Annotated in this window: 55 protein-coding genes and 1 riboswitch (1 of these 56 cut by a window edge); of the genes, 38 read left to right on the top strand and 17 right to left on the bottom strand. The window is 46.5% G+C overall.

Annotated elements, in window-relative coordinates; translation table 11 throughout:
• Positions 1-143: 143 nt before the first annotated feature.
• Positions 144-521, bottom strand: coding sequence for a nucleotide excision repair endonuclease (locus MTR82_RS14150; protein WP_279577088.1), 378 nt, complete (start codon positions 519-521; stop codon positions 144-146).
• Positions 522-603: 82 nt separating this feature from the next.
• Complete coding sequence (locus MTR82_RS14145) at positions 604-1,251, bottom strand: SDR family oxidoreductase (protein ID WP_246809551.1); 648 nt, start codon at positions 1,249-1,251, stop codon at positions 604-606.
• A gap of 128 nt (positions 1,252-1,379) precedes the next feature.
• Here MTR82_RS14145 and MTR82_RS14140 point away from each other — a divergent pair, with 128 nt between their 5' ends.
• Positions 1,380-1,658, top strand: a complete 279-nt coding sequence (locus MTR82_RS14140; RefSeq protein ID WP_052653657.1) for a DUF6509 family protein — start codon at positions 1,380-1,382, stop codon at positions 1,656-1,658.
• A 38-nt stretch (positions 1,659-1,696) separates the two neighbouring features.
• Here the strand turns inward: MTR82_RS14140 and MTR82_RS14135 are convergent, their stop codons facing one another.
• Positions 1,697-2,425: a SurA N-terminal domain-containing protein gene (locus tag MTR82_RS14135; RefSeq protein WP_246809550.1), complete on the bottom strand. Its 729-nt coding sequence runs from the start codon at positions 2,423-2,425 to the stop codon at positions 1,697-1,699.
• Positions 2,426-2,568: 143 nt separating this feature from the next.
• Between MTR82_RS14135 and MTR82_RS14130 the strand changes: the two genes are divergently transcribed.
• The 5 genes from MTR82_RS14130 (at position 2,569) to MTR82_RS14110 (ending at position 6,830) form a co-directional block, all read left to right on the top strand.
• Entirely contained in the window at positions 2,569-3,450 is an 882-nt protein-coding gene (locus tag MTR82_RS14130) for a DMT family transporter (protein ID WP_246809549.1), read from the top strand.
• A 91-nt stretch (positions 3,451-3,541) separates the two neighbouring features.
• Entirely contained in the window at positions 3,542-4,651 is a 1,110-nt protein-coding gene (gene hisC / locus MTR82_RS14125; protein WP_246809548.1) for a histidinol-phosphate transaminase, read from the top strand.
• Positions 4,652-4,780: 129 nt separating this feature from the next.
• The gene (locus MTR82_RS14120; RefSeq protein ID WP_246809547.1) at positions 4,781-5,689 is read left to right on the top strand and encodes an NAD(P)/FAD-dependent oxidoreductase; all 909 of its coding nucleotides are present in this window, start codon (positions 4,781-4,783) and stop codon (positions 5,687-5,689) included.
• A 289-nt stretch (positions 5,690-5,978) separates the two neighbouring features.
• Positions 5,979-6,278, top strand: a complete 300-nt coding sequence (locus tag MTR82_RS14115) for a hypothetical protein (protein WP_052653645.1) — start codon at positions 5,979-5,981, stop codon at positions 6,276-6,278.
• Positions 6,279-6,464: 186 nt separating this feature from the next.
• The gene (locus MTR82_RS14110) at positions 6,465-6,830 is read left to right on the top strand and encodes a nuclear transport factor 2 family protein (RefSeq protein WP_246809546.1); all 366 of its coding nucleotides are present in this window, start codon (positions 6,465-6,467) and stop codon (positions 6,828-6,830) included.
• 45 nt (positions 6,831-6,875) lie between these two features.
• Here the strand turns inward: MTR82_RS14110 and MTR82_RS14105 are convergent, their stop codons facing one another.
• From MTR82_RS14105 to MTR82_RS14095, 3 genes are read right to left on the bottom strand one after another with little or no spacing between them, the layout of a single operon-like run.
• The gene (locus MTR82_RS14105) at positions 6,876-7,448 is read right to left on the bottom strand and encodes a 5' nucleotidase, NT5C type (RefSeq protein WP_052653639.1); all 573 of its coding nucleotides are present in this window, start codon (positions 7,446-7,448) and stop codon (positions 6,876-6,878) included.
• Between the two features lie 4 nt (positions 7,449-7,452).
• Complete coding sequence (gene ribD / locus MTR82_RS14100) at positions 7,453-8,544, bottom strand: bifunctional diaminohydroxyphosphoribosylaminopyrimidine deaminase/5-amino-6-(5-phosphoribosylamino)uracil reductase RibD (RefSeq protein WP_246809545.1); 1,092 nt, start codon at positions 8,542-8,544, stop codon at positions 7,453-7,455.
• Entirely contained in the window at positions 8,531-9,292 is a 762-nt protein-coding gene (locus tag MTR82_RS14095) for a GTP cyclohydrolase II (protein WP_052653633.1), read from the bottom strand. The genes ribD and MTR82_RS14095 overlap by 14 nt, the downstream gene beginning before the upstream one ends.
• A gap of 277 nt (positions 9,293-9,569) precedes the next feature.
• Here MTR82_RS14095 and MTR82_RS14090 point away from each other — a divergent pair, with 277 nt between their 5' ends.
• From MTR82_RS14090 to MTR82_RS14080, 3 genes are all read left to right on the top strand, one after another.
• Complete coding sequence (locus tag MTR82_RS14090) at positions 9,570-10,067, top strand: ferritin (RefSeq protein WP_052653630.1); 498 nt, start codon at positions 9,570-9,572, stop codon at positions 10,065-10,067.
• 67 nt (positions 10,068-10,134) lie between these two features.
• Complete coding sequence (locus MTR82_RS14085) at positions 10,135-10,866, top strand: ABC transporter ATP-binding protein (protein WP_246809544.1); 732 nt, start codon at positions 10,135-10,137, stop codon at positions 10,864-10,866.
• Positions 10,863-11,612 carry an ABC transporter permease gene (locus MTR82_RS14080; protein ID WP_052653624.1) on the top strand — a complete coding sequence of 250 codons (750 nt, stop codon included), beginning with the start codon at positions 10,863-10,865 and terminating at the stop codon, positions 11,610-11,612. Before MTR82_RS14085 ends, MTR82_RS14080 begins: the two co-directional genes overlap by 4 nt.
• 45 nt (positions 11,613-11,657) lie before the next feature.
• On the opposite strand, the gene MTR82_RS14075 is transcribed toward MTR82_RS14080, so the two are convergent.
• Positions 11,658-12,716: a saccharopine dehydrogenase family protein gene (locus MTR82_RS14075; RefSeq protein ID WP_246809543.1), complete on the bottom strand. Its 1,059-nt coding sequence runs from the start codon at positions 12,714-12,716 to the stop codon at positions 11,658-11,660.
• A gap of 76 nt (positions 12,717-12,792) precedes the next feature.
• Complete coding sequence (locus MTR82_RS14070; RefSeq protein ID WP_052653618.1) at positions 12,793-13,620, bottom strand: STAS domain-containing protein; 828 nt, start codon at positions 13,618-13,620, stop codon at positions 12,793-12,795.
• A gap of 179 nt (positions 13,621-13,799) precedes the next feature.
• Between MTR82_RS14070 and MTR82_RS14065 the strand changes: the two genes are divergently transcribed.
• The 4 genes from MTR82_RS14065 (at position 13,800) to coaW (ending at position 17,949) form a co-directional block, all read left to right on the top strand.
• On the top strand, positions 13,800-14,792 hold the full coding sequence (locus tag MTR82_RS14065; protein WP_246809542.1) for a S8 family peptidase: 993 nt from the start codon (positions 13,800-13,802) through the stop codon (positions 14,790-14,792).
• Positions 14,793-15,034: 242 nt separating this feature from the next.
• Positions 15,035-15,391, top strand: a complete 357-nt coding sequence (locus MTR82_RS14060; RefSeq protein WP_246809541.1) for a DUF485 domain-containing protein — start codon at positions 15,035-15,037, stop codon at positions 15,389-15,391.
• Entirely contained in the window at positions 15,388-16,923 is a 1,536-nt protein-coding gene (locus tag MTR82_RS14055) for a solute symporter family protein (RefSeq protein ID WP_052653612.1), read from the top strand. The genes MTR82_RS14060 and MTR82_RS14055 overlap by 4 nt, the downstream gene beginning before the upstream one ends.
• Positions 16,924-17,145: 222 nt before the next feature.
• Complete coding sequence (gene coaW / locus MTR82_RS14050; protein ID WP_052653606.1) at positions 17,146-17,949, top strand: type II pantothenate kinase; 804 nt, start codon at positions 17,146-17,148, stop codon at positions 17,947-17,949.
• Positions 17,950-18,014: 65 nt separating this feature from the next.
• Here coaW and MTR82_RS14045 read toward each other — a convergent pair whose 3' ends face one another.
• Entirely contained in the window at positions 18,015-18,575 is a 561-nt protein-coding gene (locus tag MTR82_RS14045; protein ID WP_052653603.1) for a nitroreductase family protein, read from the bottom strand.
• A gap of 164 nt (positions 18,576-18,739) precedes the next feature.
• Between MTR82_RS14045 and MTR82_RS14040 the strand changes: the two genes are divergently transcribed.
• The gene (locus MTR82_RS14040; protein ID WP_246809540.1) at positions 18,740-20,137 is read left to right on the top strand and encodes a protoporphyrinogen oxidase; all 1,398 of its coding nucleotides are present in this window, start codon (positions 18,740-18,742) and stop codon (positions 20,135-20,137) included.
• 106 nt (positions 20,138-20,243) lie between these two features.
• Here the strand turns inward: MTR82_RS14040 and katA are convergent, their stop codons facing one another.
• The gene (gene katA / locus MTR82_RS14035; RefSeq protein ID WP_052653597.1) at positions 20,244-21,710 is read right to left on the bottom strand and encodes a catalase KatA; all 1,467 of its coding nucleotides are present in this window, start codon (positions 21,708-21,710) and stop codon (positions 20,244-20,246) included.
• Between the two features lie 392 nt (positions 21,711-22,102).
• Here katA and MTR82_RS14030 point away from each other — a divergent pair, with 392 nt between their 5' ends.
• The 4 genes from MTR82_RS14030 to MTR82_RS14015 are packed head-to-tail and all read left to right on the top strand — an operon-like array spanning position 22,103 to position 26,506.
• The gene (locus MTR82_RS14030) at positions 22,103-23,605 is read left to right on the top strand and encodes a class I adenylate-forming enzyme family protein (protein WP_246809539.1); all 1,503 of its coding nucleotides are present in this window, start codon (positions 22,103-22,105) and stop codon (positions 23,603-23,605) included.
• 31 nt (positions 23,606-23,636) lie between these two features.
• Positions 23,637-24,818: an acetyl-CoA C-acetyltransferase gene (locus MTR82_RS14025; protein WP_246809538.1), complete on the top strand. Its 1,182-nt coding sequence runs from the start codon at positions 23,637-23,639 to the stop codon at positions 24,816-24,818.
• Positions 24,811-25,713 carry an NAD(P)H-dependent flavin oxidoreductase gene (locus tag MTR82_RS14020; RefSeq protein ID WP_246809537.1) on the top strand — a complete coding sequence of 301 codons (903 nt, stop codon included), beginning with the start codon at positions 24,811-24,813 and terminating at the stop codon, positions 25,711-25,713. The genes MTR82_RS14025 and MTR82_RS14020 overlap by 8 nt, the downstream gene beginning before the upstream one ends.
• A complete protein-coding gene (locus tag MTR82_RS14015; RefSeq protein WP_246809536.1) occupies positions 25,697-26,506 on the top strand; it encodes an enoyl-CoA hydratase-related protein in 810 nt (269 codons plus the stop codon). Before MTR82_RS14020 ends, MTR82_RS14015 begins: the two co-directional genes overlap by 17 nt.
• A 45-nt stretch (positions 26,507-26,551) precedes the next feature.
• On the opposite strand, the gene MTR82_RS14010 is transcribed toward MTR82_RS14015, so the two are convergent.
• Positions 26,552-27,139 (bottom strand): hypothetical protein, encoded by a 588-nt coding sequence (locus MTR82_RS14010; RefSeq protein WP_246809535.1) that lies wholly within the window; start codon positions 27,137-27,139, stop codon positions 26,552-26,554.
• 172 nt (positions 27,140-27,311) lie between these two features.
• On the opposite strand from MTR82_RS14010, the gene MTR82_RS14005 reads away from it, so the two are divergent.
• The 11 genes from MTR82_RS14005 to MTR82_RS13955 all read left to right on the top strand — a co-directional run bounded on the left by MTR82_RS14005 (position 27,312) and on the right by MTR82_RS13955 (position 38,760).
• Entirely contained in the window at positions 27,312-28,874 is a 1,563-nt protein-coding gene (locus MTR82_RS14005) for a fatty acid--CoA ligase (RefSeq protein WP_246809534.1), read from the top strand.
• A 64-nt stretch (positions 28,875-28,938) separates the two neighbouring features.
• Positions 28,939-29,331: a hotdog fold thioesterase gene (locus MTR82_RS14000; RefSeq protein WP_246809533.1), complete on the top strand. Its 393-nt coding sequence runs from the start codon at positions 28,939-28,941 to the stop codon at positions 29,329-29,331.
• A gap of 164 nt (positions 29,332-29,495) precedes the next feature.
• On the top strand, positions 29,496-29,645 hold the full coding sequence (locus MTR82_RS13995; protein ID WP_199876636.1) for a hypothetical protein: 150 nt from the start codon (positions 29,496-29,498) through the stop codon (positions 29,643-29,645).
• A 109-nt stretch (positions 29,646-29,754) separates the two neighbouring features.
• Positions 29,755-30,717, top strand: coding sequence for a hypothetical protein (locus tag MTR82_RS13990; RefSeq protein WP_052653573.1), 963 nt, complete (start codon positions 29,755-29,757; stop codon positions 30,715-30,717).
• A gap of 102 nt (positions 30,718-30,819) precedes the next feature.
• Complete coding sequence (locus MTR82_RS13985; protein ID WP_246809532.1) at positions 30,820-32,484, top strand: formate--tetrahydrofolate ligase; 1,665 nt, start codon at positions 30,820-30,822, stop codon at positions 32,482-32,484.
• A gap of 2 nt (positions 32,485-32,486) precedes the next feature.
• A complete protein-coding gene (locus tag MTR82_RS13980; RefSeq protein WP_052653567.1) occupies positions 32,487-32,708 on the top strand; it encodes a hypothetical protein in 222 nt (73 codons plus the stop codon).
• A gap of 166 nt (positions 32,709-32,874) precedes the next feature.
• Positions 32,875-33,381: an RrF2 family transcriptional regulator gene (locus MTR82_RS13975; RefSeq protein ID WP_246809531.1), complete on the top strand. Its 507-nt coding sequence runs from the start codon at positions 32,875-32,877 to the stop codon at positions 33,379-33,381.
• On the top strand, positions 33,378-36,215 hold the full coding sequence (locus MTR82_RS13970) for a YhgE/Pip domain-containing protein (protein ID WP_246809530.1): 2,838 nt from the start codon (positions 33,378-33,380) through the stop codon (positions 36,213-36,215). The genes MTR82_RS13975 and MTR82_RS13970 overlap by 4 nt, the downstream gene beginning before the upstream one ends.
• A 114-nt stretch (positions 36,216-36,329) precedes the next feature.
• Positions 36,330-36,830, top strand: a complete 501-nt coding sequence (locus MTR82_RS13965; RefSeq protein ID WP_246809529.1) for a TspO/MBR family protein — start codon at positions 36,330-36,332, stop codon at positions 36,828-36,830.
• A gap of 127 nt (positions 36,831-36,957) precedes the next feature.
• Entirely contained in the window at positions 36,958-37,572 is a 615-nt protein-coding gene (locus MTR82_RS13960; RefSeq protein ID WP_052653555.1) for a PH domain-containing protein, read from the top strand.
• A 213-nt stretch (positions 37,573-37,785) separates the two neighbouring features.
• Positions 37,786-38,760, top strand: coding sequence for a proline dehydrogenase family protein (locus MTR82_RS13955; protein ID WP_246809528.1), 975 nt, complete (start codon positions 37,786-37,788; stop codon positions 38,758-38,760).
• A gap of 37 nt (positions 38,761-38,797) precedes the next feature.
• Here the strand turns inward: MTR82_RS13955 and MTR82_RS13950 are convergent, their stop codons facing one another.
• Positions 38,798-40,054: an MFS transporter gene (locus MTR82_RS13950; RefSeq protein WP_246809527.1), complete on the bottom strand. Its 1,257-nt coding sequence runs from the start codon at positions 40,052-40,054 to the stop codon at positions 38,798-38,800.
• An 816-nt stretch (positions 40,055-40,870) separates the two neighbouring features.
• Between MTR82_RS13950 and MTR82_RS13945 the strand changes: the two genes are divergently transcribed.
• From MTR82_RS13945 to MTR82_RS13930, 4 genes are all read left to right on the top strand, one after another.
• Positions 40,871-45,193, top strand: coding sequence for a S8 family peptidase (locus tag MTR82_RS13945; protein WP_246809656.1), 4,323 nt, complete (start codon positions 40,871-40,873; stop codon positions 45,191-45,193).
• Positions 45,194-45,300: 107 nt separating this feature from the next.
• A complete protein-coding gene (locus MTR82_RS13940) occupies positions 45,301-45,693 on the top strand; it encodes an acyl-CoA thioesterase (RefSeq protein ID WP_052653546.1) in 393 nt (130 codons plus the stop codon).
• Between the two features lie 112 nt (positions 45,694-45,805).
• Positions 45,806-45,907, top strand: a riboswitch (purine riboswitch).
• 152 nt (positions 45,908-46,059) lie between these two features.
• Positions 46,060-46,647 (top strand): xanthine phosphoribosyltransferase, encoded by a 588-nt coding sequence (locus MTR82_RS13935; protein ID WP_052653541.1) that lies wholly within the window; start codon positions 46,060-46,062, stop codon positions 46,645-46,647.
• The gene (locus MTR82_RS13930) at positions 46,644-47,978 is read left to right on the top strand and encodes a nucleobase:cation symporter-2 family protein (RefSeq protein ID WP_052653538.1); all 1,335 of its coding nucleotides are present in this window, start codon (positions 46,644-46,646) and stop codon (positions 47,976-47,978) included. Before MTR82_RS13935 ends, MTR82_RS13930 begins: the two co-directional genes overlap by 4 nt.
• 41 nt (positions 47,979-48,019) lie before the next feature.
• On the opposite strand, the gene MTR82_RS13925 is transcribed toward MTR82_RS13930, so the two are convergent.
• On the bottom strand, positions 48,020-49,015 hold the full coding sequence (locus MTR82_RS13925) for an alpha/beta hydrolase (RefSeq protein ID WP_246809526.1): 996 nt from the start codon (positions 49,013-49,015) through the stop codon (positions 48,020-48,022).
• Between the two features lie 192 nt (positions 49,016-49,207).
• Here MTR82_RS13925 and MTR82_RS13920 point away from each other — a divergent pair, with 192 nt between their 5' ends.
• Positions 49,208-49,879, top strand: coding sequence for a hypothetical protein (locus tag MTR82_RS13920; RefSeq protein ID WP_246809525.1), 672 nt, complete (start codon positions 49,208-49,210; stop codon positions 49,877-49,879).
• Between the two features lie 50 nt (positions 49,880-49,929).
• The gene (locus tag MTR82_RS13915) at positions 49,930-50,868 is read left to right on the top strand and encodes a ring-cleaving dioxygenase (protein WP_246809524.1); all 939 of its coding nucleotides are present in this window, start codon (positions 49,930-49,932) and stop codon (positions 50,866-50,868) included.
• Positions 50,869-50,912: 44 nt separating this feature from the next.
• Here MTR82_RS13915 and MTR82_RS13910 read toward each other — a convergent pair whose 3' ends face one another.
• Positions 50,913-51,824, bottom strand: coding sequence for a proline dehydrogenase family protein (locus MTR82_RS13910; RefSeq protein ID WP_407674808.1), 912 nt, complete (start codon positions 51,822-51,824; stop codon positions 50,913-50,915).
• 331 nt (positions 51,825-52,155) lie between these two features.
• On the opposite strand from MTR82_RS13910, the gene MTR82_RS13905 reads away from it, so the two are divergent.
• A complete protein-coding gene (locus MTR82_RS13905) occupies positions 52,156-53,430 on the top strand; it encodes an acetamidase/formamidase family protein (RefSeq protein ID WP_246809655.1) in 1,275 nt (424 codons plus the stop codon).
• 412 nt (positions 53,431-53,842) lie between these two features.
• Here MTR82_RS13905 and MTR82_RS13900 read toward each other — a convergent pair whose 3' ends face one another.
• Positions 53,843-54,403, bottom strand: coding sequence for a shikimate kinase (locus MTR82_RS13900; protein WP_246809523.1), 561 nt, complete (start codon positions 54,401-54,403; stop codon positions 53,843-53,845).
• Positions 54,404-54,516: 113 nt separating this feature from the next.
• Between MTR82_RS13900 and MTR82_RS13895 the strand changes: the two genes are divergently transcribed.
• Positions 54,517-55,560 carry a lactonase family protein gene (locus tag MTR82_RS13895; RefSeq protein WP_246809522.1) on the top strand — a complete coding sequence of 348 codons (1,044 nt, stop codon included), beginning with the start codon at positions 54,517-54,519 and terminating at the stop codon, positions 55,558-55,560.
• Positions 55,561-55,764: 204 nt separating this feature from the next.
• Here the strand turns inward: MTR82_RS13895 and MTR82_RS13890 are convergent, their stop codons facing one another.
• Both MTR82_RS13890 and MTR82_RS13885 read right to left on the bottom strand, forming a co-directional pair.
• Entirely contained in the window at positions 55,765-56,094 is a 330-nt protein-coding gene (locus MTR82_RS13890) for a hypothetical protein (protein WP_246809521.1), read from the bottom strand.
• A gap of 3 nt (positions 56,095-56,097) precedes the next feature.
• Complete coding sequence (locus tag MTR82_RS13885) at positions 56,098-56,679, bottom strand: SCO family protein (protein ID WP_052653517.1); 582 nt, start codon at positions 56,677-56,679, stop codon at positions 56,098-56,100.
• Positions 56,680-56,918: 239 nt separating this feature from the next.
• Between MTR82_RS13885 and glgB the strand changes: the two genes are divergently transcribed.
• Positions 56,919-57,671 carry the 5' end (the start) of a 1,4-alpha-glucan branching protein GlgB gene (gene glgB / locus MTR82_RS13880; protein ID WP_246809520.1) on the top strand. The gene runs 1,131 nt beyond the window's last position, so 753 of the gene's 1,884 nt are visible here — the first part of the coding sequence; the start codon lies at positions 56,919-56,921; its stop codon lies off the right edge, out of view.

The raw sequence follows: 57,671 nt of genomic DNA, 5'->3' as shown, positions 1-57,671 counted from the left end.
CAACGTGCAAATGTATGTAAATCTTCCCTGCCGCATATAAATTCACTGAAGCGGTGTTAAAAATTATTTTAATTAATTTTGTGTAAATAGATGCAAGCAGAAAAAAGCCCGGCGGGATGAATTCATCCTGCCGGGCTTTCCCGTCAGTCTTTGTAAAAGACTTTATCCACATTGTATTTTGCTTGAAGCGCATTAATCAAATACGTTTCGTAAATTTCGCGCTCCATTGGATCTTCCACGATGGAAACCGTGATGCGGTAAACTTCCTCGCGGTGGTTTTTCAAAGGTGATACATTGTCTTCAAAATGCTTTTTTACACGCTGGCGAAGTTTGCGGGCTTTGCCGACAAACAGCAATTCGCCGCTGTGGTTGAAGAACTGGATGATGCCGCCTTTATCGCGCGGGATTTCATGCAAATCGATAAAACCATAAAGCGGTTTTATGATAGCTTCATCTCCTGTAATTTCCTGTTTGCGCTGTGTAATGGTCACATCCGCTTTGGGGGGTTGAATATTAATCATTATTATCACGTCCTCTAATTATCGTATGGTTTATCGTACCATAATTAGGCGCGGAAATCTATCCGCCCTTAAAGGCAGGAGATTATAAGGATTCTAATTCAGAAGCGATCGAATTGCCGCCTTGCAGCACTTCAAAGGTTTTGTGGTAAGTATTCGGGCGGTCCAGAACATTGACTAACACCCTCGCTACATCCGCTCGCGGAATCGAACGGCCTTCCATAGAAGTAAAGCCGGAAGTTGAAACTTCAATGTTTTCCGTTTTGTCTTCATCCGACAAAGCACCCGGACGCACGATGGTATAATCCAAACTTGTCGATTTTAATATTTCATCCGCTGCTCTTTTGGCAACGAGGTAAGGCTTCATTTCTTCGCCGCCTGCATCTGGATCGTTCGTTCCCATGGAGCTGAGCTGCACAAAGCGTTTTACCCCGTTTTCTTCGGCGTATTGAGCCGCTTTCGCAGAACCCCATAAATCGATGGTCAAAGTTTTATCCGGGCCGGTCGAACCGCCGGATCCTGCTGCAAAAATAACTGCGTCCACGTCGCTGAAAGCCTCACTGAAATCTTTTTCTAAATCAGCGAGCACGACTTTCTGTGCACCCAATTCTTTCAAATGGTCTACTTGTTCTTCTTTGCGAACCATGGCTACAGCTTCGTGCTCTGACGCTGAAAGTTCCTTTACGATATTTCGTCCAACTTGTCCATTTGCACCAATTACTAATACTTTCATCTACTATTCCACTCCTTTATTTGTTTCGGTTGTACCTGTATTCCCGTTGCTATTCGATTTAAACAGATGGATGAAAGGCTATCCAAATGCCTGTATAAAGGCTAGAATAAAAGAACGGAGGTGTTAACATGGAAATTACAAACTACAGCATTTCTCAAATAAAAGATCCGACAGGCATTATCGAGGGAGAGCGCTACGAATTCTTGCTTGATGTGGAAGTCGATGAAGATGATGAATTGTACACAGAAGGCGGCTTGGAGCTTCGCGTCATTCTCGCGGTAGAAGGGGAAGAAACACGCATTGCCTTTTACAATTTTATAGACAAATTGAGCCGGAATGTATTGGAATTCGCTCTTGAAGAAGACGAAGAAGCGGAAGTTCTGGCTTATTGCCAAGGAAAACTGTAAAAACAAAACCCTCCAGTTCAGAACTGGAGGGTTTTGTTTTAGATTTTCACGTCAATTTCAGCTTTTGCTTTTAACTCTTCAATCCGGTCATAGACCGCTTGCTGTGTGTTCTGCTGTTCGAGCGACTGGCGGATGGTCGGCTCCATTTCTTCGTAGGCCGGAGCTTCTTGTTCCGAAGAGGAAGCGAAGCCGTCGTATGCTTCTTTCACTTCTTCATCCGTCACTTCCGCTGCTTTTACTTCTTCCGCTACGTATTGTTCATAGACGATCTGATCGCGCAGCTGGCTTTCCATGTCCTCGAGGGTAAAACCGGTTCTTTCCAAAGCTTTGTTCATTGCCTCTTCGTCTTCGAATTGGCCTTTCAATGATTCGAGGCGTTCTTCAACTGCGGCGTCTTCCGCTTTATAGCCTTTTTCTTCCGCATCCTGCAAGATCAGTTTATTGCCGACGATAACAGTGATCGCCTGCTCTTTCACCAATTCTGCATTTTCCGGATCTGACGCTTTTTTGCCGTCGGCCGCCAGTGTCGTCTCCAATTGGCGCGCGACGCTATTATAGACATTTCCTAAGATTTCTTCTTCGTTAACGACAACCACTACATCTTCTTCAGCGGGAAGATCCAGTTCGGTCTGCTGTTCTTCAGTCGCCTCTTCGGCAGATTTTGCAGCATCTTCTTCTTTTGGCTGTGCGTCTTCATTATCTGAGCATGCTCCCAATGTTAACAATAAAAGAAATGGGGCTAATGCAAATTTCATTTTTTTAATCATTTGAAAATCTCCTCTATGTTTGTCTCGTTACAGTAAAACACATTTGCACGCTGGACACAAATAGTACCCTTGCCTCGTGCCAATAATGCCATTATTCTGTACAATAGAACGATAAAGGCAAACTGGCTACTGGAGGCTGCATGATGGGAAAATACGCAAATCGGGCAACCGGCCTGCTGGTTCTATTGGTATTTATCTGGGGAATCAGTTGGTCCATTTATAAGGCAGCGCTCGATTATACGCCGCCGATCCTTTTTGCCGGCGCCCGGTCACTGATTGGCGGATTGTTATTGGCGCTGGTCTTGCTGCCGGTCTGGAAACGCATTAAGTGGCGGGAAAACTGGACATCCTATGCCATCTCCGCTTTGTTGAATGCCGTTCTATTTTATGGCTTGCAGACAGCAGGCCTTAACTACCTGCCGGGTGGATTGTTTTCAGTCCTTGTTTATTTCCAGCCGGTGCTGATCGGCATTTTTGCCTGGATTTGGTTGGGGGAGAAAATGACCGCTTTCAAAATAACGGGCCTACTGCTGGGATTCCTCGGCATCTTGGTCATCAGTGCGGACAGTTTTTCCGGAACTTTGTCCGTAACCGGCATTATCCTCGGCCTGTTTGCAGCGCTTAGCTGGGCACTGGGTGTTATTTATGTAAAAAAAGTCAGTTCGCAGGTGGATTCAATGTGGATGGTCGCTCTGCAATTCATCATTGGCGGCACCGTTTTGGTCGTTGCCGGAAGCTTTATAGAAAATTGGGCGGATATTACTTGGAATACTACCTATCTCTTCGGACTCGGCTTTGGTTCGACATTCGGCATCCCGATTGCTTTTGTTATCTATTTCCACTTGATGAATAACGGAGAAGCAAGCAAAGTCGCAGCATTCACTTTTTTAGTGCCTTTGATTGCGGTGCTGACAGGCACAGTCTTTTTGCATGAAGCCGTAACCGCTACCTTGGCAATTGGTTTGATATTGATCGTTTTGAGTATTTACCTCGTCAATCATCGAACCAAATATCAACGGATATGAAGCAAGAGAGCTGCATTGATTTGCCGAGCGCCAGTGGTATAATTATAGCTATATACAAATAAACATACATAAAAATGTTGGAGGAATCGATATGACAAACCCCGTTACAATTAAAGCGCGCAAAACTTTAGAGACGATTCAACCTTACTCTCCAGGAAAACCGATTTGGGAAGTCCAGAAAGAGTTGGGATTGGATCGTGTGATCAAATTGGCTTCAAACGAAAATCCGCTTGGACCGTCTCCGAAAGCTGTAGAAGCCATCCAAACGGGGTTGGCTGAATTGAACCGCTATCCGGATGCGGATGCAACCGCTTTGAAGGGGGCCATTGCAGCCCGCTACGAGGTGGCTCCGTCGCAAGTCATCACTACGAATGGCGCAGATGAATTGATCACGTTGATTTCGGAAGCGTTTCTTGAACAAGGGGATGAAATTATCGTGCCATCGCCTTCCTTCAGCGAATACGATTTCGGCGCACATATTATGGGAGCAGCTGTTGTGCCGGTGCCATTTGCTGCCGGTTTCGAATACGATGTGGATGCATTGATCGCTGCTGTAACTGAAAAAACGAAAATCATCTATATTTGTTCGCCGAATAACCCGACAGGAACGTATATGCAAAAAGCGGACATCGAAAAACTGCTGAATGCCGTTAAAGACGTGCTCGTTGTCATCGATGCAGCTTACAGCCACTTTGCGGAAGCTGCAGATTACACAGACGGCATCGAGTATATCAATGCAGGCTATCCAGTGGTTGCCCTGCAGACATTCTCTAAAATCTACGGCATTGCCGGGGTACGGGTCGGCTTCGGAATTGCACCGGAAGCGATTGTGCAATCCATCCTAAAAGTGAAAGAGCCGTTTAACGTCAACACACTGGCCCAAATCGCAGCTACGGCAGCGATTTCAGACAAAGCACATGTGGAAGCCTCCCAAACAGCCAATCAAGCAGGGCGCAAACAGCTTTACCAAGCGTTTGATGAATTAGGATTGGCATATACGCCAAGTATGGCGAACTTTGTTTTGGTGAATGTAGGTCCTAACGGAGAAACGCTCTACAAGGAATTGATGGCCAATGGCGTCATTGTCCGATACGGAAAAACATGGGGCTTGCCGGAGTACATCCGTGTTTCAGTGGGAACAAAAGAAGAAAACGAATTCTTCATTGAAGTCTTGAGGGGCTTATTAGCTAAACAAATATAAATCTAGAAATCGCCGCTTCTGTTTTGGGAGCGGTTTTTATATGGTCCGGATAAAGCAGCCATCCTTTGTTTATCGGCTTAGCTAAGGGGGAAACTCTATGATTAAACTGACTTGCAAAGGATGGATGGCATGATATATGATTGCGCAATTATTGGAGGCGGACCTGCTGGGCTAAATGCAGCGTTGGTTCTTGGACGGTCTCGCAGAAATACCCTTTTATTCGATGATGACGACGGCCGGAATCTGGTTACCCGTGAATCGCACGGCTTTATTACACGCGACGGCATCTGCCCGGAAGAATTTAAGAAACTGGGTCGCCAAGACATTGCCAAATACGATTCGGTGAAATTGAAAAACAGCCGGATCAAAGAAATCAAGCGTGTGACGGAAACCCACTATGAATTGACGACGGAAGAAGGCGAGACTTTTCATAGCATCAAGATTATCCTGGCCACCGGATTGAAAGAACAGCTTCCGAATATTCCGGACATAGAGAAATTCTATGGCACGAGCCTCTTTAGCTGCCCGTATTGCGATGGCTGGGAATTGAAGGACCAGCCGCTCGCAGTCATTGCGGATAAGAGTGTTTTTGAATTGGCTAAAAAAGTCTATACGTGGAGCAAGGATTTGGTGGTTTTTACAAATGGAGAAGGGCGGCTTGACCTGGATGAAAAGGATAAGCTGATTGCCAAAGGCATCAAAGTAAGGGAAGAGATGATTGATGGCCTGGAAGGCGAAAATGGACAATTACGCAGCGTGAGGCTTGAAGACGGCACGCTCATTGACCGTACAGGAGGGTTTGTTACACCGCTTTGGACCCATGCCACAAATTTTGCCAAAGAACTAGGGTGCAAGCAAAATGAATATGGCGGCATTTTGACGGATGGCTATGGACGCACGAATGTTTGGAATGTCTATGCGGCAGGAGATGCATCGCTCATCGTGCCTTCCCAATTGGTGATTGCGGCAGGTGAAGGGAGCGCTGCAGCGATCGGGGTTAATGGCGATTTAACCAATGAATATTTCGACAGTGAATGAACTTGTAACGTTTCCCTATTCTCTCCAGTCTTGCTGCGTAAGAAGCAAGACTGGAGAGAATAACCGTCTATCTAGCTTTGCTTATGCTGATACCAGGCTGTGGAACGTCAGAGGAAAATCCGAAGGGACTTCAAGGCAGCAAAAAGGCAAGAGAGCGAGGAAAAATTTGAGATTGAAATTGCGGATAAGTGATTGGTTCAAAGCTTGTGTGCTTTTCAACCGAATCTTTTGCGTAAACCTGGCGTTATGCGGTAAACTTTCCGTACAGAATGCTAGGAGGCGAGCCGAAATGGATCAATCGAATGTTTTATCGACCATTACGTATATCGACACCGAACGGTCCATTGAAGCGGGGGAAATGAAAATCACCCAATCGGAATACACCATCCATCTTTTTGAAGATCACCTCGTCGCTTCAACTACAAAATTCAGCTTGGACAATGTTTGGGATATTTCCTATAAATCATTTTCAGAAGAAGCCAATCTCCTTTATTTGCATACCCATAGAGGAGTTGTCACGTATAAAGTTTTTGAGAATCCGATAAAGTTTGTCCGGACCTTCAAAAAAATAAAAAATGAAAATTACTGAGAAGCGGCGAAGAAGCCGCTTCTTTTTTTACAGCCGAAACCTCTTAGAAAACAGCATTTGTCGATGATGAAAAACAGAATTTGTGCTAAAATTTAGAAAAGGGTGGGCGAGTGGAAGGTGAGCAGTTCGCAGATTGCTTTGCCTGAATGATGGTTGAAAATTGCCTGAGGAAGGGAGCCATGCCAGATGAACGCAGTGATCGAAATTGCCGACCAATGGACAGACCGGGTGAATGCGAAAGATATTGAAGGGGTGCTGAAACTTTCAGCAACGAATGTCGAAATCAGCGGGCCAAGAGGAACGGCTGCGGGGCACGATATGCTTGCGCAATGGGTGGAAAACTCGGGCATTCAATTGCAGACGCTCTCTCGCTACATCAGAGATGAAAAAGTGATTTACGAACAAAAAGCTTCTTGGGAAAATGAGAACGGAGAAGTCATTCTCTATTCCTTTTTTTTAGTAAAAGAGGGCAAAGTCACGCAAATAGCACGCTTTGATTTACTGGACGATGCATTTGGCGCCAGTGGGATGAGTGAAGAAGACTTGGTCTAATGAATAAAGAAAAGGCTGGCCATCAAAATTCAATGGCCAGCTTTTTTAGCTTGTTTTGCTTTTGACAAGATGATAAAACTCCGACCAATCGGTTAAGCGGAGCCCTTCCACATGCCGATTGTATGATTGGTCGCGAATGATGACATTTAAAGAGTCCCCGGACAAGGTATCGATCACCGCAGGCTTGTCGTCGAAATAATAATCCAACTCAAGATTCTGGATGATTTCAAATTTCTCCTGATCTTTCATGCCGCAGTAGAAATGGCCGTCTTTCACAGGAAAGCCTTGGCTTTTCAGCCAGTTTTTCGTTCCTTCGCCGTGTGCGGCGCCACGTGCTGTAATATAGAAGATTTCATGGCCTTCCCGGTCCAGCTGCTGCAAAATTTCCACGGCTCCTGGATAAACCGGGCAGTCCGCGTAATACAGTTCTTCAAGTGAACTATTCCACATTTTGCTGCCTTCTTCATCACTCAAATCAAACAATTCATGAATTTCCACGCGGTTCAGCTGGTCGAACAATTCCCGGCCGACTTCACGCCCTAATTTCTGTTGATAGAGCTGGAATGCATAGCCGCGCAAATCGATTAAAGTATCATCAATATCGAATCCGAATTTCATTTCTTTATCTCCTCACTGGATAAGCTGTAAATTTAAAATCTTTGCCGACTTTCGTGAATTCGCCTTCTTCCAAGTCGATGGCATCTTTCATCAAGTCAAAACCGCTTCCTTCCAAAAACGTCGGGGCGTTTTTGCCGCCGACTAATTTAGGGGCAAAGTACAACACTACTTTGTCGATCAATCCCTGTTCTAAAAAGGAAGCATTGACTGTGCCGCCGCCTTCGATGAACAGCGAGGAAACCGAATGCTCACCGAGAATCCGCAAGACGTCTTGAATATCGACTTTCGTTTCGCCGCTTGTTTCAAAAACGCGGATGCTGCGTTCTTCTAGCTGCCGTTTTTTATTTACATCCGCTTGTTGTGCCGTGAAAATCCACGTATCGGCCAAAGAATCGGTGACAAGCTTTGCTTCTAGCGGAATGCGCAGTTTGGAGTCCAAAACAATGCGCAAAGGATTGCGGCCATTCGGAATGCGCGCAGTCAATTCGGGATCATCTTCAATGACCGTGCCGACTCCGACAAGAATCGCCTGGTTTTCGCTGCGCAATTTATGTACGTCATAACGCGCTTCTTCGGAAGTGATCCATTTGCTGTCGAGTTGATGCGTAGCAATTTTTCCGTCTAACGTAGAAGCGGCCTTTAAAATGACGAACGGGCGCTGATCCACGATGAATTTATTAAAGACTTCGTTCATTTTGCGGGACTCTTCCTCGCGTATGCCAACGACCACTTCGATGCCTGCATCTTCCAGCATTTTTACCCCGTTCCCGGACACGACAGGATTGGGATCCAATGTGGCAACCACGGCTTTTTTCAAGCCGGCGTTGATGATCGCTTCTGCGCAGGGTCCGGTACGGCCGTGGTGCGAACAAGGTTCCAGCGTGACATAAATGGTGCCGCCTTTTGCGGCTTCGCCAGCCATCCGCAGGGCATGGATTTCCGCATGCGGTTCGCCGGCTTTAAGATGTGCGCCAACACCGATGATGCGCCCATTATTGACAATGACAGATCCGACGAGCGGATTCGGGTAGGTCTGGCCTCGCATCGAACGTGCATTATTCAGTGCTAAATCCATATAGAATTCATGGTTTGGCATGAACAGGGGCCTCCTCTTCTCTTAAATGGCCGGACCGATTGATTTTTGTCTGCAAGTATTTGGAGTTGTATTCTGATTTATCGCCCCAAAGTGCAGTGCGCCCAGCTAACGGCAATCCGGCGTTTTCAAGTGCATGAATCTTTTTCGGATTATTGGTCAGCAGCGTAACCGGTTTTGACCGAAGCGTTTTTAAGACAGCAATTGCGTCTTCGTAATTCCGTGAATCATCTACAAAGCCCAGGCTTTCATTGGCTTCGACGGTATCATAGCCGTTTTCTTGCAAGACATAAGCCATCGCTTTGCTGAAGAGGCCGATGCCGCGGCCCTCATGATTGGCCAAATAGAACAAGGCGCCAGAACCGTGGTCGACAATTCGCTTCATGGACTGCTTTAACTGGAAGCCGCAATCACAGCGCTTGCTTCCGAAAATATCGCCGGTATGGCAAATCGAATGCATGCGGATCAATGCGTCTTCACTGTTTTCGAAATCGCCGTAGACCAGTACGCTTGATTGCTGGTATTCAGCGAGATTGGAAGAAGACAGTTTTTCAATGATGCTCTCATAATCATTTGTCACTTCATCGTGCTTTAACCAGCAATACCACTGGAAGATAACGGTTTCTTCATATAAGTTAACCGGCAGGCGGATCGGTCCCACCAGATAGATGGCCCCTTCATCGGATTCAATCATTTGTATCTTGTCTTTTAATACTGAAAAAACTTTTGGTTCTAGTTTTGTAGAAGTCATGGTGCTTCCCCCTCTTGAATTACTTAATCAAACTTGTATCGTTATCATACAACAATTGGTTACTTAAAGTAAGTGAAAAGCTTCAAAATCAGATAGATTAAATTAATAATATCTTTAAATAATAATAATTCTTATCTGGAATGTTTAAAATATGATTTTAAATGATTATGATTATCATTTATACTATTCTATTCTCATTTGTTTTGCAATGATTTGGGGGATGTGTTATATTATCTACATTAGAATGATTCTAAATAAGGAAAAGGAGGATGATTACATGTTGCCGTCAAAACTAGTGTTAGCGTTAAATGACCAATTCAACAACGAGCTGCAGGCGTCTCATTCATATACCGCAATGGCCGCTTATTTCTCGAAAAAAGGGTATCATGGATTTGCCAACTTCTATTTAGTGCAAGCGAAGGAAGAACATTTTCATGCCATGAAATTCTACGAGTATTTGGTGACAATGGATGAAAAGCCGATGCTTCAATCATTAAGCGAACCGAAAAACCATTATGTAAGTGCTATGGATGTCCTGGAAAGTTCATTGGCGCAGGAAAAAGAAGTAACGAGCAATATCTATGCGCTTGTCACACTGGCCGACGAATTGCAGGAACATGCCACGCTTTCTTTCCTGGACTGGTTCATTGAAGAACAGATGGAAGAAGAAAAAATGTTCCGGGATATGATTGCCCGCATGAAGCATATTGAAGAAGGCGGAGAATACTTCCTTAAGATGGATGATGAATTCGCTGAACGTAAATTAGAAGGCTAAAGTGATTCCAAAACAGCACACCGCTGACTGTGTGCTGTTTTATTTTTTTGAAAAGAGGAGTGGGAACATGGCGATCGAGTATAAACCAGCGATCCATTTTAAGCATGTGGATTATTCCATTGGGAACCTGACTATTCTAAAAGACATCACCGGTTCTTTTCCAGCCGGCAAAATTACCACCTTGGTAGGCCCATCGGGTGCCGGGAAAACGACTTTGCTGAAATTATGCAATGGCTTATTGTCGCCGGATTCCGGTGATATCTATATCAATGGCACTTCCATTCAACAATATGAACCTGTTGAGCTCCGCCGTACGGTCGGCATTGCTTTGCAAAGTGCGCCGATGATTGACGGCTCCGTCTATGACAATTTGGCTTTGCCGCTGGCATTGAAAAATGAAAAATTAGATGAAAGCTGGGCTTTTAGCTTATTGGAAGATGTCGGTCTTGGAAAAGAACTTCTAAAAAGGAACGTTAAAGATTTATCGGGCGGGCAGCGCCAAAAAGTATCGATTGCCCGGACTTTGGTGAATCGCCCCGAAATTCTATTGCTGGATGAGATCACTTCTTCTTTAGACCGGACTTCACTGAAGGAAATCGAAGAATTGATTGTAAAAATCAATCAAAAATACAAAACAGCGATTGTTTGGATTACCCACAATCTGCAGCAAGCCTTGGAAATCGGTGATTTTACATGGGTCATGATGGAAGGGGAAGTAGTGGAAACCGGGGAAAGTGAATTGCTGGAAGACCCGCATAATGAAAAAGTCCAAGTCTTTGTGAAGGGGGAAGTAGGATGACTTATTTGACCTTATCGATCACCCTTATTTTTGTCGTCATTCCCTTGATCCTCTCCAAGACATTAAATTTAGGATTAGAGAAAGACACCATCATTGCTACTCTCCGTTCAATTGTACAATTGTTGGCTGTCGGATTTATCCTGAAATTCGTTTTTGATTCGGAGAGTTTGCTCTATATTTTCTTGATGGTCACGTTGATGATTGCGGCGGCGACGCACAATGCGCAGAAGAAAGGTGCCGCGATTAAAGGCATTACATGGAAAATAGCGGTGACGCTCGTATTTGTAGAAGTCCTTACGCAAAGCATTCTGCTGGGCTTCAAAATTACACCGCCCACTGCCCAATACATTATTTCCATCAGCGGCATGGTGATTGGGAACTCGATGGTGCTGTCCATCCTTTTCTTAAATCGTTTTACCTCAGAAGTGGAAGCGCATCAAGATCAAACGGAACTGATTTTATCGCTTGGCGGCACGCCGAAACAAGCAATTCATAAACAATTGATCCAATCGATCAAAGCCAGCATGATTCCGACCATCGAAAGCCAGAAAACCGTTGGGCTCGTGCAATTGCCCGGTATGATGAGCGGGCAGATCATTGCCGGTGCAGATCCGATCCAAGCGGTGCAATTTCAATTGCTGATCATGTTCCTGTTGCTCACCACTGCAGCGGTTACGAGCGTCCTGCTGGGCTTCTTGTCTTATCCAACCTTATTCAATCAACGGATGCAATTTCTGAAGAACTAAAAAAGCTTGCCTTCAAAGAGGCAAGCTTTTTTTGCAGGTAGTTAATTAAGGATAGAAGGTGTCGATTTCAAAAGTTCCGGAGCCGGGAAGTTCTTCGACAAGGCTCGAGCCGAAGAGCATTGAGGGCGTATAGCTGCCTCCTGTAAACTTTCCAGCCAGCAAACGGCTGACGCATTCCAAGGCGCCGTAAACGGTTAAATCGTATACATTAGCTGTCTGAAGGCGGGCGACTTTCCTCAAGCCTTCCGCATTTTGGGCTTCTCCCCATATAAACGCGGGGGAGTTGGAGCGAAGTTCTTCATCCGGTCCGCTTACGCGTTCATCGACCCACCGCTTCAGCGTTTTTTGAACCGCAGCGGATGATAAAACAGGGCGCAGGCCGCTGAGAAAGCGAGCCCCGGCTGCTGCCGGACGAGGGACTGGCTTCCAAGCAGAAATGTTTTGAATGCCGGTTGTGTAGTAAGCGGTTGAAACGTCTCCCCAAGGGATGCCCATGGAAGAACGCGGCCCTCGCCCGTAGTCGATGGTCCGTCGCTGGCTTCCGAGAGGCACAGGCGTCAGCTCTCCGTTGTTGCGGACGGTGCTGCCCGAGCCCAAACCTTCGATCATCGTTTTATAGGTGCCTCTGGAAATCCCCGAGTCCGAATCGAAGCCAAGAGCCAACGAAACGGCCTCGGGCATGAGCTCTTTTAATTTTAAAGCGGTGCAGTCGGTTGGAATAACATCGAAACCGACGCCGGAACAAAGAATAATTCCTTTTTGTTTCGCTTCTTCCGTTAAGGCATGGGTTTGTTCAAAGACGTCGATTTCACCGGTGATATCCAAATAATGCGCCCCGGCAGAAAGACAGGCTTCCATCATCGGTTGGCTGGTTTTGCTGAAAGGGCCAGCGCAGTGGAGGACGAGCGAAATGTCGGCCAGCTGGTCCGGCGCATGTGCATCCAAAGGAAAAGTGCGCATCTCAAGACCTAATTCATCTGCAAGCGGCTCGAGTTTTTGTGCGTTGCGGCCTGCCAAAATCGGTGAAAGGCCTCTCTTAGCTGCTTCGCGTGCAATCAACTCCCCTGTAAAGCCATAAGCTCCATATAAAAGCCATTTCTCCATTCTTTCCACTCCTTTATAGGTTAAAACTTACAACCATTCTGACGTCAAAAGGGAGGGAAATCCAGTGAGCCCTCTTTTAAATCTTCAATTTATTCATCTCTTCGAGAGCTTGCCTTACGGTTGCATAGCTTCGGATGGCAGAAAGATTCACGCCTTCCTGAATCATTGCTTGTGCGATTTGGGGGCGGATCCCGGTAGAAACGACCGCAATTCCCAATAGCTTCAGCATACTGGAGACTTTAAGCAACTGGTCAGCCACCTGGTTATCAATCATAAGGATGCCCGAAAAATCGACGATCAGCGTTTCGATATGCAGAGAAGGAATTTTCGGCACAATATGTTCCACGAGGTATTGTGCCCGTTCCTGATCGATTAACCCGATTAACGGGAGGACAGCAATGCCTTCTTGAATAGAGACGATCGGAGCGGAAAGTTCATTGATCTGTCGGCGGTTGGCGGCAAACTTTTCTTCGGTCAGCCGTTCAAATGCAAAAATAGCTTCATTCAAGCTGAGGTCCAATAAATAATTAAAGCGTTTCATTAAATTGATCATTTCGAGCGGCGGCAATTGGTAAGCCATCGACACAGCGGTTAAATGATCGATGAAAATGGAACGGGTGGATGGATAGCGCACAATCACAGTGGAAATCGGCTGGCCGAGAGCTGCCTGAAGCTCGCCATTTTTTTTGCTCCACTTGATTAATTCGGTATGTACATTTTCTTCAGTCTTTAACAAGGAATTGCCAAGAAATTGGAGAAACTCGGTGTAGACAATTTTCGCCTGGTTGATTTCCTGCAGAGAAACAGAGTGAGGAAAAGTAGGCACAATGTCATCAACAATTGTGTTAGATAAGGATTGAGCATTTTCTTTCAAATGCTTGGCCACGTTTAGGATGGATTCCATACGATTCACACTCCACTAATATATTCAATCTTTCTTATTCCATTATATACATGTAATAGGAAAAATTTAAAAATGAATGAATATTTCTTTTTACAGCCAGATATAAAGAGTTTGATAATTAAGAACATTCGTTCTATTATTCAAGTTACATATATCCACTTCATGGGGAGGCGAAACAAATGGAAAAAATTCACCTGATACCATACTGGATTGAAGACATCACTTCTGCTGTACCGCAAATACCGGAAGGCGTCAGAATGATACAGGCACCCGAAGTGTGGGAACAGGCGGCATACGGAAGAGGCAATATCATTACTGTTTTGGATACAGGCTGCCAAGTGGACCATCCGGATTTGAAAGAGCGGATTATTGATGGCCGAAATTTTACAAGCGACTTTGGCGGAGATCCGGCCAATTTTGATGACAATAATGGACATGGCACCCATGTGGCGGGAACAGCTGCTGCTTCGTTGAAGGAAGGCGGAGGCATTGTGGGGGTTGCCCCAAACGCCGATTTACTGATTCTTAAAGTGTTGACTGGAAGTGGCAGTGGAGAATATGCCGGCATTATTGACGGCATCCACTATGCCGTCGATTGGAGAGGGCCAAAAGGTGAGCGGACGAGTGTGATTTCGATGTCTCTCGGCGGCCCTGAAGATATTCCTGAATTGTATGAAGCGGTAAAACGGGCAGTGGATGCGGGGATTCCGGTAGTCTGCGCTGCCGGAAATGAAGGAGATGACAGCCCTCAAACGGATGAATTTGCTTATCCTGGGACCTACGGGGAAGTAATCCAAGTGGGGGCGGTAGATTTCAGCCGCAAAATAGCGCCTTTTAGCAATACCAACAACGAAATTGACTTGGTGGCTCCGGGCATGAATATTTATTCGGCTTACCCCGGGGGGAAGTATGCAAGCCTGTTGGGAACTTCGATGGCGACGCCTCATGTGTACGGAGCTTTGGCGCTGATCAAGAATATTGCAGAAAAGCAATTCCAGCGGGAGTTGACGGAAGCGGAACTATACGCTCAATTGGTCAGAAGAACCGTGCCTCTTGGCTATCCGAAAACAGCGGAAGGAAACGGTTTGCTCGCCCTCGACATCTTGCAGAAAGACGAGCGTTTATTGGAGCTCTTCAATTCCTCTGCTGCGAAGAAATCTACGGAAGAATAATCAATAAAAAGAAACCTCGGAAGAGCCGGCCAGTCGGCAGCTTCTGAGGTTTTTATTTCGTCTGAAGAGAAAAATTTTCTGATATTACCACATTTTGTATGACAGTGGTTGACTTGGATGTTTATGGATGTTTTAATTATTTTTAGATTCAGAAAAATTAAAATTTTAAAGGGGTGTTGTATTTGTCAAAACCAATTGCAGAAACCAATGCAGAACTTGCGCGTTCAAAGGGGAGCAGCAAAGTGAAAGGCGGCAGTACCGTTTCTGATACAAGAGCAGCAGGACATGTCCCGGACTTTTTAGCCATTGAATCTTCAGCAGGGTTTAAAGAATTAATGAAAAAGAAAAAGGCATTTTTAATTCCCACAACGATACTCTTTTTAGGACTTTATCTCTTATTTAATTTTATTATTTCGTATTCAAGCATTCTTGAAGCATCTTTTATCGGGGACATTTCCTGGGTATGGGTATTCGCCTTCAGCTTGTTTGCCATGACGTGGATTCTTGTAACCGTATACATGAAGCGGGCAGAAAAGTTTGACAAGATGGCTCAAGACACGTTAAAAGATTTTAACTATGACAAGGAGGAAAATCGATGAATGCGACCGTAATTGTTATTTTCTTAGTCATCGTTGCGATGACCCTTGTCATTACGTATTACGCGGCGAAACGAACCAATTCGACAAGCGATTTTTACACGGCTGGTGGAGGGTTGACCGGCTGGCAAAACGGAATGGCTATTGCAGGCGACTATTTGTCAGCAGCCTCCTTCCTGGGGATTGCGGGTTCCATTGCTTTGTTCGGATTTGATGGCTTCCTTTTCTCCATCGGCTATTTGGTTGCTTATCTTGTCGTTTTGTTTATCGTAGCCGAACCTCTTCGCAATTTAGGGAAGTATACATTAGCCGATATGATCAATGCGCGATTTAATGCAAAAAAAGTTCGGGGAGCGGCCGCATTGAGCTCCATAACCATTGTCATTTTCTACATGATTGCCCAGTTGGTAGGGGCGGGCGCATTGATCCAGCTGCTTTTCGGGATTGACTACTTATGGGCTGTGCTTTTGGTTGGTTTCATGATGACCATTTACGTCCTATTTGGAGGCATGACAGCGACAAGCTGGGTTCAGATCATTAAAGCCGTTCTTTTAATGGTGGGTACCGTTATTCTTTCTTTCCTGGTGCTGCAGCGCTTTGATTTCAGCATCCTGGAAATGTTTGCCCAAGTGAAAACAGCTACGCCGCATGGTGAAGCATTCTTGAATCCGGGCGTGAAATACACGATTCCGTTGGATACGATCTCGCTTATGTTGGCGCTTGTTCTCGGAACAGCCGGCTTGCCGCATATTTTGATGCGTTTCTTTACGGTGCGTGATGCGAAAACGGCAAGAAGCTCGGTTATGTGGGCGACTTGGATTGTCGGCATTTTCTACGTAATGACCATTTTCCTTGGATTCGGCGCTGCCGCATTCGTAGGTTCCCAGAAAATTATCAGCACGAATGCCGCCGGGAACATGGCAGCTCCGCTCCTTGCCCAGGCGCTTGGTGGAGACATTTTGATGTCCTTTATCTCAGCCGTGGCATTTGCAACGATCTTGGCTGTAGTAGCAGGGCTTGTGTTGACAGGAGCTTCCGCTTTTGCCCATGACATTTATGGCCAAATCATCAAGAAAGGGAAGGCCTCTGAAAGAGAGCAGATGCTGGCTGCACGATACGCATCTGTGGGCGTATCTGTGTTCTCAATCCTGTTGGCGATTTTCGCTCAAAACCTGAACGTAGCGTTCTTGGTATCGTTGGCATTCTGTATCGCAGCGAGTGCCAATTTGCCGGTTATCATCTATACGATTTTCTGGAAGAAATTCAACACGACAGGGGCTATTTCGGCTATTTTAACCGGTTTGATTTCAGCGTTAATCCTGGTATCGATCAGCCCAAGCGTAATGAATCCGGAAGCTGGCGCAGCGATTATCACCGGTACACCGATCTTCCCGCTGACCAACCCGGCAATCATTTCTATTCCGCTTGGCTTTATCGGCGGGGTTGTCGGTACATTGCTTTCGAAGGAAAGCGATATCAAGAAATATGCTGAAGTGAAGGTCCGCGCCAATACAGGCGGATTCAGACAGCTGTAAAAGAGAAAATTGAAAAGTGAGCCGCCTTCTATCCGATAAGAAGGCGGCTCTTATTTTATGGAGAGAAAATGGAGCCGGGCGAAGCCATTTTTTCTATTCGGCTCGCTTTGGAGCCGCCCGTCTTCAATCTCGTGGAAAACTGCACCAAATCTTAAAAGATTATGGTAGAATTTCATCGTGTGCAATTAAAGACAGCTGGTATTCAGAAAGAGCAGGTGCAAAATGATTATCGGAATAGATGCGGGAGGTACGCTAATTAAAATTGCGTACACCGAAAATGGCCAACTACAATTTAAGAAATCCCCGATAGCCGATATAGAAGGAGTGGCGAAATGGGTGAATGGCCTAGGCGATTGCGAAATTTGCCTGACAGGCGGGAAATCGGGCGTTCTGCGTTCATTATTGACGAAACAAGCAAAGGAAATCGTTGAATTTGAAGCGACTCACCGCGGTGTGCAGTTTTTGCTCAGCAAAATGGGACGGAGTGAAACGACTTATCTGGTCACCAATGTAGGGACGGGGACTTCGATTCATTGCATTCAAAACGACAGCCAAGAACGTTTAGGGGGCACGGGAGTCGGCGGCGGCACTTTAGTGGGCTTAAGCCATTTATTGACCGGGGTCAGCGATTACGAAGAAATCGTCCGGCTTGCAAGCAAGGGTTCACGTGAACGGATCGACTTAAAAGTAAAGCATATATATGAAGGAAAAGAACCGCCGATTTCCGGCGAACTGACAGCGAGCAACTTTGGAAATGACCTTTTTTCCATATCGGATGAATTGACGAAAGAAGAATTATTGGCAACGGTAATCGGACTTGTCGGTGAAACCGTCAGTACCGTCAGTGTGCAGGCTGCCCGCCAATGCGACAGTTCACTGGTCATCTATATCGGCTCTTCGTTCATCCATAATCCGCTACTGAAGGAAGTTGTCGAAAGCTACACCATTCTGCGCGGTTCCACTCCGCTATTTTTGGAGAACGGGGAGTTCTCAGGAGCAGTCGGAGCGATGACCACTTTGCAGTAAAGGATGAAGCTATATGTAAAAAAACTCGTCTCTTCGGCCGGAATTCGGCGTCTGAGACGAGTTTTTTATTCGGAAATAATGGTCAGTTTTTCGCGGATATCGGTGCGTTCCCGTTTTTCAGGAACATGCTGCGGATAGCCGATCATCATCGTAGCGACAATTTTCTCTCCAGGCTGGACACCGATGGAATGGCGGAATATCGGATTGTAGATCCAATCGTTCGAGCGCCAAATCATGCCGATGCCCCGAGCCCAGGCTGCCAGTTGGAAGTTCTGCAGCAGGGAAGAAATCGCGCCGTAATCTTCATCCCAGCGTCTTTGGCGTGGATCTTCGGGCATGATCACAACAAGATGCAGTGGGATTTCACGGAAGTATTTTGCTTTGTTCAACACTTTTTGTGGTGTGACGCCGTCTTCTTTTGGCATGGCATCGATGTAGGCTTGGACGAATTTTTCTTTCCCTTCGCCAGCGTAAAGCTGGAAGCGCCACGGCTCGTTTATTGTATGGTTCGGCGCCCATTTGGCAATATTTAACAACTCGATAATTTCTTCTATATCGATTGGGTCGGATTTGAATTTTTTAATCGTTCGGCGTTCTATGATATTCTGGTCAATAGCATTCAACATCTTCATTCTCTCCTCTATGCGGTAATGTCTCTCTCATAATCAAACCAAAACTTTTGATGAAACGCAATCCAAAAAGAAAATCAAAGCGTAGTAAAACTGTCAAACTCTCTTCTGTTGAACCGGATATTTACTGATAAAATGGAATCACAAGGAGTGGATGAACCATGAAAACGGCTGCAATTATCGGCGGAGGCATTACGGGGCTTTCCGCTATGCATTATTTGCAAAAGTTAAAAGAGCAGCAAAACCTCGAGTTGAATCTTGTATTGATTGAAAAAGATGAGCTGCTCGGCGGTAAAATCAAAACAGCCAAAGATGAGGAATTCATCATGGAAACAGGAGCGGATTCAATTGTCGCGCGCCATGCAAGCGTCATGCCGCTTATTGAAGACCTGGGTTTGCAAGAACGCGTCGTCTATAACGGAACCGGCATTTCTTATTTATATGCGAACAATAAACTGCATGCCATTCCGGCCGATTCGGTTTTCGGGATTCCCATGAACAAAGAAGCATTGTTCAGTTCGACGCTCGTTTCAGAAGAAGGGAAGCAAGAAGCCCTCAAGGATTTTGAAACAGCCAATGAAACGTTTACGAAAGACAGTTCCATCGGTGAATTTTTGGAAGCTTTTCTCGGCAAAGAACTGGTCGAAAACCAAATTGCGCCGGTTTTATCCGGTGTGTATTCCGGGGATTTGTACGAACTGACATTGGCGACGACTTTGCCGTATTTAGTCGATTATAAGAATAAGTATGGCAGCATCATCAAAGGGTTCGAAGCGAATGCAGCCCATTTCAAAGGAACGGCAAATAAGAAATTCATCTCGTTCGATGAAGGGATGTCGGTGCTGATCGACCGGTTAGAAGAAACATTGGCAGATGCCTCCATCGTAAAAGGCGTTCAGACGGAAAAAGTGGAAAAAACTCAAGCTGGCTATGAAGTGAAGCTTGGCAATGGCGAAACGGTCAACGCGGATTATGTAGTGCTGGCAACGCCGCACCGGGCAGCACAATCTTTATTGGACGCACCGGAATTAGACGAAGAGTTCGACCAACTTTTAACTTCCTCACTCGTGAGCGTGTATCTCGGCTTTGATTTGCCGGATGCGGATCTGCCGGCTGATGGCACCGGATTTATCGTCTCCCAGAACAGTGATCTTCTATGCAATGCCTGTACGTGGACGAGCCGGAAATGGGCGCATACTTCCCGGAAAGGCAACTTGCTTGTTCGGCTGTTTTATAAAAGTTCGAATCCTTCCTATGCACAGCTAAAAGATTTATCGGAACCGGAATTGGCTGAAGCGGCTTTATCTGACATTCGAAAAAGTTTAGGGATTGAAGCCAAGCCCGTATCGGTCGAAGTGACAGGGTGGAAGAACCTGATGCCGAATTATACGATGCAGCATAAGACGGCGGTGGCTGCCTTAGAAGATAAAATGGCAAAACTTGTACCGAACGTTAAGCTTGCTGGTGCTTCTTTCTACGGTGTGGGGATCGGTGCCTGCATTCAGAACGGCAAAGATTTAGCAGAAGAAATTATTGGAGAGTTATTAGCTGGAAAATAAATAAAACAGGAGAGCGGCCGTCGAAGCTGTTCTCTTTTTTGTTTGCGGGCAGGCTGCAAATAAAAAAGCGGCCACCCTTTAAAAAGGGTGGCCGCAAAAATTGGGTTTATTTTGTTTCAGTAAGGCCAGGAACTGGAAGCCCAAGTCCTTCTGCAACGCGTGTTCCAAATTCAGGATCCGCTTTGTACAAGTGGCCGATTTGGCGAAGTTTGATATCTTCTTTATCGACTGCACTCAAGCCGCCGACGAAAGTAGCAACAAGGCGCTCTTGCTCTTCCGGAGTTTGCAGGCGGTACAAGTCGCCCGGCTGAGTGTAGTGGTCTTCCTGGTAGTAAGGAACGGAATCGGTCATGCCTGAAACTTCAAGCGGTGCTGGTTTCGCAGCAGCAGTTTCAGTTGGGCCGCCGTAGCTGTTTGGCTCGTAGTAGACAGAACCGCCGCCGTTGTTGCCAAAGTTCATTTGGCCGTCGCGCTGGTAGTTGTTTACTTGGTTTTTCGCAGCGTTGATCGGAAGCATTTGGTGGTTAGCGCCTACGCGGTAACGGTGTGCATCATGGTAAGCGAACAAACGCCCTTGAAGCATTTTGTCCGGTGATACGTCGATACCAGGAACCAATGTGCCAGGTGAGAATGTTGCTTGCTCAACTTCAGCAAAATAGTTTTCCGGGTTGCGGTTAAGCACCATGCGTCCAACTTCGATTAGCGGATAGTCTTTATGAGACCATGTTTTCGTTACATCGAACGGGTCGAAGCGGTATGTGTTCGCATCTTCCAATGGCATGATTTGAACGTACATTTTCCAAGCAGGGAAGTCGCCTTCTTCGATTGCGTTGAACAGATCTTCTGTGTGGAAGTCTGGGTTTTCACCGGCAATTTTGTCCGCTACTTCTTGTGTGATGTTTTTGATGCCTTGTTCAGTCAGGAAGTGGTATTTCACCCAGTGGGATACGCCTTCAGCGTTTGTCCATTTGAATGTGTGGCTTCCGAAACCGTGCATGTGGCGAAGCGTCGCAGGGATTCCGCGGTCGCCCATCAAGTAAGTTACTTGGTGCAAGGATTCTGGAGATAATGACCAGAAGTCCCACACTGCGTTAGGGTTTTTCAAGTGCGTGCGTGGGTCGCGTTTTTGTGTATGGATGAAGTCAGGGAATTTGATCGCATCTTGGATAAAGAAGATCGGCGTGTTGTTTCCGACTAGATCGTAGTTTCCTTCTTCTGTATAGAATTTCAAAGCGAATCCGCGTGGGTCGCGAACGGTATCAGCAGATCCAAGTTCTCCAGCTACTGTAGAGAAACGTGCGAACATGTCTGTACGTTTGCCGACTTCAGAAAGGAAAGCCGCTTTTGTATATTTTGTTACATCCTGTGTGACTTCAAAGTATCCGTGGGCGCCGGCGCCTTTCGCATGGACAACACGCTCAGGAACACGTTCCCGGTTAAAATGCGCTAATTTTTCAAGAAGATGAACATCTTGAAGCAATACTGGTCCGCGTTGGCCAGCTGTCTGTGAATTCTGGTTGTCGCCAACCGGGGCTCCCCAGCTAGTCGTTAGAGTTCTTTTCTCTGTACTCATCTTTCGAACACCTCATTCTCATTATTATGTAAAACATTACACTTTTAATGATAACATTTTTTAAATTAAAATCAAACCTTAATAATAATCATTATAAATAAAGGGGGATTGATTCTGCTTCTATTGAATAGAATTGAAAAAATCTTTCCAGTTTCTCAATTACAAAACTTAAGAATAAAATGCATCCATTTATTTGAACAAACGTTTGAAAATTAAACGAAAAGGTAAAAATCCATTGCATTTCAAAATGAAAGGCGCTAATATTTATCATAAGGTAAGAATTTTCTGACAAATTAACGGCTGTTTTTTGTTAAATCAAGGTTTCATTTCTGAAAAAATGAAAACCCTTACAAAATTAAATCATGGCTTTATTCATTCAAAGGGGGAAAAATATGTTCATTACCGAAAGCATTGCCCATTACGCTGAACGCCAGCCGGAAAAAATCTACACGACTTATGAAGGGAGAACTTGGACGTACCATTCCTTTTATGAAAAAGCGAAACGCGTAGCCAGTTATTTTCAACAGAAAGGCTATGAAAAAGATGACATTATCGCGCTGTATGCGTTAAATTCGGATATTTTCCTCGTCTGCTATTTCGGTATTCAATTAGGCGGATTTACCGCGATGCCTGTAAACACCAAGCTGGCAGCGCCGGAGGTGGAATATATTTTCTTGAATTCCGAAGCGAAAGCGCTGATTTATGACGTCCGGATTGAAGAGACGATCCAAAAGACTGCGCATTCATTTCAAGACGTTCTTCAAATTGGCGGCGAAGATAGGGTAGGACAAGTGATTGCGGACGAAGCGCTGATTTTCCGGCCGGTCGCCCTGCAGCCGGAAGATACGGCCGTGGTCATGTACACGTCCGGAACGACTGGAAAACCGAAAGGGGTCATGTTGACCCATGCGAATATCCGCGCGGCGGCTGAAATTTGGTCGGAAGCGATGGCCATTACAGAGAATGACCGGATGCTGGTCGCGACGCCGCTATTTCATTGTGCGGCCGCGCATGTATTTGTCGTCCCTGTTACCTATAAGGGCGGCTCCCTTATTATAGAAGAAGCTTTTTCGCCCGATCGCACAGTCCGCATGCTTCAAGAGTCAGCGCCAACGATGTTTTTCGGCGTACCGGCCATGTATAGCATCCTATTGAATATGCCGGCTATCCGGGAAACCCGATTGCCGGCACTTCGGCTGTTCTGCTACGGAGCTGCGCCGATGCCGTATGAACTGGTGAAAAAGTTGAAAGAAATCTTTCCGGATGTCGGCCTGCAAAATTGCTACGGGCAAACTGAGAATGCACCGGCGGCTTCGTCCCTAAAAGATGAATTTGCGCTCGATAAAATCGGCTCCGTCGGTGAAGTGCTGCCCCAAACGGAAATCCGCATCGCGGATGAATTCGGCGAATCGCTGCCTGCTCGGCAAGTGGGTGAAATTGTGATCAAAGGACCGCAGGTGATGAAAGGCTACTTGCGCAATGATGAAGCGACCCATCAGACAATCCGGAACGGCTGGCTTTATACGGGAGATCTGGGGAAGTTTGATGAAGACGGATTATTGTATATCGTTGACCGGAAAAAAGACATGATTATCCGCGGAGGTGAAAATGTCTATCCCGTTGAAGTCGAAGAAGTCCTTTATCAGATTCCGCAGTTGCTGGAAGCAGCGGTGGTAGGGGTGCCGCATGAAGTCTACGGGGAAGTGCCGAAAGCTTACGCTGTGAAAAAGCAGGGCCAGAAAATTTCAGAACAAGCGATTAAAGACTATTGCGCGACTCAACTGGCCAAATACAAAGTGCCTTTGGAAGTCGAATTCATGGAAGAATTGCCAAGAAACGCCTCAGGAAAAGTGTTGAAGCATACGTTGCGGAAAGCGGAAAACACGGTTTCGTAACGAACAGGAAATTCGAAAGGGGAATAGGAAAATGGAGAATGTGTATTTAGTGGACGGAGCAAGAACAGCCTTTACTTCTTTTGGAGGGTCATTTGCTAATGTAGAAGCGACGGAACTTGGAACAGCAACCGCAATCGAGGCGTTGAAGCGTTCGAATGTCAAAGCGGAAGATATCGACCACGTCATTTACGGCAATGTCATTCACTCAAGCCTGAATGCGGCCTATTTGGCGCGGCACATCGGGTTGAAAGCTGGAGTGCCGAAAGAAGTGCCGGCACTTACATTAAATCGGCTTTGCGGTTCGGGAGCGCAGGCAGTGGTTTCAGCGGCGCAGCATATTTTGCTTGGTGAAGCGGATCTTGTGCTGGCTGGCGGTGCGGAAAATATGTCGATGTCGCCTTACTCGAATTTCAAGCAGCGTTTCAATGGATCCAAGATGGGCAACATGCAATTTGAAGATATGCTGACGGCCACGCTGACAGATCAATATACCGGCAACGGCATGGGAATGACAGCGGAAAAACTGGCTGAACAATATTCGATTTCCCGCGAAGAACAGGATGCGTATGCCGTAGAATCCAACCAAAAAGCAGCAGCGGCGTCGGACAATGGCGTATTTGCTGAAGAGATCGTCGGTGTTGAAGTGAAAACAAGAAAAGGCACTGCACTCATTGACAAAGATGAACACATCAAACCCGATGCCAATGCAGAAAAACTTTCGACGCTCCGCCCTTCATTTAAAAAAGACGGGACGGTCACAGCCGGAAATGCATCCGGCATTAATGACGGCGCAGCGTCAGTCGTAGTGGCGGGCCAAGCGGCCGTCGACAAGCATGGTTTAAAGCCGATTGCCCGCATCGTTTCCTGGGGAGTTGCAGGGGTCGACCCGACCGTGATGGGGATCGGACCTGTGCCGGCGATTAAACAAGCCTTATCTCGTGCTGGCCTGTCGTTGGAAGAGATGGACCTCATTGAAGTGAATGAAGCATTTGCCGCCCAATATTTGGCGGTCGAAAAAGAGCTGGGGCTCGACCGCAGCAAAGTGAACGTCCACGGCGGAGCGATTGCCCTCGGGCATCCGGTGGGGGCGAGCGGTGCCCGGGTCTTGTTGTCAGCCGCATACGAATTGAAGCGCCGCGGCGGCAAGTACGCAGTTGCAAGCCTGTGCATCGGAGGCGGCCAAGGAATTGCGGTGGTGATTGAGCATGCTTAAACTGCCGGTCATCGTCTCGCCGATGTTTCTTGTCTCTACGCCTAAAATGGTCATCGAATCCAGCAATGCAGGCGTCATCGGATCCTTTCCTCTTTTAAATGCCCGGCCGATTGAGCAATGCGCGGCTTGGCTGGAAGAAGTGAAAACTGCTCTTGGCGATAAGCCTTGGGCAGTCAATTTCATCTGCCATCGCGGGTCGAATAAACGCTATGAAGAAGATTTGGAAATGATCCAGCGCTATGAGCCGCCAATCGTCATCACTTCACTTGGTTCGCCGGCTGAAGTGATCGAAATCGTTCATGCATATGGCGGATTGATCTATTCGGATGTGGCCAATGTCCGGCATGCGAAAAAAGCGGCCGCAAGCGGAGTCGACGGATTGGTGCTGGTGAGTGCCGGAGCTGGCGGCCATGGCGGAACATTAAATCCTTTCGCTTTCATTGCCGCAGTCAAAGCCTTTTATACAGGCACGATTATTTTATCCGGCTCTCTTTCGACGGGAGCAGATGTCGCTGCTGCCAGAATGATGGGAGCTGACTATGCATATATGGGCACCCGTTTTTTAGCAGCTGATGAAAGCAGTGCCCCTGAAGAATACAAACAAATGGTCATCGATTCTTCGATTGAAGATATCTTCTATACCGATTCATTTAGCGGAGTGCCTGTGAATGTGCTTGTTCCGAGCTTGGTCAAACAAGGAATCGATCCGAAAACCTTGAAGCCAAAAGAGGAGATTGATTTATCTCATTTAGTCAATGCGAAAGCGTGGCGCGATATCTGGTCTGCCGGCCACGGCGTCACTACCATTACAAAACGGGAAACGACGAAAGAGATTGTGGAAACTTTGATTGCTGAGTATGAGGAAGGAGTGGCTAAACTTGTACGAAACGATTAAAACGGAGTTAGAGGATGGCATCTTGACGCTGACCTTGAACCGTCCGGACAAAATGAACGCCTATACGGAAAAAATGAATGAGGAGCTTTTGGATTTCTATAAAAACGTGAACAAGGATGACGCGGTCCGTGTCATTGTGGTGACCGGCAGCGGCCGGGCATTTTGTGCAGGCATGGATTTATCCGAAGGAGGCTCGACATTTTCTTCCGAGCAATCGGCTGAAGATTATCGGGATCTAGGCGGACAGGTCAGCTTGCAGGTATATGAAGTGAACAAGCCGATCATTGCGGCGATTAATGGGCCGGCTGTCGGGATCGGCATGACGATGACTTTGCCGATGGATATCCGGATTGTGAAAAAAGATGCAAAAATCGGTTTTGTTTTTGGACGCCGTGGAATTGGCCCGGAAGCAGGTTCGGGCTGGTTTTTGCCGCGGCTTGTCGGCATCGGAAAAGCCCTGGAATGGACCCTGACTGGCCGGTATATCCCGACGGGTGAAGCTGTCAGCAGCGAACTGGTTCAATATGAGTCGGATGAACCGCTAGCAAAAGCTTATGAAATTGCACGCGAGATTGCCGAAAACACAGCGGCCACTTCCAATAGTTTTACGCGGCAGCTTCTATGGAAGATGCTCGGGCAAGACCATCCGGAAGCTTCTCATTTAATTGAATCGAAATTTTTGCACTGGGCCGGGCAAAACGCTGATGCCAATGAAGGAATTCAGTCGTTCGTTGAAAAACGTCCGGCTGAATTCCCGATGAAAGCGAGCGGGCTGCCCGAGTTTTTTAAATAAAGAAAAGGAGTGGACCCAAATTATTTTGGTGCCACTCCTTTTTCTTTATTTAACTTTTGTGTTGATGTATTTGTAAATGCTTTGGAAATCAGCGCCGATGTTGGAAGCATTCTTCATGACATCGACATACCAGGATTCCAATTGTGCCAGTTCGTTGGAGTGTAAGCTTTTCTGGTTTGCTGTTTTGTCGACAAAGAGATTGATGCCGTTCACCCGGTTTTGAAAATGCGGAATGTGCTGGCGAAAACGATCAGCAATTGTCGGATTGAACAACATGCCAAGATGAATAATCCCGTTATTGATGTATTCTTCCGCATATAAAGCCGCTCCTGCAGTTGCCAATTGGTCGGCAAGCTCAGGACTTTCCAATTTCTCTACAGTATGTGGGACCAACTTTTTTACGGTCGCAAGAATGGCCAGCAATTCTTGCTGCTGTTCTTTTGACAAACCGTTTTTTGTGTCGAAGTTTTGGAATATCTCACTGGTTTTATCGAGCAATGACGGCAAACTGTCGATTTCAAGCTTTTCGGGCACTGCTCCGAGCATGCTTTTCACTTTTCCGTAGACAAATAAACGCTGAAGATATCCGTAAAGCAAAACGATGCCATTGTATTGAACTTCTAAAGGATTCATTTTCATCGCCCCCATTCTGTTTTCTCTTTACCCATTATACCGGGTCTTGAAAAGTTGAGTAGAATCGATTAAATTTTCTGAAAAGTTATTGCGTTGTTCCCATAAATCTGACATCATTAAAGGTGGAAACAAAATGAATTGCTGTTCATAAAAAGGCGAAGGGGTTGGGGGAATGTACGCAACGCTCGGCAGAATTTTTGATCAGACAGTGAGTAAATTACCGGACAAGGAAGCGATTGTGGATTTGCGAAGAGGCTATCGCTGGACGTATCTTCAATGGGACGCAGAAGTAAACCGTTTGGCCAATGCTTTGACTGCAGCAGGAGTTGAAAAAGGCGACCGTGTTTCCACCTATCTTTTTAATAATATTGAACTGCCGACTGCCATGTTTGCCTGCGCCAAAATTGGTGCGATATTCAATCCGATCAATTTCCGTTTGAAATCTGAAGAACTTGCTTATATTTTAACTGATGCCAGCCCTAAAATTGTTTTATTTGAAGAGGCTTTGAAGGAGCCGGTAGCTGCTATTCAAGCTGATTTTCCCAATATCAGCTTCTGGTTTATCGATGCAGAAACGCCAGATTATGCAAAGAACTACAACGAAATCACGCAATCTTCTCCAACCGGAAAACCGGCTGTAGAAGTGGAGGAAACGGACACTTATGCCATCATGTATACGAGCGGCACGACGGGTCGGCCAAAAGGCGTGATCCACCGCCACCGGGATATGGCAGAACAGAGCCTCGTATGCATCGCGCTGTTAAAATATACGCCGAAAGACATTGGGTTGGTCGCTGCGCCGATGTTCCATTGTGCGGAATTGCATTGCAATATCATTCCGCGGGTCCAGTCGGGCGCCTCCAGCATCATCATGCATCAATTCCATCCGGCCATTGCACTGGACATCATTCATAAAGAAGGCATCACCGTGATGTTTGCAGTGCCGACCATGTGGAGCATGATGGCGCAAATGGAAGGGGCAGCTTCTAAAGTTGATACGCTGAGATGCGGACTATACGGGGCAGCTCCAATGGCGCCGGTTTTGGTCAAACAAGTAAAAGAAATACTCGGCATCGATTTGATCCAGGCTTATGGACAGACGGAAATGGGGCCGGCCATTACATTTCTTGCGGAAGATGAGCAGCTGACGAAAGCCGGTTCTGCAGGGCGGGCTGCCTATAACCATGAAATCCGGATTGTTCAGCCAAATGAAGACGGGCCATCGGAACCCGATGCCATCCTAAAGCCTGGCGAAGTTGGAGAAATCATCGTTAGGGGACCTTCGATGATGGTCGGCTATTTTAACCGGCCAGATGCCACAGAAAAAGCGCTGTACAAAGGCTGGTATCATTCAAGCGATCTCGGATTCATGGATGAAGACGGCTATTTGTATGTAGCGGACCGCGTCGATGATATGATTATCAGCGGCGGCGAAAATATTTATCCGCGGGAAGTGGAAGATGTCCTTCATGAACACGAAGCGGTAATGGATGTAGCGGTTCTTGGCATGCCGGATGAGAAGTGGGGAGAATCGGTGCTGGCGTTCATCGTTTCAAAAGACCCTTCTCTAACGGCAGAAGAGCTGGAAGAATTTTGTGTAAAAAATGAAAACCTGGCACGCTTTAAGCGTCCAAGACACTACCGTTTCGTGGATGAACTGCCGCGCAACGCCAGCGGAAAGATCCAAAAGTTCCTCTTGCGCGAACAGAAAATTGAGAGCGGTTCCAATTCCTAGCGGCAAACAATCTTTTGCATTTCCAGGAACTGATTTTGATTGAAGAGAAGGGAAGTTGTAGTAGATGAAGATGAAGCCAGTAGAACAGACCATTGCAGGAGTGCTCGGTATCGAATTTACCGAAATGGAAGAGAATCGGGTAGTGGCCACGATGCCGGTCCATGCTGCCACGCATCAGCCTTTTGGGCAGCTGCATGGCGGCGCTTCTGTCGTGCTTGCCGAATCAGTAGCAAGTGTGGGCACTTGGAACTTGATCGACCAGGAAACGGAGTATGCGGTCGGTTTGGAGATCAATGCCAATCATATAAGAGGCAAGCAAGATGGTCTGGTGACAGCTATTGGGACGCCGCTCCATAAAGGGCGGACCACCATGGTGTGGGACATCAAAATTGTCGATGAACAAGAACGGCTTATTTGCGTGTCGCGCTGTACAGTTGCCATCGTGAAGAAAAAATAAGATGAAGCCCTGCCTTCCAGATCCACTGGGAGGCAGGGCTTTTCTCTTTGAGAAAGAGCCATGCGCTAAAGTTCATGCGTATATTTTCCTGAAAAATGCATTATCCGTTTATCAATTTTTTATCAGGGAATAGGGGGGATAATAAAAAGTTAGGGAGGGATTGCATGGCTAGAGATAAAAACAAAGATGAGCTGCAGAACAAGCAATTGGAACAGGAATTCAGAGAGCAGGCACAGGAATCTCGCGAGGATCTCGATTTTCCGGAAGAGCGCAGAAATGTTGCCGACTCGGACGATAAGGAAAATGGCCGTTGATTGAAACTCCCCCGCATCCGGATTGTCCGGTCTGCGGGGTTTTTGTTTAAAGGGCTTTTGTCTGCGTGATAAAATATACATAAACAGATTGAGAAAGTGAGTGGAAAAGATGTTTAATTCCATAACAGAGTTGATGGAAGCGAAAGCTTATCCAGATAAACGAGCGATTTCCTGGAACCGGATATGTGAAGAAGAGGCCTTATCCGAGGAATTTATCCGAGCTAACAGCGGCCAAGTCAATTGGTATTTGGTGTCGGGCCATCAAGTGCTATCGGAGGCTTTTATCCGGGAGTTTAGCCACCGGCTGTATTGGCATGCAGTTGCAGCGGAACAGATGCTTTCTGAGTCATTTATCGAAGAGTTCAGCCAAGCGGCTAAATGGCAGCCGGCACTTGAAGGCTTGACGAAGCGCCAAGTGAAAACCTTCGAAAAAGAAGGCCGGGAGTTTGACGACAAGAAATATTGGACCCTGATTTCGATGAAAAAGAACGTCAATCATGGTAAGGGTTTGTCTCCGGCTTTTATCGAGAAGCATCAGGACCGTTTATCATGGAAGGCGCTCTCGCTGTTTCAGAAATTGCCGATGTCATTGATTGACCGACATCCAGAAAAAGTCGATTGGAACAGTATTACCCGCAACCAATGCTTGACGGAGCGTTTTATCGAGAAATACCGGCATCTAGTGGAATGGGAAACCATCTCTTTTCATCAAAATCTTTCCGAGCGCTTCATCAACCGCCATCATTCGAAAATGAATTATATTTCTGCTGAAAAAGAGCGTTCGGAAGGGTTTCTTTATAACCATTTGGAGAAAATGGATGCAGCTTCTGTCGTGGCGCATCAAAATTTGCGAAATGTAAAAAAATACGAACCCTTCACCATTTTTGTTATTGAAAAGAATGGGTTGAAAAAATACATCATTAAATTCCACGAAAATGAGGAGTCGGAAACCGATGCCATCCGCATCGCAGAAGATGAAGAACTCTACGAACAATTGGAAGAGAACGGCTTAGATGCCGTGATTGAAGAGGATTTTCCGGAATTGATCTTAAGTGGGTTTTTCAAATTTTAACCAGGCTTGCAAAAGAGGCCGCCTTCTTTTTTAAGGAGGCGGTTTTTTCTTTTCTTCCAAGGGCAAGGTATAATAAAAGAAAAATTGAAAGTGGGGAAATGAATGACGAACACGGATTTATCCATTGCTTCAAATGCGGAGATCTTGCCTATCGGGGAAATTGCAGAAAGAGCGGGAATTCCAGCAGATGCCCTTGAGCTATACGGAAAATACAAAGCGAAAATCGACGTTCAAGCGCTGCTTCCAGCTGCACGGCTTGGAAAAGTGGTGTTAGTGACGGCAATCAGCCCGACTCCAGCGGGAGAAGGCAAGTCTACCGTTACGGTAGGGCTTGCAGATGCATTCAGCCAATTGAAGGAATCGGTCATTGTGGCTCTTCGTGAACCATCGCTTGGTCCGGTCATGGGCGTAAAAGGCGGGGCGACCGGCGGCGGATTTGCCCAAGTGTTGCCAATGGAAGACATCAACCTGCATTTTACCGGAGACATTCATGCCATCACTTCCGCGAATAACGCCCTTGCTGCTTTTATTGACAATCACCTGCACCAGGGCAACGCGCTCCAAATCGATCCTCGGAGAATTACGTGGAAACGCGCTCTCGATATGAATGACCGGGCGCTCCGCCAAGTGACGATTGGCCTCGGCGGACCTGCACAAGGGGTGCCGCGCCAAGACGGGTTTGATATTACGGTAGCTTCTGAAATCATGGCAGTCTTATGTTTGGCCACTTCTATAGAAGACTTGAAAGAGCGCTTGGCCCAAATGGTCATCGGCTACACTTACGGGAAAGAACCGGTCACGGTTCGGGACCTCGGAGTGGAAGGAGCCCTGGCGATGCTTTTAAAAGAAGCTTTTAAACCAAATCTCGTACAGACAATCGAAGGGACGCCGGCCATTATCCATGGCGGTCCGTTTGCAAATATTGCCCATGGCTGCAATTCTTTAATGGCAACTAATACAGCAAGGCAGCTGGCGGATATTGTGGTGACTGAAGCGGGTTTTGGTGCCGATCTCGGTGCTGAAAAATTTATGCATATCAAATCGCGCAAAGGCGGTTTCCATCCGGATGCTGTCGTGATTGTTGCGACCGTTCGGGCGTTGAAGATGCACGGCGGAATTGCCAAAGGTTTATTGGGTGAAGAAAATCCGGAAGCCGTGAGACGCGGCATGGTCAATTTGGCCAAGCATGTCGATACAATCCGTCAATTTGGAATTGAACCTGTGGTGGCGTTAAACCGTTTTCTTACAGACAGCGACGCTGAAATTGGCGAAATTATGGAATGGGCAGCAGCTTCAGGCGTTCAAGCGGCGTTAACCAATGTATGGGAACAAGGCGGAGCTGGCGGTTTGGAATTGGCGAAACTGGTGAAGCAAGAACTGGACCGTCCGACAAATTTTGCTCCTCTTTATGATGAAACTGACGCCGTAGAAGAAAAGCTCCAAACCATTGTCCAAAAAGTCTACGGCGGGGCAGCGGTCCAATTGACGGACCAAGCCCAAAAGCAACTGGCGGAATTGAAGAAATACGGCTGGGACGAGTTGCCGATCTGTATGGCGAAAACTCAATATTCCTTATCCGACCAACCGAAATTGCTTGGCCGTCCGGAAGGATTCATCGTCACCATCCGGGAGATTATTCCAAAACTTGGCGCTGGCTTCTTAGTTTGCTTGACGGGCGATATCATGACGATGCCAGGACTGCCTAAGCAGCCCGCAGCATTAAAAATGGATGTTGGGCCAGATGGAAAAGCTGTCGGGTTGTTTTAAACATGAAACATGAAATTTCGCTTATTGATTATGTGGAACAGGGAAGTTCAATTTATATTCAATTAACGGTTTTCGATGGGAATCTTCAGCAAAGGTTCCAAAATGAAGTGCGTTTTTTGGATGAGCTGTTGTACGGGGAGCTTGTCCATCCAAAGGATTCGCCGCTAACGGAAAGCTGCCGGCTTGAAGTGATCGGCTATTTAAAAAAATATTTTAACCGCTGAAATTAGAGATGCCCCTTGCTTCGACTGCCATTGAAGCAAGGGGCATTTTTTTATTGGCTAAAGGGAGAATCTAGGCCTTGCAATCCGAATGAAAAAGTGGTTTACTACTTTATGGACATAATATATCCATAATGGATAATAGAAGTAGAAGTAGAGGAGTGGAATCATGCAGCTAACCAAAAAAGTGGAACAGGCGATTTGCATCATCGTGCTGCTCGCCACACAAGAAAGCAGCGCGCCATTAGCTTCGGATGAAATCAGCAAACGATTGGGCGTATCGCCTTCATATATGAAAAAAATCACGAGAAAGCTGGTTGTGCAAGGAATTGCCATGTCCGTTTCAGGGAACAACGGCGGCGTTTCCCTCGCTAAGTCAGTTGACGACATCAGTATGCTGGATGTCATTGAAGCAATGGAAGGCCCGATCCGGATGTACCCGGACACCGGCTTGATCGGGCTGGCATTTCATGACGGGAAATATGCGGAACGCGGCCAAAATATTTTGCGGAATGTATTTGCACAAGGCGACAATCTGCTGATTGAATATTTTTCGAAAGTGTCAGCAGGAGATTTATTGAAAGAAGGATTTGGAGTGGAAAATTTACCGACTTTAAACTGGAATAGAGAATCTCTCAGTGATGTACTACCATGGGAATCAGGTGATGACAAGTGAATACAGTGAAAATGGAGTGGAAGAAACTTCTTTCTAAACCATTATTGATCGGCACGATGTTTGTCTTGATGTTCATCCCTATCATATATGGAGGATTTTTCCTCGGAGCTTCATGGGATCCTTACGGCAAAACAGACCGTTTGCCGGTAGCTGTCGTCAATCAGGACCAGCCGGCAGAATACGAAGGAACACAGCTGGCAGTCGGAGATGAACTAGTCGACAATTTAAAAGAAAACGAGGATCTGGAATGGCATTTTACCGATGCCAAAGAAGCGGAAAAAGGGATGGAGGAAGGAAAATACTTCATGGTTTTGACGATCCCGGAAGATTTTTCATTTAATGCTTCCACAGTGATGGGCGTTCAGCCGAAAACGATGAACCTTCAATACGAGACCAACCCCGGACGCGGATTTTTCATTGAAGCGGTTAGCAAGCAAGCGACAGCGGATATTCGGGAACAAATTTCAGAAAGTGTCACGAAAGAATATGTAAAAGCTGTCTTTGACCAGATCCAGACCATTGGAGATGGCATGGACGAAGCGGCGGATGGCGCAGGGCAGCTGACGGACGGCGCTGCAGAAATCCATAAAGGAAATGCAACACTCAGTGAAAAACTGGGGGAACTGGCAACGGGTACGTTAACCTTCAAGCAAGGCGCTGAAAAATTGGAAGTGGGCGCTGGCCAATTTGCAGCAGGAGCCGCACAATTGGACGAAGGTGCCGGCCAGCTTCGAACTGGAATATTTGCGTACACGGATGGAGTCGGCCAATTGCAGAGCGGTATAGCGGGATTGGCTGACGGTGCTTCCCAGCTGACAGCGGGCGGTTCAGAACTTGTCGAAGGATCAGCCGCTTTAGCGGATGGCCTTGGAAACTTGCTTCCAGGCGCACAGCAATTGAACAGCGGATTGGCAGATGCCGAAAACGGCAGCGGCCAGCTGAATGCAGGGCTTCAAGAACTGCAATCCAAAACAGCAGCATTGGCGGGGCCGGATTCGGGAATCCAAAAATTAGCAAATGGCCAGCAAGCATTGAATGACGGCCTCAATGAGTTGGCATCGGGAAGTTCTGCCTTGGAACAAGGGCTTACGGCGCTTCAACAAGGATTGCCGAGCCAAGATCAAATCACTAGCCTTCAACAAGGTCTTTCAAGCATTCAGGAGAATGCCGAAAAATTAGCGGCTGTGGCATCTGCGGGGGATGCGAACAGTGCGGCTTCGCTGCAAGCCAATTTGGCGGCAGCCCAGCAGGCCTTGGAGGAATTGAAGGTCTCTTCATCCAATGCAGCAGAAGCGGTAAAAAGCACCTCTGCTTATGGTGCCTTGACGCCCGAGCAGCAAAGTGAATTGATCGGGGCAATCGAACAAAGCGCTGCCACGCAGTCAGCCAATCAACAAGCGTCTATCGACAAGTTGGCTGGGAACTTGGCAGCAGTCAATTCAGATTTGAACAATGGCATTTTACCGGCTTTCCAGTCGCTTGGATCATTGCCTGAACAAGCAGCGGGCTTATCCGGTGCCATCGCACAAGTGAACTCGGGTGCAAGCGCCGCTTTGGGTGGATATGAAACCATTCGGCAAGCGTTGAACGGCAAACTGATCCCGGGTGCTGGATCGCTGACAACAGGCATCAATGAAGCTGCGGCGGGAAGTGGACAATTGCTTTCAGGCGTCAACGAAGCGGCAAGCACTTTGCCGCAGCTGGCTGGAGCAGTGGACAGTCTGGCAAAAGGAAGTGAATCGCTGAGTCAAGGCGTTTCTGCATTGTCCGCCGGTTCTAACGGCTTGGTGGAAGGTGCAGGCGCATTGAAAGAAGGTTCAGCGCAGCTTCAGCAAGGGACCGCTGCTTATACAGAAGGCGTCGCTAAAGTAGCAGATGGAACAAACGAACTTAAACAAGGCGCCGATGAACTGGCAGGAAATTCGGCAACTCTTCAATCGGGAGCGGACGATTTGGCTTCTGGGATTTCTTCATTGAACGACGGTGCACCGGCACTCATCAATGGCGTCAATGAACTGGCCAGCGGAGCTGCAGGCATTGGCGACGGCGCGGAAGCGCTGAAGAGCGGCGCTGGAGAACTAGGCGACGGAGCTGCCAAGCTGGAAACAGGTTCAACGGAACTTGCCGACCGTTTGGCGGAAGGAGCACAAGAAATCAACGGCACTGATTTGTCGGATGCCAACTATGAAATGATTGCGGCACCGGCAACCGCTACCGAAAGCAAAAAGAGCGAAGTGCCGAACTACGGCCATGCGATGGCTCCGTACATTTTGTCATTAGGCCTTTACGTAGGGGCTTTGTCTTTCAATTTAGTATTTCCGATCAACGGACGTCCAAGCCATCCTACTTCGGGAGCTGCTTGGTGGCTCAGCAAGTTTTTGCTTGGCTTTGTCCAAGCAACGGCCGCAGCCTTGATTGTGGATGCCATCATGATTTTCGGCTTCCATCTGCAAGTGGACCATGTGGGAGAATTTATCGCCATTTCGATTGTTACCTCATTGGCCTATATGTTCTTGATCATGTTCTTGAGCATTGCTCTTGGAAATCCTGGGCGTTTTATCGCTATGATCATTCTGGTCCTTCAGCTTGGTGCAAGCGGCGGTACGTTCCCAATTGAATTAACCAATTCATTTTTCCAAAATGTGCATGATTTCGTTCCGATGAGCTATGCGCTTCTCGGTTTCCGAGAGTCGATGTCCTCGGCTTACGGAAGTGGAACGTTCATCTTGAGCGTATCCGTTCTTGCCGCTTACGTCGTGGTTTTCAATCTCCTCTTGTGGGCAATTTTAAGCGTGAGAAACCACAAAATGGCGAAACTGGCTGCTTCAAATTAAACTAAACCATCTCCTTATCCGCTGCTGAAGCGGACACGGGAGATGGTTTTTTTGTTTATGGCCTTTTCTTAAAGGAAAAAGTAGTAAAGAAAAGATTCGTAAGGAGGAGAAATAATGGAAGTGTTGAAAGCAGACGGCCAATTCAACGGCAAAAAATTAGCGTTAAGTGTACTGGTTCCGGTGGTTGGCGGCTCAATTATCGGGGCTCTTGCCAATCGCAATACGCAAGAAAAATACAAACGGTTGAAAAAACCATCTTTTTCGCCGCCGCCATGGGTTTTTCCGACAGTTTGGACTACGCTTTATACAACTATGGGACTAGCGAAGTACCGGGTAGATGAAAAATCGGATAGCCAAGAAGAGCGCAGAAATACATTGGCTCCTTATGACATTCAATTAGGGCTCAATTTCCTCTGGTCATTCCTGTTCTTTAAATGGGGAATGCGCGGCACCGCTTTAATTGAAATGACGGCTTTGCTTGGCGTTCTGACCTTGACCACTTACGAATTTTTCGGTGTGGACAAACTGGCTGGATCGCTCATGATCCCGTATATTGCCTGGGTGGCCTTTGCGCTGGGATTGAATTATTCAGTTTGGAAGTTAAATAAAGAATGAAAACGGATAGCCAATCGACTAAAGATTGGCTATCTATTTATTAAACTGACAAAATTTTGGTGTAGGCATGAATCATATTTGATAGAATAAGGGGGAATGATATTCATCTTGAAAAGGGGAACTGGCGATGTTCAAAAAAATGGCTTCAGAAGCTCTAGGTTTATCCGATATCGGAAAAATCATTGACCCACAAGACTACGATAAAACGGATGCAGACGATTATGTCATGCACGAAGACCAGGAAAAAATCTATTTCTTGATCAAGACAAAAGCGGACGAATATTGCTTTACCAATTTGGCGCTGATCCATGTGGACGGCGAAAGTGCCATGTCTTCAAAACGCACGTTAAAAAGATTCCCGTATTCCCAAAACTCGATTTCAGATGTAGTAATGGAAACAGCCGGAAAAATCGATTTGGATATTGAAATTAAATTTAAATTAGGGCAGATCGCTTACAGCATCGATGTCCAAAAAGATCAAATTGAGCGTCTGAAAGATTTGTATAAATCCCTCCTGCGCATTGCTGAAATTACGCATGAAAATGAGATCATTACAGCGATGGCAAACGAAAGCCTGAATAAAGCGGTAACTGTGCTTCAAAATTCGCGCCCGAATGATGTGGCAATGGACGTCCAATATTCCAAGCTGACGGATTTCGGCTTCACGTGGATGACTTCTGTCCGAAACCAATATCACATTAAAGATTTTGGCGATGTTTTTGAAAAGTATATCAATAACTGATCGAAACTCCTCGGAAGCTTCTAGCTTCGAGGAGTTTTTTAGATGAAAGCTCATACAATTTTGAGAGTTTTAGCAACCATTTTTAATTCCAACTAAAATAATGGTGCGGGTTCAGAAAAAAAGGATTACAATATAGATGCTTGAATCTAAGGGAGAAGGCCCTTTTCTTTTAGGTAAACAGGCTTTTGGTGAATTGTATCAGGAGGGAAGAAAATGTTAAAAGATGTGTTTATCGGATTGTCGCAAAATCAATTTTTGACAGCTGCAGCAAAGAAATACGGCCTTAAATTAGGCGCTCAAACAGTGGTAGCCGGGACAAATATTGAAGAGACAATCGCAAGTATCCGTGAATTGAATGCTCAAGGAATCAGCTGTACAGTTGATAATCTTGGAGAATTCGTTTTTGAAAAAGAAGAAGCATTAAAAGCGAAGAACAGTATTTTGGAAGTCATTGAAAGCATTCATGCGAACGGGGTAGACGCACATATTTCCTTAAAGCCTACTCAGATCGGTTTAGATATCGACTATGATTTCTGCTATGAGAACTTAAAAGAAATCGTGGATGCGGCAAACAAATACGATATGCATATCAACATCGACATGGAGGATTATGGACATGTCCAGCCTTCATACGATTTAATCGATGAATTATTAAAAGAATATGATAACGTGGGAACCGTTATCCAATCTTATTTCTATAGAGCAGAAGATGACATAAAAGAACGGAAAGACCTTCGTTTGCGAATTGTAAAAGGCGCTTATAAAGAACCGGCAGAGTATGCTTACCAGACGCGCGAAGAAATCGATGCGAATTTCATCGCGTTGATCGAATACCATCTATTGCACGGCAAATTCACTTCGATTGCAACGCATGACCACCATATCATCAATCACGTCATCCAATTTGTCGAAGAAAACGAGATTCCGTTGGAGAAATTCGAATTCCAAATGCTTTACGGTTTCCGGAAAGACATGCAATTGGATTTGGCGAATAAAGGCTATAATTTCTGTACGTATGTGCCTTTTGGCGACGACTGGTACGGCTATTTCATGCGCAGACTGGCTGAACGCCCGCAAAACTTGAATCTTGTGGCAAAACAAGTATTTAATAAGCGGACAAATACAGCGATCGGCCTTGTAGCAGGAGCATTCTTGCTTGGCCGCCTCACTTCGAAAAAGAAAAAATAAACATCAAAGGAGGGCTCCTCGACGGAGCCCTCCTTTTTTATTCGTCTGCGAGTTTGCGTTTTCCAAAGATGAAGTAATAGTAGATGGACGAAACGATGTAAAGTCCTGCAGTGATAGTGAACGCATAGGCATAGCCCCAGTATGATCCGAAAGCGACCACGAGCCCGGCAGCAATTGGACCCATCGTGGCCCATCCAACATTGAAGACCACTTGGTTGAGCGAGTTCGCCAAGCCTTTGTACTTATCGTGCACCACTTCCATGGCAATCGCACTTTGGATCGGGTTGCCGGCATTCATCAATGCCTGCCTCAAAAGAAAACCGATGGCCGCAAGAAACAGGGAAGTCGTATAAGCGGTTAAAATCAAAAACGGTATAGACAGCACCTGGAAGATGATCAAGGCTTTGACTTTGCCGACTTTTTGGACCAGCATGGGGCCGATCAGCATCGCAACAGCCGTCATCGCAGAGCCCAGCGACAAAATAAGGCCGATGTACGTATTGGATGCATCGAATCGGTTGGAAAAATAAAGATTCAAATAGGGGACAACAAGTCCGGAGCCAAGCCCGATCAGGAGACTCGCGAACGAAAAGTGGAAAATGATGATCAAATTCTTTTTGAGATTGATGTCAGTTGCAGGGACAAGCGGGTCACTGCTCTCTTTTTCTTGTATTTCAGCGGAACGGCTTTTTAAAGAAAGCAAAGGGATTAGGCCGCAGCTGTAAATGAAGGCCCCGGTAAGCAATGACCAGCGGATGGCCGTGACCGCCTCCATATCCAGGATCGTCTGAAATACATCCGAAACCACTCCGCCGAGCAGGCTGCCGACGACATTGGCGACCGTCATCAAGGCAAAATAGATGCTGAACATCTGCACGCGCTCCGAAGCTTTTGAATTCTCCGCTAAAAAAGGCACCCCAGAGACTTGGACAAACGCCATAAACAGGCCGGTTAGAAAAGCGGCTGTGACAAGAGGTGTTTCTGTAACCGTAAAGCTGCGGTAAAAAAGAGTCATGGCACCAAAAACCGCCCCTAAAATGATGATCCATTTGCGCCCGGACCGGTCGCTCAAAAACCCTGCCGGAATCAGCATGAGAGCAGAGGCTGTGGCTGTCATGGAAATCACTTTGCCATTGACGGTTTCGGGCATGCCGAGTTCTTTAATATAGAGGTTATACATCACCATAAAAACGCCTAACCCGATTTGGATCAGCACATTTGCCAGCATGAAAAATTTAATATTTCGGTTATAGGAGGAGAAATTCAACTTCCAATTGTCAATCCAAGCCTTCATATCCGTCCACTCATTTCGTCTTTTTAATATTTCGCCTCTCTAAATATAAAGTTTTCAAAAGCCGAAAGCAAACAGTAAAATTAGAAATCAGAGCATTCGTACGCAATAAGTCCTCGTCTGCTGTATAGGCATTAAAACTCATGGCCATAATAACGTTAGAGGAGAAAGGCGGTATCTTAAAAATAAGCTAAGAAAAAGCCCGGCTGGTTAAAACAACAAAAAGAATTAAAGATCTTGCAAATTTTTTAAGATGAAAATTATAGAAGTATTTCTTTACAGCAGAATTACAAAGATGACAAATAGATTAAAATGAGTATTTTGTATTCCATGATGTTGAGGTTTTTATTAGTTATTTGAGATTCAAATAAAAGTGGTTTTCTGGAATAATTTTCAATTAGGTGCATCGGTTCATTTTAAAAAAATGAGGCGCTATAAAAAAGAGAGAGTGGAAGTCTGTGATTCATGCGAATCCTTTGTTTTATATGAAATAAGGCTATTTTCTATATTTGTTATTAAAGATTTTAGTTCTTTTTGCACATCTAAGATATTTAGGTATAGTTTATCAATTCAAAAAATTCAATAATATTACATATTTTTTTCTTGTATAGTGTTAACAACAACTTAGACAGAAGCAATGACACCATGACGCTGGGCACCAAAATTATTTGGGGAAGGGGGACGGGTGTATTTTTTTGCCTTTTGATATCGCTCTAAAGGCAAACCAGGGAATAAAATGTTGTGAATTTGGAGGGAGGAACAATAGTGGGCAAGAAAAAAGGTTCTATCAAAGCTTTTAGTTTAGCAGCTTCATTACTTATGGCGTTTTCACTTGTGGCACCAGGTGCTGCAAGCGCGGAAACGGCAAGCAAATTGCACCGATCGGTAAATGATTCCAACATAATTGCGAAAGAAAAATTGAGCAGCAGACTTTTGACGAATTTTAAAGACGAAGAAAAAGTCACATTCCTGATCAAGTTCAAAGAAAAGGCAGAAACTGAAGAAGTGGCTGATTCGTTTAAAAAAACTTCAGAACAAGCGGCTCTTTCTTCTTCGAAGTCAAAGCTCGCCCAGCGCTCTGCCGTAGTCTCCGAGTTAAAGGCAACGGCTCTTGAAGAACAGCAGAATGTAAAAGAGTACCTGGAAAAAGAAGTGGCGAAAGGGAATGCAGAAGATCTCAATTCGTATTTTATCGTCAATGGCATGGCAGTAACAGCGACAAAAGAAGTAGCCGAGAAAGTAGCGGCTTTTGCGGAAGTCGAAAAAGTATTGCCGAATGAAACCCGTCAATTGTTTACGACAAAAACTCCGAATGCCGAAGCGCCTAAATCAAATGTGGCAAATATTGAATGGAGTGTCGAACGCGTGAAAGCCCCGGAAACGTGGGATCTTGGAATCGATGGTTCCGGAACGGTCGTTGCGAGCATTGATACAGGCGTTCAATGGGACCATCCGGCATTAAAAGAAAAGTATCGTGGGTACAATGCGGCTACCGGCGAAGTGAACCATGACTATAACTGGTTTGATGCGACGGCTGGCCAAAATGCCCCTTATGACGATCAAGGGCACGGGACGCACGTAACCGGAACGATGGTCGGAAGTGAACCGGATGGCTCGAACCAAATCGGTGTCGCACCGGGCGCAAAATGGATTGCGGTTCGTGCATTTACCGCTTCTGGAGGGACAGATGCGGATTTGCTGGAAGCAGCGGAATGGATTTTAGCGCCGACAGACTCAGAAGGCAATACCCGTGTAGACCTAGCGCCGGATGTTGTCAATAACTCATGGGGCGGCGGGCCTGGCTTGGATGAATGGTACCGCGATGTCGTCATCAACTGGCGCGCGGCTGAAATTTTCCCGGAATTCTCTGCCGGCAATACCACTTTATTTAACCCGGGCGGCCCTGCCTCTGTTGCGGCGCCTGCAAATTATCCCGAATCATTTGCGACAGGCGCAACCGATATTAACAATAAAGTAGCTGATTTCTCGCTAAGAGGGCCATCTCCTTATGATGAAATCAAACCGGATGTTTCTGCACCGGGCGTCAATATCCGCTCTTCTGTACCAGGCGGCGTTTATGAAGGCGGCTGGAACGGCACCTCAATGGCAGGACCGGCAGTGGCAGCGACAGCAGCCTTGCTGCGGCAAGTGGATGCCGGTTTGGCCGTTGATGAAATGGAGCAGATTTTATTGGATACGGCGACACCGCTGACAGACAGCACCTATCCTGAATCGCCAAACCATGGGTATGGCTACGGGCTGGTTGATGCCTATGAAGCAGTCAGCTCAATTTTGGACGGCATCGGCAAATTGGAAGGCCAAGTTTCAAAGCAAGGCGATGACCTGGAAGCTCCTACTTTTGAGCACGCAGCGCCAGCAGAAACTTATGAAGGAATGGAGTTGCCGTTAACGGTTTCAGTACAAGACAATATCAGCATTTCTTCTGTAAAGCTGAATTATTTGGATGAAAATGGCGACTGGCAGCAGCTGGATGCCGCTCGCACAGCCGGTGATTTCAAATCAGGCGAATTTAGAGTGATTGTTCCTGGATCAGCGGTTTCAGGCGAATCATTCGTTTACAAATGGACCATCAATGATTTTGGCAATAACGAAATTTCTTCTGAAGAATACACAGTCGAAGTAAAACCGGGAATCACAGTCGGGTATTTTGAAGATTTTGAAGGCGCAGCGGCAGGCTGGACTTCATTTGGTGAAATGAACAGCTGGGAACATGGGGTTCCGACTTCAGGTCCTGGAAACGCAGCATCAGGCGAGAAAGTTTATGCAACGAACTTGGACGGTGCTTATGATTCCAATATGAATGCAACGCTTGTATTGCCGCCGGTCGATCTGCCGGAAGGGCAAGCATACTTGCAATTTAAGCATTGGCACAGTTTCGAACAATCGTCTTCAGGAACAGCATGGGATTATGGCCATGTATTCGTCTCTGCCGATCAGCAGGAATGGACGCAATTGCAGACATTCCAAGGTGAGACCGGCGAGTGGACGGATGCAGAAATCGATTTGGGCGACTATAGCGGACAGCGAATCTATTTGGCATTCAATGCCTATTCAGATGGCAGTGTCGTTAAAGACGGCTGGTATATCGATGACGTAGCGTTGGCGGACGTTTCAGAAACTGGAAAAGTTTCGAAAGGAAAAAATGCGAAAGGAAATTCAGCAACTAAAGGAAATGGCAAAGCAAATGAAAAAGCAGCGGCAAATAGAGGAATTGGATTGGGGCTTGTGAAAGAGAAGGATAAAGAATCGGTGAAAAATCCGATTGATCCTGCGAAAATCCATCCAAGTGTTCCGGCTAAAGAACAATTGCCGACGGTAGAAGTTCCAGTGAATCCGACTTTATTGCCGCTTGGCGCGCAAGTGAGAGTATTGGAGTCCGGGCGCTCAGTTTACTCGAACCCAGCGGATGGCACATATTCGTTGACGCATAGCCCTGGCGAGTTCACTGTGAAAGCGGAAGCCTACGGTTATCAATCGGAAGAAAAATCGGTGACGATTGAAGCGGATGCAACTACGCAAGCGAACTTCACGCTGGAAGAAGTTGCGCAAAATACGGTCAGCGGGACCATCACTGATGAAGCGACCGGCGAAGGGATTGAAGGTGCGACTGTCCTTCTTGTGGAAGATGCCAATATCTCTCCTGTGGAAACTGCGGAAGACGGCAGTTATTCATTGAACGCTTATGAAGGCGAATATACGTTGAAAGTGGTATCAAGAGGCTATTACAGCAAAGAAGTTCCTGTAACGATCGGTGCGGAAGCTGTGGAAGTCAGCTTGGCGCTTGAGCCGTTCTATACGTATCCGGGCGGAGAAATCGGCTACGATGACGGCAGCGCAGAAAATGCACGGGCGTATAATGCAGCAGGAAATGCATGGGCAGTGAAAATGTCGCTTCCTGAAGGCAAGGAATCCGGCATAGTCACAGACGGCGTGTTCCGCTTCTGGGATACGGAATGGCCAAGCCCGGGCGGTACGGAATTTGCTGTAGAAGTGTGGGATGCCTCGGGTGCAGAAGGGACGCCGGGCAAAATGCTGGCTGGCCCGATTGAGGGAGAAGCCTTGCGAAATGGCGAGTGGACAGTCGTCGATTTGGCGCAACACAATATTATCGTTGAAGGCGACTTCTATATGGTCTACCGCCAGACAGTGGCGAACCCGAATTCTCCTGGACTGGCGACAGATGAAACCGGTGAAAATGCGAAGAGAAGTTATCAGCATGTCTCTGGCGCTTGGTCACAGGTTCCTGCAGAGGAAGGAAATTACATGATCCGTGCACGCGTCAGCTATGAAGTGAATGCACCGATCATCACCTCTCCTAAAGACGGGCAGGTTACAAATGAAGCAAACGCGACGGTCGAAGGGAAAGCATCGCCGACAACAGTCATTGAATTGGAAAACAATGGAGAAGAGGCTGGGACTGTAGAAACTGCCGCTGACGGAACGTTCGAATTGCCGATTGAACTGGAAGAAGGCAGCAACGAACTGGTCGCTGTCTCCACATTAAATGGACAAGAAACGGGCAAATCTTCTTCCGTGACGGTTGTGCTGGATACCGAAGCACCAGATCTTGCCATTACGAATCCGGTAGACGGTGAAAAAACAAACCGTGAAACGGTGACTGTGGAAGGGACGATTGCCGATGAACACTTGGAATCGGTAACCGTCAACGGACAAGCGGCATCCATTGGCGATGGCACATTCTCCAAACGCATTTTGCTGGATAACGGCAAAAATGTCATTGAAGTCAAAGCGGTCGATGCGGCTGGAAATGAGGTCTCGGAGACGGTGACGATCACGGCTCAATTTACGGCTCCTGCCATTGAGAACTTGACGCCTTCAGAAGACGTTCACTTGACGACTGGCAGAAGCGTGAAAATCGAATTCGATTCCGCTCCAGGCTTAAAAGCGAGCTTCAGCATCCATATGCCATTGACCAACGTGTCAAATGCAACGGAACTGCCGATGATGGAGCAAGGCGATGGGCATTATGTGGGCTATTGGACCGTTCCTTATGGCACCACGGCCAACGGCGCCATGATTGAAGCGAAAGTGGTCGACAGCTTTAAAAACGAAACGAGAAAAGCGGCTGCCGGCAAACTGTACATCAACATTGAAGAATAACTGGAAACCGGAAGGGATTCACATCCCTTTCGGTTTTTATATGGAGAAAGAGCGGGAAGGTGATAAGATGGGATTTAGTTAGTAGCTGCGAAAGGGAGTTGGAGTTTATGTATCAAACCACATTATCGCCAAGAGTTTCAGAGACGGATGGGGTCGGCCATATCAACAATACGACCCTGCCAGTCTGGTTCGAAGCGGCCAGAAATCCGTTGTTCAGCCTGTTTACGCCTGACCATGATTTTGCCAAGTGGAAAATGGTGATCATTAAAACCACATTGGAATTTGTGAAACAGATCTATTTTGGCACAGATGTTGAAGTTCGTGTCTGGGTGAAGCGGATCGGCAACTCCAGTTTAGAGCTGTATGAAGAGCTTTACCAAAATGGGGAAGTTTGTGCAAAAAATGCGGTCACCTATGTAAACTATAATCTCGCCGAGCAGAAATCCGAGAAAATTCCGGAAGCGATCCGCGCGGAACTGGAAAAGCATTTATACGTTTAAGAAGGTTTGCTGGGCCTTAAAAGCAGTAGAAAATGCAGCAGCGACATCAATTATTCGAATTCTCTTTTATTTTCATATGGCTTGAAATGCCGTTCTAGCGTGCTATAATAAGACCATTCTTATAATATTCACTCATATAATAGCGGAAATAAGGTCCGCGAGTTTCTACCAGTTTGCCGTAAACGAACTGACTATGAGAAGCAACGAAATGTTGGGAAGTGCCTTTTGCAAGGAAGGCATGTTTCTTTTCTATTTCCTTTCGAATTTTTAGCTCGAAGGACATTGCTCCGCTCATGGTATGAATGGATGCACGTTCTGAGGGCTATTTTTTATGCCTTCCGGCGTGACGAAAGGAGTGCTGACAGCATGAAACAGTTACAGGAGAAAATTTTAACCGAAGGCAAAGTGTTATCAGAATCCGTACTCAAAGTGGATTCGTTTTTAAATCATCAAATCGACCCGGCACTGATGCAGGCCATTGGAGAAGAATTTGCTTCCCGGTTTGCAGATGAAGGGATTACGAAAATTTTGACCATCGAATCTTCAGGCATTGCGCCGGCGGTTATGGCAGGGCTAGTGTTGGGCGTTCCGGTCGTATTCGCCCGCAAGCGCAAGTCGCTGACTTTGGTGGATGACTTATATACCGCAAGTGTCCATTCGTTTACGAAAAATGAAACCAATGACATTTCAGTTTCCAAAGCATTTATCGGCAGTGAAGATGTAGTGTTGGTCATGGATGACTTCCTGGCGAACGGCCAGGCAGCACTGGGCTTAGTGGATATTGTGGAACAGGCGGATGCCGCACTTTCGGGTATTGGCATCGTTATCGAAAAAGGGTTCCAAACCGGCGGGAACCTCCTCCGCGGACGCGGAATCCGCGTAGAATCCTTAGCCATTGTCTCGTCGCTGGAGCACGGCAAAGTGGAGTTTCTTGAGGAGGAGATGGTTCGATGAAAAAGTCTTTAGGTGCAGCAGCGTTAGGATTCCAGCATTTGCTCGCCATGTACGCAGGCGCGATTTTAGTGCCTTTGATCGTAGGAGATGCCCTTGGACTTTCATCAGAACAATTGACGTACCTCGTCGCAATCGATATTCTGCTCTGCGGAGTCGCGACTATCCTGCAAATTGTCAATAACCGCTTTTTCGGCATTGGCTTGCCTGTCGTTCTTGGCTGTACGTTTACAGCAGTCGGTCCGATGATTGCCATTGGAGGCGAATACGGCATATCTGCCATTTACGGCTCCATCTTGGTTTCAGGGCTGATCGTGGTATTGATCAGCGGATTTTTCGGAAGCCTTGTCCGTTTCTTCCCCCCAGTCGTTACGGGATCGGTTGTAACGATTATCGGAATTACGTTGATTCCTGTAGCCATCAATAATATGGGCGGCGGGCAAGGAGCGAGCGATTTTGGCTCTCTTCAAAATATCGCCTTGTCATTTGGCACTTTACTGGTCATCGTGCTCATCTATAAATTCGCGACCGGCTTCTTAAAAGCCATTTCCATTTTGCTTGGGATTGCGGCAGGCACAATTGCCGCCATCTTCATGGGAATCGTTGACTTTGCTGCAATTTCAGAAGCATCGTACTTCCACATGGTGGAGCCGTTCTATTTCGGCGCTCCGACTTTTGAATGGTCTGCGATTCTGACCATGACGCTGGTTGCCATGGTTTCATTAGTTGAATCTACAGGCACGTACTTTGCTTTGAGCGACATCACGGAAAAGAAATTAACCGAAAAAGATTTGGCGAAAGGCTACCGTGCAGAAGGGTTGGCGATCATCCTCGGCGGGATTTTCAATTCATTCCCTTACACAACGTTCTCGCAAAACGTGGGGCTGATTCAAATGTCCGGCGTCAAATCCAGAAAAATCATCCTGATCACCGGCTTGATGCTGATTACGCTCGGCTTCTTGCCGAAAGTGGCAGCGGCTACGACGATCATTCCGACCGCTGTCCTGGGCGGAGCGATGATTGCCATGTTCGGCATGGTCATTTCACAAGGGATTAAAATGCTCAGCAAAGTCATTTCAGCTACTCCTGAAAATTCCATGATCATCGCTTGCTCTGTCGGCCTTGGCCTTGGTGTAACAGTTGTTCCTGAGATTTTTGCGCAATTGCCGTCCAGCCTGCAAATCCTGACAAGCAATGGAATTGTTGCGGGAAGCGTAACAGCCATTGTTCTGAATATCCTCTTCAACATGCTGCCTTCAAAGGCAAAGGCAGCTAATGCAAAAAAGGAAAATGTTTCAGTGGCTGTAGCGAAAAATGCGGCACACAACAATTAAAGAATGCAAAAAACGGGCTCTGCACAAGGCAGGCCCGTTTTTTATTGGCTATTGACGAATAAAAAATTCAAGGTTCTTTTTAAAGCTTCCTGTGCTTCTTCCGTATCCAAAGCATATTGATATTCATGCTTCAACTGCTTATTGGTGCCTTCAAAAAAGAGGCTTTCCACTGGAATATTTTGATGAAGCAGCACTTCTTTCAATTCTTCGGACTGGCTAACGAAAGGATCAGCATCTCCTACCGTCAAAAATACAGGAGGATAAGCATCCGTGATATGGTTGACGGTCGACAGTTCGTCAATACGTTCGAATGACTCGAAAACTTCCGTTCCTGTATAAGCAGCCAAAAAGTTTTCGAGATTTGGAAACTGAGTGGCGCGCACGGTATCCATATCGTACAGGCCGCAAAGCAATACGGCACCTTTCAACTGCTCGGCGCTTGCAGCGGGGAGGATGTCCATGGCTGCCGCTAGCTCAGCGTTTGAAATGACCGCCGCCACTTGGCTGGCAATTTGTGCGCCAGCGGAATCCCCGCCGACAAAAAACCGCTCCATGTCGCCGCCGTATTGCGCCGCATTAGCCATCAAAAATTCAATCGCTTCGTTTGCCTGGAAAATCGGCCCAGGGTATTTCTGTTCAGGTGCTAAAGCATAGTTGATATTGGCTACAACATAACCGTCGTCAGCCAAAGTCATGGCATAGTCTTGCCGGCTGTCTTTGGAGCCGCCGATATAGCCGCCGCCATGGATCCACAGGATAACGGGCATGGCTTCAGATTGGTTTTTAGGATAATAAATATCTAAAATGGCGTCTTTCGTGCCGCTGTACGCTAAGTTTTTCACCACTTCCACATTTTCCTGGATTTCAAGGAAGTTGGGCGGTGGAGCATAGGCAGAGAAGCTGGCTACCTGTTTAGAAGCGGATGCATCGGAAGAAGTGATGATTTGATCGCTTATAAAAATAGACAGCATGAGTCCAATTAAAAAGAACGAAATCAACCAGGTCCGTTTTTCATAAAACACTTCGTTATTCTTCAAGCTGCATCCATCTCCCTGCCAGTTTTAGTCTGTCTGCTAGTTTCTATCTTAAAGTCCTGCCGTTCTAAAAAGACAGTGAATATTGTACCAATGTGACAAATATAACAAAAAAGTTTCATTTTGAAAAAGGATTGGCTCGATTCCCAGGCGGGTATCTTAGTAGTTGAGTGATTTTGACGGGATGTGATAAACGTGTTTGGATTGGCTGACCTGTTGTCATTGGTGATTTCTGCTTTCATTATTCTGCCTGTTGTGATTTTCATTAGAGAAACAGGCTATTTGCTGGTCAGCGCCATTTTCGGTGTAAAAAATCCGAGGCTGACGATCGGTTCTGGACCTAGGGTTGTTAAAATCTGGATGTTTGATATTCGGAAATACTATCATTTATATAGCTGGTATTCGTATGATGACTTGCGCTCAAAAGGGAAAATTGCTTATACCCTCATCTATGCGGGGCCCATTTTAATCAATATCGCCGTTGCTTTAGCCATAAATGCAATGCTTGCCAATGGACTGCTCGAAGAATACCGAACTTTTTGGGATCGGTTTGTTTTCTATGCCTTTTACTATGTCTTATTTGATATCGTGCCGATGAAGACGGCGAACGGAAAGCCCAATAATGGATTGATCATTTATGAAATGCTGCGCTATGGGAGACGGACGGACTATAACGAAGAGCCGTTCATCCCGTCCACTTCGGAAGTGGAAGAGCAGTATCAGGAAGAGATGGAGCATATTGAAGAACTGAAAGAACAGCAAAAAGAGCAAATAGAAAAAGAAAAAGAAGAGGAAAAACAACAAGTGCAAAAGAAGAAAGAGCACAAAAAAGAGGAAGTGGCCAAGCAAAAAGAGAATGGCGGATAAAGCGAAAATGGTACGATAGGATGGAGAAAAGAGTTGGAAGGAATGATCGCATGGCGAAACGGACGGCAGGAATCCATCACATTACGGCAATTGTCGGAAATCCGCAGGAAAACGTGGATTTTTATGCCAGTGTTTTAGGATTAAGATTAGTGAAGAAAACGATCAACTTTGATGACCCGGGAACGTACCATTTGTATTTTGGCAATGAAGGCGGAGATCCTGGAACCATTATGACGTTCTTTCCATGGGAGAACGCCTATAAAGGAAGAATCGGCGATGGCCAAGTGGGTGTCACTTCCTACGCTGTGCCCGAGGGAGCGCTTGGCTTTTGGGAAGAACGCCTCTCCCATTATGGAGTAGCGTATGAAAAGGCAAGCCGGTTTGGAGAAAGTTCGCTGCGCTTCGACGATCCGCACGGTCTTCATGTAGAGATCGTAGAAAGAGGCGAAAGGGATTTGGATAGCTGGAGTTTCGGAGGAATCGATTCGAAAGTGGCGATCAAAGGTTTTGCAGGCGCGACACTTTTCACTTCGCGAGCAGAAAAGACAGCTGAATTGCTTGAGCAGGTTCTTGGATTTGAAAAAGTGGGAACAGAAGGCGACTTTATTCGTTTCCAATCACCAGCAGAAATCGGCAATATTGTGGATGTAAAAACAACTTCCTCTGGAACCGGCCAAATGGGCGTCGGCACGGTTCACCACATTGCCTGGCGCGCAGAAGACGATGCTGACCAATTGGATTGGAAGAAGAAAATCGAAGCCTATGGGCTTGGGGTAACGCCTGTTCAGGACCGGAGCTATTTTAACGCGATTTACTTCCGGGAATACGGAGATTTGCTGTTTGAAATTGCGACAGATCCGCCTGGTTTCGCCATTGACGAATCGCCGGCAAACCTCGGTGAGTCATTGATGCTGCCAAAACGGTATGAGCAGTACCGAAGTGGATTAATGAATGATTTGATTCCGATTAAAGTTCGCGAGCTGGAATAATAGACAATAAGAAAAGCGCTTTGGAAAAATCCAAAGCGCTTTTCTTATTTAGAAATCAAGCTTTTCAAAGCTAAATTGATGTTCTGCGGCCGCTCAGCCAACCGGCGCATATAATAACCGTACCAGTCTTGGCCGAAAGGGACATAGGTCGTGAAAGCATAGCCTTCCTGCGCCAATTCTTTCTGCATTTCGGACCGGAAGCCGTAAAGCATCTGGAATTCAAAGCGGCTGCGTGGAATGTTGTTGTCTTTAGCGAATTTCTTCACTTCATGGATGACGACATGGTCGTGCGTCGCGATGGAAGTAAAAACATCTTGCTGCAGCCGTATCTTGATTAATTTTAGATAGTTATGGTCGATGTCCTGTTTGCTCTGGTAAGATACTTCGGAAATCTCTTTGTAGGCCCCTTTGACAAGGCGGAGCCGCACGTTTTGGAGGGCTTCCAAATCTTTTTCGGAACGGTATAAATAAGATTGGATCACGGTCCCGACGTTGTCGTAGTCTTTCAGCAGCTCGTGGACAATATCGAGCGTCGGCTGGAGATGATTGTAGTCCTCCATATCGATATTGACGAAGATGGCATAGTCCGCGGCAGCGGCTACAATTTCTTTCATGTTTTCCAAACAGAACTTGTGATCGACATCCAAGCCCACTTGGGTCAACTTGACTGACATATGGGCAGCGACGCCGTGTTTTTGGATTGCTTCTATTGTTTCAAGGATTTGCATTTTGGCTTCGAGCGCTTCCTCGCGGTTGAAAACAAACTCTCCGAGATTATCAATGGTGGCACCGATGCCTTCCGCATTCAACTCTTTAACGGATTTCATCATGCTGTCGATATCTGTTCCGGCTACCACTTTGCCGGCTCCTAATTTGAGTCCCCATTTTTTAGCTCCGCTATTCAAAACTTGGTTTTTGGACAAGGCAATAAAAAAATCTCTCGTTAAACTCACTATTTTTCCTCCTATGCATATGAAAACGTTTTCAAGGGCGGCGGATAAAAAATCCTCCAAACTTGTATGAAAGACCGTAGGCTCATGGATTATTTTTTAGTTGATGGGCGAGATGCTTCAACCCCTTTTTCATTATAATCGATAGCTTGGATTCTACCTAACTTAAGCTAGCTGATAAAAAGAAAATGAAGGTGGAAAAGGGAAAGAGTGAATCGGGAGAAACAACGGGAGCAGTGTGATTGTCAGCTTTTGGAGATTGCCGTATACTCAAAGTGACAGAATAGTCAAACGAATAGGGGGAGTTAAATTGAGCGGAAAAGCATCGGAAACGGTAATGGTCAATCAATACATCAATGGCGTGTTGGATCCGAACTTGGAAATGTTAGGGCCTGTAAAAAGCGGCGGGCATGTCATCGCACATACAGCGCCTGGCTGCTGGGGTCCGATGATTACACCTTGCATCCGAGGCGGCCATGAAGTAACAAAGCCGGTTTTTGTCGAAGGGGCCGAACCTGGCGATGCCATCGTCATCAAAATCAAATCCATTGAAGTGACATCGCTTGCTACATCTTCTGGAAATGACCGTCCTGTCGAAGGGCGGTTTTTGGGAGATCCGTTCATTGCAGTGAAATGTCCGGGATGTGGAACTTTATATCCGGATACGGTCATCAAAGGGACAGGCAGTGAAGCAATCCGGTGCGCCAATTGTGATGCAGACGTCACGCCATTTGTTTTCACAAATGGCTATACGATGTTCTTTAGCGAAAAAGGCGATGTCGGGATCACGCTAAATCAGGAAGCTGCCGAAATGATTGCTCAAGATGGCCGGGCATATATGAAGACGCCCGATGCTTCTGTGCAAAATCCGATTGTCACGTTTGCACCCCATGATTTGGTCGGGACCATTGCACGGATGCGGCCATTTTTAGGGCAGCTTGGGACCACACCGTCCCGGCCAATTCCGGATTCCCATAATGCCGGCGATTTTGGGTCGTTTTTAATCGATGCACCTCACGAGTACGTCAGCACGCAAGAAGAGCTCGATACGCATCGGACAGACGGCCACATGGACATTAGCCGCGTCAGAGCGGGTTCGGTATTGATTTGTCCCGTGAAAGTGCCAGGGGGCGGAGTTTATTTGGGAGATATGCATGCCATGCAAGGAGACGGCGAGATTGCGGGGCATACGTCTGATGTGGCAGGAATTGTCCATTTAGAAGTCCACCTATTGAAAGGTTTGAATAATGAAGGGCCGATTCTTTTGCCGAATGTGGAAGATCTTCCATACACAGCCAAGCCATTTACCGCAGAAGAAAGGCTGTCCGCTCAACGGATTGCCGAGAAGTGGAATGTTCCGCAGCTGGAAGAATCTTTGCCGATTTCATTTATTGGCACGGGCCCGACGTTGAACGCAGCGACAGATAATGCATTGGAGCGGGCAGCTGCGATGTTTAATGTGGAGGTGCCGGAAATCATGAACCGTGCGACCATAACCGGTTCGATTGAAATTGGCCGCCATCCGGGCGTCGTAACTGTAACTTTCCTCGCACCGGAATCCTATTTAAAAGAAGCGAATTTATATGATTTAATAAAAGCGCAGTATCGGTAACATCAAAAGATAGAATTTGTTAAAAAACCCGATATTCCGCAAAACAGCTGCGAAGCTAAGGACCGTGGTTTGCGAGGCCATTCGCTTTGCGCAGGAGCAAGTGTTTTAAAACGAGGCTTTTAAAGAAACATCGTCTCTGCAGTTTTGCTCCACGTCGTTAAAGAGTGCTCCAGCACCGGCGCGGTTCCGGACTGGACGGAGCAATAAGACGAGTGGTTTTCTCGGCTTATTGTGGGAGTCAAGGAGCGCTTTAGCGCCTCCTTTGCGACGAGCTTTGCGCAGGAGCATAATCTTTGCACTTGTCCATAGCGCCGCAGTGCGGATTCCAGAAGTAGATGCTCTCATTCAACTAGTTTCCCGACAGCCTGACAGGAATGGCACCTTTAGCTGCCATTCCTTTTTTAATTCGCAGTCAGCCGGGCTGCGGCGCGTGAATTTCCCAAGACAACTTCAATGCATCTGCCAAATAATCCGCAGCTTCTTCGGCTTCGAAACGGTCCACTTGAAATTTCGAATGATTCATCGAATAGATCTCCTGCCTTTCGACAAAAAGCTTCTGGATGTCTTCGATGGATCGCCCTTGAAGGAGTGGCCGGTTGTCTGAAAGAATATGGATGCGCTCTTTCCAGGAATCCCAACTGATGTCTAGAAACAACACGATGCAATCCGCTAAACAGATTTCGCGGATTTCTTGCTGCAAAAATGCGCCGCCGCCAACCGAAATCACATAAAGGGGCTGTTGGCTGTAAAATTGGATCAGTTCTTTTTCTTTTTCGCGGAAGGCTTTTTCGCCAAACTTCTCGAAAATAAGGGGGATGGGCATGCCGAATTCTTTCTCGATTTCGGCATCAATATCGACAAAGCCCCGATACAATTTTTTTGCGAGCAATTTTCCGACAGTCGTTTTTCCGACACCCATAAAACCGATGCAGACAATGCTTTTTTCGCGGATGGATAATCCGAACCTTCTCATTGGCGACCACTCTTTTCTTTATATAGTAGTAATAGCAATTTGTTCACAAAGCCTACTTTACACCACGCACCTAGAAAACTCACGGAAATTTAAAAATAACGGGGAGGAAGAAAATGAACCGCACCTATTTAGTGACAGGATCCTATTCAAGTTCTGAAGAACCAGGCATCAAGCTTTGGGAATTTAACCAACAATCTGGACGATTTACCGAAATTGGAGGAATTCTCGGCACAGACCGTCCTTCTTTTTTAGCGATCCATCCAAACGGCAAAAACTTTGCAGCCACAAGTGAAATTGGTAATGGCGAAATCATAGTGTATGAATTGACAGAGGAGCCGCTTGGGTTAAAAGAAATCAACCGGCAATCGGCCAATGGAGACCATCCTGCCCACTTGTGCATCGACCGTACCGGCAAATGGCTCCTTGCGGCTAATTATTCAGGAGGAAATGTCAATGTCTATCCGATAGAGGAAGACGGATCAATCGGCGAACGGACGGATTCCGTCAAACATGAAGGCAGCGGCCCGAACGCGGAACGGCAGGATGCTCCCCACCCGCATTCTGTTTTTCAACTTCCGCAAAGCGGCCGGTTTATCGTTTCGGATTTAGGGACAGACACGCTTTATCTTTACAGCTTGGATCAAGGAACGGGCAAGCTGGAACTTGAACAATCGATTCAAGCGCCTCCGGGTTCAGGTCCCCGCCATTTGGCGTTCCATCCTTCACGGGGAGAGGTTTATTCATTGGAAGAAATCACTTCCTCCTTAACGGTTTACGCCTGGAATGAAGCAGGAAGCATGGAACCGGTTCAGCAGGTGTCATTGCTGCCGGCCGGATTTGAAGGCAAGAATACCAGTGCAGAGGTTCGGGTTTCTGCAGATGGCCGCTATTTGTATGCATCCAATAGAGGAGATGACAGTCTGGCCGTATTCGCTATTGGAGAAGGCGGCAGATTGGAATTGAACGGATTTTCCCCGAGTGGCGGAGAAGGGCCAAGGCATTTCGAGCTGATTTCCGGCGAGTGGATGATCACGGCCAATGAACGTTCCCACAATTTAGCTGTATTGAAAATTGATGAGGATGGAATGCCTGAGCTTACGGACGAAATAGTGGAGACAAAAGCGCCCGTGTGCGTGAAAATTATAAGGGAACGATAAAAAACAAGCGGCCGAGCAAAAATGCTCGGCCGCTTGTTTTATTTGCCTTTCGAACCTGAACGGCTGTTTCCGCTTTTCATTGTCCAGACTTCAGCGCCTAGCCGCTCGAGGTCGCTTCAGTCTTATCTATAATGGCAAAAAGCGCCATTTCCGACAAGACTTCCAGCGCTTGTCGCGGCTTGCAAGGCGCTTCCGCTTTTCTTATCACCAATCCCTCGAGTCTTTTTCTTTAATGCCAAGCTCCTTCAGCAGGCTGATGAAACGGCTGTCGTTGTTTCCTTTAAAGGATTCCTCGGTACAAGTGGAATGGGGCGGATATTGAAGTTCTTCCGCCTTTTCCAATGTCGAATCTTCCAGGAAGTTTGTAGCGTCCGCCTCATCGAAGCAGGACGGCGCAATATAGGTATGGTGCGTATGCTCGAGAATGACCCGTGTGCTTGGCGATGGCGAATTCTCGCGCGGCAAAAAGAAAAATGCAAGCAAGGCAGCTGCGGCTATCAGGCCGACCAGCATACCGATTCTTTTTTTATTCATCTTTTATTCCTCCGCAAGCAAAATTTCTGCATCGGCTATTATTTCCTCAACGGGGGGATTGACGCCATTATAGTCTTTCATGATGACGCCGTTTTTATCCACCAGGAAAAAGGATGTACCGTGCAACACTTGGTCGTCGTTTTCCGGTTTGCGGGCAATCGTTTTGAAATTATCCATGGCAAACGCATCGATTTTCTCCGGTGAATAGCCGGTGAGCAGATTCCATGAAGCAAAATCTGCTCCGTAGTTTTCCGCATAGGATTTCAAAATCTCAGGGGTGTCGACAGTCGGATCGACGCTGAAAGAAACGATCTGGACATCGAGCCCTTGCTCTTTAAACTGGTTTTGCAAGTCCACCATATTCGCTGTCATTGGCAGGCAGACGGTGGTGCAATTCGTAAAAATGAAATCGGCCAGCCAAACTTTGCCTTTTAAATCGGCCAGTCCCATTTCCTTGTTGTCTTGATTGGTGAAATTAAAATCTTCTATTTCCCATTCCAATGGATCTTCAATGCCTTTGCCGCAGCCGGCAAGCACTAAAATGAAAAGCAATAGGAGTAAAGTCAATAATCGATTTCGCAACATCTCTCGCCCTTCCTATCGTAAGCTGTCTTCCCTAAGCGTAGTAGAAATTCTCGCTGTAAACAAGTCCTGAAGCTTTCAAATATGTGTAGATACTGAAAACTCCTGAGTCTTTTGAGCTTTTCGGCCGCTTATTTTCACTGTTTTTCAATTATTCCGATTTTTTACAAGGGTTTTACATTCAGCGTGTAGAATAAAGTTAATTGGGCAAGGGAAAGAATGACGATTTGGAGGTGCTTCTTGTGAACGATGATAAGACTTCTCTGAATGAGAAGGAAGCGGCAAATTTCCATAATGGGCAAATGTACGATGCTTATCGATATTTCGGTCCGCATCTTCAGGACGGAGAAACCCGATTTACTCTTTGGGCACCGGATATAGCCCAAGTAGCTGTCATCGGTACTATGGGTGAGCAAGAACCGGAGCGGTTTGAAATGAAGCCGTTGCCGTTTGATCCAAGTATTTGGGAAGTCCGGATTCCACGGAATCTTGCTGGATTTATATACGAATATGAAATTGAAACCATGGAGGGGAAGCGGATCCGAAAATCCGATCCCTATGCACGGGCCAGCGAAATGAGGCCAGGCACTTGTTCAATCGTCCCAGCTGATTCTGTATTTACGTGGAGCGAAGAAATTTTGCTGCAAAAACAGCTGCTCTTCCAAAATCATTTTGAAAAGCCTTTAGCGATTTATGAATTGCATATGGGAACGTGGAAGAGGGCGCCGGATGGTTCTTTTTTGACTTACCGGGAAATCGCCGAAGAATTGATTCCGTATGTTAAAAAGCACGGGTTTACTCATATTGAAATCTTGCCGATCACCGAACATCCTTTAGATGAATCGTGGGGTTACCAAACGACGGGATATTTTTCTCCGACAAGCAGGTACGGTACGTCTGAGGACCTAAAATATTTCAGCAATGAATGCGCGAAAAATGGCTTAGGCCTTTTTTTAGACTGGGTGCCTGGCCATTTTTGCCAGGATCTCCATGGA

The sequence above is a fragment of the Planococcus ruber genome (assembly GCF_022819085.1).
Lineage (GTDB): Bacteria > Bacillota > Bacilli > Bacillales_A > Planococcaceae > Planococcus > Planococcus ruber.
This window is presented reverse-complemented; position numbering and strand designations above follow the sequence as displayed.

Excerpts from the sequence above, each read along its gene's own strand:
- MTR82_RS14095 (WP_052653633.1), bottom strand. The coding sequence starts at position 9,292 with ATGACTTCTACAAAACTAGAACCAAAAGTTTTTTCAGTATTAAAAGAC.
- MTR82_RS14020 (WP_246809537.1), top strand. The coding sequence starts at position 24,811 with ATGCTTAAACTGCCGGTCATCGTCTCGCCGATGTTTCTTGTCTCTACG.
- MTR82_RS14110 (WP_246809546.1), top strand. The coding sequence starts at position 6,465 with ATGAACGCAGTGATCGAAATTGCCGACCAATGGACAGACCGGGTGAAT.
- MTR82_RS13930 (WP_052653538.1), top strand. The coding sequence starts at position 46,644 with ATGAAAAAGTCTTTAGGTGCAGCAGCGTTAGGATTCCAGCATTTGCTC.
- MTR82_RS14080 (WP_052653624.1), top strand. The coding sequence starts at position 10,863 with ATGACTTATTTGACCTTATCGATCACCCTTATTTTTGTCGTCATTCCC.
- MTR82_RS14040 (WP_246809540.1), top strand. The coding sequence starts at position 18,740 with ATGAAAACGGCTGCAATTATCGGCGGAGGCATTACGGGGCTTTCCGCT.
- MTR82_RS14105 (WP_052653639.1), bottom strand. The coding sequence starts at position 7,448 with ATGAAATTCGGATTCGATATTGATGATACTTTAATCGATTTGCGCGGC.
- MTR82_RS14090 (WP_052653630.1), top strand. The coding sequence starts at position 9,570 with ATGTTGCCGTCAAAACTAGTGTTAGCGTTAAATGACCAATTCAACAAC.
- MTR82_RS14130 (WP_246809549.1), top strand. The coding sequence starts at position 2,569 with ATGGGAAAATACGCAAATCGGGCAACCGGCCTGCTGGTTCTATTGGTA.
- MTR82_RS14145 (WP_246809551.1), bottom strand. The coding sequence starts at position 1,251 with ATGAAAGTATTAGTAATTGGTGCAAATGGACAAGTTGGACGAAATATC.
- MTR82_RS13955 (WP_246809528.1), top strand. The coding sequence starts at position 37,786 with ATGTTAAAAGATGTGTTTATCGGATTGTCGCAAAATCAATTTTTGACA.
- MTR82_RS14085 (WP_246809544.1), top strand. The coding sequence starts at position 10,135 with ATGGCGATCGAGTATAAACCAGCGATCCATTTTAAGCATGTGGATTAT.
- MTR82_RS13935 (WP_052653541.1), top strand. The coding sequence starts at position 46,060 with ATGAAACAGTTACAGGAGAAAATTTTAACCGAAGGCAAAGTGTTATCA.
- MTR82_RS14075 (WP_246809543.1), bottom strand. The coding sequence starts at position 12,716 with ATGGAGAAATGGCTTTTATATGGAGCTTATGGCTTTACAGGGGAGTTG.
- MTR82_RS13980 (WP_052653567.1), top strand. The coding sequence starts at position 32,487 with ATGAAACATGAAATTTCGCTTATTGATTATGTGGAACAGGGAAGTTCA.
- MTR82_RS14055 (WP_052653612.1), top strand. The coding sequence starts at position 15,388 with ATGAATGCGACCGTAATTGTTATTTTCTTAGTCATCGTTGCGATGACC.
- MTR82_RS13945 (WP_246809656.1), top strand. The coding sequence starts at position 40,871 with ATGGCGTTTTCACTTGTGGCACCAGGTGCTGCAAGCGCGGAAACGGCA.
- MTR82_RS14045 (WP_052653603.1), bottom strand. The coding sequence starts at position 18,575 with ATGTTGAATGCTATTGACCAGAATATCATAGAACGCCGAACGATTAAA.
- MTR82_RS14070 (WP_052653618.1), bottom strand. The coding sequence starts at position 13,620 with ATGGAATCCATCCTAAACGTGGCCAAGCATTTGAAAGAAAATGCTCAA.
- MTR82_RS14025 (WP_246809538.1), top strand. The coding sequence starts at position 23,637 with ATGGAGAATGTGTATTTAGTGGACGGAGCAAGAACAGCCTTTACTTCT.
- coaW (WP_052653606.1), top strand. The coding sequence starts at position 17,146 with ATGATTATCGGAATAGATGCGGGAGGTACGCTAATTAAAATTGCGTAC.
- MTR82_RS13900 (WP_246809523.1), bottom strand. The coding sequence starts at position 54,403 with ATGAGAAGGTTCGGATTATCCATCCGCGAAAAAAGCATTGTCTGCATC.
- MTR82_RS14005 (WP_246809534.1), top strand. The coding sequence starts at position 27,312 with ATGTACGCAACGCTCGGCAGAATTTTTGATCAGACAGTGAGTAAATTA.
- MTR82_RS13895 (WP_246809522.1), top strand. The coding sequence starts at position 54,517 with ATGAACCGCACCTATTTAGTGACAGGATCCTATTCAAGTTCTGAAGAA.
- MTR82_RS13995 (WP_199876636.1), top strand. The coding sequence starts at position 29,496 with ATGGCTAGAGATAAAAACAAAGATGAGCTGCAGAACAAGCAATTGGAA.
- MTR82_RS13915 (WP_246809524.1), top strand. The coding sequence starts at position 49,930 with ATGGCGAAACGGACGGCAGGAATCCATCACATTACGGCAATTGTCGGA.
- MTR82_RS14120 (WP_246809547.1), top strand. The coding sequence starts at position 4,781 with ATGATATATGATTGCGCAATTATTGGAGGCGGACCTGCTGGGCTAAAT.
- MTR82_RS14010 (WP_246809535.1), bottom strand. The coding sequence starts at position 27,139 with ATGAATCCTTTAGAAGTTCAATACAATGGCATCGTTTTGCTTTACGGA.
- MTR82_RS13905 (WP_246809655.1), top strand. The coding sequence starts at position 52,156 with ATGGTCAATCAATACATCAATGGCGTGTTGGATCCGAACTTGGAAATG.
- ribD (WP_246809545.1), bottom strand. The coding sequence starts at position 8,544 with ATGCCAAACCATGAATTCTATATGGATTTAGCACTGAATAATGCACGT.
- MTR82_RS13940 (WP_052653546.1), top strand. The coding sequence starts at position 45,301 with ATGTATCAAACCACATTATCGCCAAGAGTTTCAGAGACGGATGGGGTC.
- MTR82_RS13975 (WP_246809531.1), top strand. The coding sequence starts at position 32,875 with ATGCAGCTAACCAAAAAAGTGGAACAGGCGATTTGCATCATCGTGCTG.
- MTR82_RS14115 (WP_052653645.1), top strand. The coding sequence starts at position 5,979 with ATGGATCAATCGAATGTTTTATCGACCATTACGTATATCGACACCGAA.
- MTR82_RS13885 (WP_052653517.1), bottom strand. The coding sequence starts at position 56,679 with ATGTTGCGAAATCGATTATTGACTTTACTCCTATTGCTTTTCATTTTA.
- MTR82_RS13890 (WP_246809521.1), bottom strand. The coding sequence starts at position 56,094 with ATGAATAAAAAAAGAATCGGTATGCTGGTCGGCCTGATAGCCGCAGCT.
- MTR82_RS14140 (WP_052653657.1), top strand. The coding sequence starts at position 1,380 with ATGGAAATTACAAACTACAGCATTTCTCAAATAAAAGATCCGACAGGC.
- katA (WP_052653597.1), bottom strand. The coding sequence starts at position 21,710 with ATGAGTACAGAGAAAAGAACTCTAACGACTAGCTGGGGAGCCCCGGTT.
- MTR82_RS13950 (WP_246809527.1), bottom strand. The coding sequence starts at position 40,054 with ATGAAGGCTTGGATTGACAATTGGAAGTTGAATTTCTCCTCCTATAAC.
- MTR82_RS14150 (WP_279577088.1), bottom strand. The coding sequence starts at position 521 with ATGATTAATATTCAACCCCCCAAAGCGGATGTGACCATTACACAGCGC.
- MTR82_RS13985 (WP_246809532.1), top strand. The coding sequence starts at position 30,820 with ATGACGAACACGGATTTATCCATTGCTTCAAATGCGGAGATCTTGCCT.
- MTR82_RS13960 (WP_052653555.1), top strand. The coding sequence starts at position 36,958 with ATGTTCAAAAAAATGGCTTCAGAAGCTCTAGGTTTATCCGATATCGGA.
- MTR82_RS13965 (WP_246809529.1), top strand. The coding sequence starts at position 36,330 with ATGGAAGTGTTGAAAGCAGACGGCCAATTCAACGGCAAAAAATTAGCG.
- hisC (WP_246809548.1), top strand. The coding sequence starts at position 3,542 with ATGACAAACCCCGTTACAATTAAAGCGCGCAAAACTTTAGAGACGATT.
- MTR82_RS14000 (WP_246809533.1), top strand. The coding sequence starts at position 28,939 with ATGAAGATGAAGCCAGTAGAACAGACCATTGCAGGAGTGCTCGGTATC.
- MTR82_RS14030 (WP_246809539.1), top strand. The coding sequence starts at position 22,103 with ATGTTCATTACCGAAAGCATTGCCCATTACGCTGAACGCCAGCCGGAA.
- MTR82_RS14065 (WP_246809542.1), top strand. The coding sequence starts at position 13,800 with ATGGAAAAAATTCACCTGATACCATACTGGATTGAAGACATCACTTCT.
- MTR82_RS13990 (WP_052653573.1), top strand. The coding sequence starts at position 29,755 with ATGTTTAATTCCATAACAGAGTTGATGGAAGCGAAAGCTTATCCAGAT.
- MTR82_RS14135 (WP_246809550.1), bottom strand. The coding sequence starts at position 2,425 with ATGATTAAAAAAATGAAATTTGCATTAGCCCCATTTCTTTTATTGTTA.